Below are 57671 nucleotides of genomic sequence, written 5' to 3' on the forward strand. Positions count from 1 at the left end.
AGCAAGCCTCGCATTAGGCGAGGCTTTCGACTGCGGTATGGTCAGGCTACTATTTAATAGGCAGGTAAACCTCAGTCAAGAGATCACATTCATCTACTTCGTGCACAAAGTTTAGGTAGCAGAAGAATACAGGAAACTCTCGAAGCTCCTCACCACTTGTTGTTAGCCATTGTTGGTAGAGTTGATATATAGTATCTCCAATCGTATCGTGGCTTCCTTTATGCAACGCCATTGCGCAACGTCCTGCTGGAATAACCCCAGCTTTTACCGAAAATGGGTTCTCTGGAACTTCTCCACTATGACTGCCGCAGATATCAAATCGAAACTCCTCTTCTGGAGTCTGGTTTGGGTCTCCATAGGGAATACCGAAGGTTTTACTAGTTTTTATTGGTGAGAGACCAGTCGATTTTCTCCATTCAATAAACTTAGCTGCCGTTTCAAAAACCCTTTGCGGGTTTCCTCGGTGCTCAATAAAAGCAATAGGTTGTTCGGAAAAATCTACAATATTCACATCCACAACGTATTCTCCTGAGGTAGGTGGATTAAATTCATATTTTGAGTGCCATTGTTGCCACTCTGGTTGGCTTCTGAATTGAGATGGCGTTTGGCCAAACGTGCGCGAAAAGGCACGGCTGAAAGCTTCGGAGCTTTCAAATTGTGCTTCAAAAGCGATATCTGTGACTGTTATGTTCTTTTCAAACGCTAAACGAAATGACGCTCGTTTTAGTCTTGCGAAAAGTACATATTGTGTGGCACTAATCCCCATAAATGCAGAAAACACTCGCTGAAAGTGATATTTAGAACAAACAGCAATCTGGCTCAATTGATCCAAACTCAACTCGTGGTCAAGGTGGGTATCTATGTACTTACAGACAGTTCTGATTTGTTGCTCTCTGCGCAGTTTGGCACTTGTCATTGGCTAGCTATTCTCTATCAAGAAGGTGTGAACATAGTATGGCTATGCTAAACGTTTTACATGACTAAAGTTGCTCACTTTCCACCATTAAAATGAGCAATTGATGGAATGAAACTGAAAGAGTGCTTGAGGCCTTGAGTTAATGATTAATATAAGTAAGCACGATCTGTTTCTTCGGCTCTACATGCTTCTTTCCAAAGATGAGCTTGGTCGTCGTTCGGCTAACAAGGTTCTGCCCCATTATGAGTTAGTGTTGTTTCAATTCACCTTATCTACAGGCACAACTTGACCAAGTTTTTCTCATGTATAACTATGTAATCAATTGAGTATTTAGGCTTAAGTTAGCTACTAAAAGATTGGTGTATTTAGTCAAACTAGCGAGGGAATAGTGAGCGATTCTATAACCATAAAAGGGGTTACTAGCTATCACCCTACCACACCACAAATTATCGATATATCAAAGCAGAATACGTTGATTTTTGGCTTAAATGGAGCAGGCAAGTCCACAGTTTCTAATTTCTTGTATGATAGAGAAAAATTCGATGGTTGCAGCCTTAATGTTGAAGGGAGTTTTACCCCTATCGTGTACAACCAAGCCTTTGTAGAGCAACACTTTGTAAAAAGCTCAATGCAGGAAGGTGTATTCACATTGAGCAAAGACAATGCAGATCTTGAAGCAAGAATTGCTGAAAAGTCAAAATTGAGGGAAAAGCTTTTAGAATTATACAACGGGATCAAAGCAAAGATATCAGAAGCCGAAACAGCTCAAGGAAAGGCGACGGATTCTGCTATCGAAGAAGTATTCAAACAAAAACATATCATTGAGAAAACATCTCTTGCGCCGTTTCTTGAAGGGTTTAAAAGACCTAAAAGTAATTTCTACAAACAAGTAAAGTCACAAAAAGGGCTATCCCAAGACTCTATTGAAAGCCTTCAAGCTGAGTATGATTCCCTAACTCAATCTGATAAAGCACTACCGACATTAATTGAGCTACCTTCCCCACCAAGCCTAAGCATTGAAGAAACAACAATCCTTTCTGAACCAATTGTAGGTTCATCAAGTAGTCAGCTCACAGAGTTTATCACTGAACTCAACAACCAAAATTGGGTTAAGAATGGTAAAGATATCTACTTAGCAGAAGAGCAAACAAAATGCCCTTTTTGTCAGAAAGATACGATAGATGATACCTTTCGCTCTGAGCTTGCTGCATTATTTGATAAAACATATGACTCCAACGTGCAAAAAGTAGAAGCTTTATCGAAGTCTTACGGCTATGCGGTCACTAACTATATAACATCCATCCAAGATGCGTTTATCAATTGTTCGTTATATGACCCAAACTTACATAAGGTTGACCCAGTTATTGCTCTTCTAGAGCGTGTCTATCAAGACAACCTAGACCTGATTAAATCCAAGATAGAAAAACCAAGCTTATCTATTGAAATCATTGATTATCAGGAGAAATCAGCCCCTTTAATGAGTATCTCTGAAGAGATCAATGCAGCCGTTAAAGTGATAATAACAAAGGCAAGAAAATTCAAGGAAAGCAAAAAAGACATCCAAGACAGGATGTGGGATTCAGTTAGATATCATACTGAGTCTATTTTTTCATTGGAAAAGCGTTTGATAGATGAAAAAAATAGTGACATCAAACAACTAAATGCAGACTTGAAAAGGGTGAAACAGGTTGGTCAAAAAGTTGCTAGCAGAATCAGTTACCTTCGATCAAAAACGTCAAATATTGACGATACCATTGAAAGAATTAATATAAATTTGAAGAGTCTAGGTCTAACGAGCTTTGAAATTGTTTCATCAACTGACCCAGAGCAACAAAATTACTTTGTACTTAGCCGAGGGGAAAAGACCAATGAAGGAAAAGAAGTGTTTAAGTCCCTCAGTGAAGGAGAAAAGACACTGATAACCTTCTTGTACTTTATCGAGAAATGCAACGGCAGTATGAGTAAGGATTCAGACATCGCTGATAAAGAAAAACTGATCGTTATTGATGATCCGATTTCTAGTCTCTCTCAAAACTATATCTATGACATAGCCTCTCTGACCCACACCAAAATCATTAAAGGCAATAAGTTCAGAAAGGGCAATGATAGGTTCAATGATAAATACTCCCTATATCGCTTAATTAAAAAGCAATACACCAATGTACAACCAATGAATAAAGGTGAGCTAAAAAATGATTATCAGTCTTTATGGCAAATAATCAAAGATGTCATTGAGGGCAGTGCCAATCCTGTCGTTTTACCCAATGTCATGCGAAACATAATTGAGTATTATTTCGGTTTTGTGCATAAGAGAGACAAGCTATCTGACATCCTAAATGAATTAGCAGAAAAAGAGCCAGAGCAAGGACACAAAGCTTTTTATCGCTACATTAATAGGAGTTCACACTCTGATCCAACGAACATTGGTTTGATGGTCGAAGTTGAACCTCAAGCGTACTTGGAAAGATTCAAGTCTATATTTATAGAGAGTCAAGACGAGGAACATTACCACTGTATGATGGAGTCATAGTGGTTACCACTGAGGTATTCAATCAACTTATCGTCTTGGCAGCGATCGGCGGTGTTTACACACTACCTCAAGCTTGCCTAGACGAAATCGAGTGTACTGACGTACATCAACAATTTTCTGTCTCATCGGCAAAATCTCCACTGAGTGCCTGTGCTTGCCACAGGCAGCCTCATCACACAATGTAATAAGCTACTTCGGTTCAGTAGGCTGGAGAATTACCAAAGTGGTAGCGAAACAAGTTTAATATGCTTCGATTTTTGTGTAAATCGCTTACGTGGCCTGAGTGAGACCGATTTTAGTTACTCTCACAAATCTGAGTTATTTAGGATAGGGAGCAGGACAAACGCACTTCTGGCCAAAAGTAATTTAATGAGTAGAAATTGGTACGATCTAGTTAAAGTATGGTTTTAGAAAAGCTGACGTTAGCTAATTGTGCCTTAGTCGGCATAACGATTCATCTTTGACAAACTTGGTACCAAATAAGGGTAGGTAGCTGCTTGGTGTATTACTACACTCCTTTAGCCCAGCATTTTCCAAGCGGTTTTGATAGATTGATGGAGTAATAAAAACTAAGATTATTGAAAGGGCAAATGCAACTACCATTGTGTAATTAAGAATGTGACCGTGCGTATCTTCAAACCGTTTTTCATAGTAAATATAATATACAGCCGTAATGGTAAATCCGAGCATAACAATACCAAATGGTATGAGGCTAAAATCAAAACGAGAATATACCGCTACATTTCCAATTTCTTGAGCGAAATTAGCTATTTTGCTTAAACCTAAATAAAAGCAGGCGGAAGTTAACCCTGCGCCAATAAGGGTCGCTGGAAAAAACTTAGATACTCTTTTAATTTTTTTTATCAGATGGGAAATACTCATAGTACTCTCGGGGTTAATTCATTTAACGATTTTTTGATGAATCGTTTTACTTCGCTCTCTACCACTTCTTTGCCTGTTTCTAAAACGCCTTCCAGCAACATTTCAGCTAGATCGAGAACGCTATCATAAGCATCTTCTTTTAGTTGCTCTGCTTTTTCAACCGCTTCCTGCTGTGCTTTCTCCAATAGTTCAATGACCTTAGGCGTTATACCATAATGCTCATCCAGTTCGTTTAGTACAATAGATGTGACCAAACCGGCAGCAACAACTATGGCAAGGTTAACCGCCACAAAAGATACAAAGGCTAGTGAGGCAGCACCTAACGCAGCGGAAACCGCAGAAGAGATGCCGATTTTTACAATATCTGTGGCTAATGAGCCTATTAAATCGGTTAAAAAGATTTCGTCATTTAACGCGTAATCTAAGATCCGAAATCCAGCAGCAACAAATATAGTTATAACGGTTCCTGATTTGATTGAATTAGCTAATCCATATTTACCTATCCCTAGTTGAACCACTTTAGGGTTGTCAAGCCTGTACGTTGTGCCTGTTAATATCCTTCTCAAGCCAGAATAGCCACTCAATTTAATCATTTCGGTGCCAGTTTGGTTGTAGTAAGTTGACATCTTCATACCAAAAGTAGCTTTTAATCCGAGTTTGGTCGCTTTAATGCCATGGACATTAAATTGGGCGATGACCATTGAAGTAGTGACGATATCTTTACCGTTTACACCATAGTTGATCATGATTTGTGCGCCTGTGGAGGTTGTCATTGATTTCCAAGTCGCTTGAGTATCTTTCCATCCCCAGCTCTGTAGCACTCTAAATGCTTCTTCGAGAGTTAGAAACATCACATGTTCTTGATTCTCTTGTAGGTTATTACGCAAACTCTCATCAGGTAATTGCTTTGTGTTTATGTACTGACCTGAAGTAAAGTCATATGGTGGCCAATACATATTTTCAGGACCAATATTCGCAGTTCTGGCCGGTGTAATCGTGCTTTGTCTTTTTAATGGAGAAAGGAAACCTTTACCAACGCCGGGGGAAATTCTATTAGTCTTAACTTCATTTTGATAGGCAATAGAAGTCTTAGGGAAAAAGGTTTCGGCTTCAGCTTCGGAGTTGCTTGATGGATTTTGTTTCTGCTCGTTTTCATAAGCTATCGAGCCTTTAGGGAATATGCTTTCTGGGTTACTCATTGTTATTGCTCAGAAAAGAATCTCAGGATTTCACCTATGCTAACTTTTATAAAAGATAAAAAATGTCTAAATTGACATGCACTTTTACTAAAACTAAGTATTTGTGATAAATATCTCATATGAATGATTGAGAGTGTCATTTAGTCGGTAAAGGGTTCGCAAAATGTAGCGTAGGTGGTGAGCAACATTCATATGGGTTGGATTGTAACTTGGTAGCGTATCCAGTACATATTGATTGGAGGCACAAGGAACCTTAGAAGAAAAATGCCTAACAAGCGTTTAAGGTTTCAAGATATTAATTTAATCTATATTGAGCGCGTTAGATTTTAAACTCTAAGGTGTTTCTGTCCAATAAAGAGCTAACAGCTTCGTTTCCATGACCGTATTAATAGAACAGTTACTTTCAGTCAGCCAAATTGAACGCCAGATTTGAATACATCATGCGAATTAGAACGCTGTTCAGCTACCAAAATTCTCATGCTGCTTAATATGCTCAATGAACATAGGAATCTTATTGGCTACGTGTTTTCTTGATGCGTAAAAGGCATAAAGAACCAAGTCATCGGGTTGGTACTCCATTTCTATGATCTTTAAAGCACCGGAATTGATTTCAGCTTGGCACGTTTCAATTGGCAGTATCGCAAGCCCTAACCCAGATATCGCGCCCGTTTTCGCCAGATGACCACTGTTGACCTTAAACGAAGATCGTACTTTCTGAGTACTAAGTTCGCCGCTATCTTTTTTGAAAACCCACGGAGTTCCGTTTATTGCAGTCAGACTGCTGATGCATGGAATGTGTTGTAAATCAGTCGTCTGAAAAGGTGTCGGGTACCGCTCTAGCAGTTTAGGAGAACCGACAACAACACTCGGCCAGCGCTTAATCTCTCTCGCAACCAGATTTGAATCTTCAAGACGTCCGCGATGGAATTTCAAGATAATATCAAACCCATCGAACAAATCTTCTTTCGGGCTGATGCTCGTATCACAACACAATGAGATGGATGGGTATAGCTCGCAAAAGCTGACCACTGCATTCGCTAATGGCGGTGAGTCTGGCATCAATACCCTAAGCTGCCCAACAGCTTCTTGAGAGTGGCGAGTGACCTCTTCAAGTGCATCGTTCAATTTGCTCATTAACGGCTGTGTCAGCAAATATAGGTGCTCTCCCGCGTTTGTCGGAGCTATTTTTCGAGTCGTCCTATCAAATAGTCGTGTATCAAGTCGCTCTTCGAGCATACTGATGTGGCGACTGACGTTGGAAGTTGGCAACTGGAGAAACTCGGATGCACGTTTAAAACTCATGTTTTCAAATACAGAGTGAAAACTTGTCAGCCATTGCTGTTCAATTTTCTCAAGCACGATTGATTATCCCATTATATTGGATTTACTAACTCATTAATTACACTTTATTGCCTAATTTGGGTTTATACAATGCATGAACTGGATTAAACAACTAAAGGTGACTCATGAGTTGGCTTGAAAAGCTAATACATAAAAAGAATATTGTCCGTGCTGGAAAATCAGAAATACCGCAAGGCTTATGGAAAACATGCCCTCAGTGCAATCAAGTTCTTTACTACAAAACGCTGGAAATTCACTTGGACGTCTGCCCTCACTGTAACCACCACATGAGAATGAAAGCACGCTGCCGACTTGATAGCTTCTTAGATGCTGGGGAAAAGGTTGAAATTGCGAGTCATCATGAACCAAGAGATACGCTGGGCTTTAAAGATCAAAAACGGTACAAAGACCGTATTGCTTTGGCTCAAAAAGAGTCAAGCGAAAAAGATGCGTTAATTGCAATGAAAGGTGCGCTTATGGGCCTGCCCGTTGTAGCCTGCGCCTTTGAGTTTTCATTTATGGCCGGCTCGATGGGTTCCGTGGTGGGTGCGCGGTTTGTTCACGCTGTTAACACTGCGATAGAGAGCAACTGCGGTTTGGTGTGCTTTTCGGCTTGTGGCGGCGCTCGGATGCAAGAGTCCTTGATGGCGTTAATGCAAATGGCCAAAACCAGTGCAGCATTGAAACAACTCTCAAATGCTAAATTACCCTACATTTCAATACTCACTGACCAAACTTACGGTGGTGTCTCTGCAAGCTTAGCGATGCTTGGGGACATTAATATTGGCGAACCAAAGGCAAGAGTCGGCTTTGCTGGGCGTCGCGTAATCGAACAAACCGTACGTGAGACATTGCCCGAAGATTTCCAGCAAAGTGAGTTTCTATTGGATCATGGGGCAATCGATATGATTATCGATAGACGTGATATGAGAAAACGAGTAGCAAGACTACTGTCTATGCTGACAAACACACCGCTTACTATGGATGAATAACGGCCACTCAACTGGAAAGCGGTTTCATCGCAAGACAAGTTCTGAATGCGCTTTCCTTCACTAACGGGTTAAGCGTGGCAATAATCCAATTAAATCAAGCACAAAACCTTTACCATTGAGCCACAAAAGGTATATACATAATCTTTAGATCATCAAAATGTTGAATACTTCATGACGCTCCGAGAAACTCTTCAAATCCGTAATGTCCGCAGCTTCTTAATCTTTCGGAGCAGTTACTTTGCGCGTTTTTACTACCCTGTATTCACCCTACTCTATCTCGATTATGGCTTAACCCTGTCTCAGTTCGCGATGCTTAACGTCGTTTGGGCGGCGACCATTGTTCTTGCAGAAGTCCCATCTGGCGCTTTTGCTGATACCTTGGGGCGTAAAAAGCTGGTGGTGTTATCTTCGGTGGTCATGTTTATAGAGATCGCCATGATCGCTTTCGTGCCGACGGGTAACCCTACTATTGTTTTCTTTGTCTTTTTGATTAACCGAGTGTTGAGTGGCTTGGCGATGGCATTAGCGAGTGGCGCCGACGAGGCTTTGGCTTACGACACACTCAAAGAACAAGGGAAAGAAGACGTCTGGCCGCAAGTACTGCAGATCCAACTGCGTATTTCCTCTAGCGTGGGGATCTTGGTCACCCTAATTGGCGCAGCCATGTATGACGTGAACTTTATGGCGTCGGTGTTTAACCTCCTTGGCCTCGACGCTCCAGAAAAGACGCAAGACATCATGCGTATTCCTGTCTACGCCACTTTATTTGTTGCGCTTATCGCTTTTTATGCCGCAATCAATATGGAAGAAGACAACAGTGCATTGCCTGTGCACGACAGCAAATTTGCCACCACAATCGCCAGCCTCAAATTAACACTGAATACGGGTAAGTGGGTGCTTTCGACCCCTTACGTGTTATTCATATTGCTCTACTACAGCTTGTTCGAGCATACATCGCGGATGTTCTTAACGATGAACAGCCAATACTATCGCGCAATAGATATTCCGATTATCTATTTCGGCTTCATCGGTGCGGGGATAAGCGTCTTGCAAATCCTATTGGCTGGGCAGAGTCGTAAACTAGCGGAACGTATCGCCCCCAAAAGGTTTATTGCGATCATGGGGTTAGCAAGCATGGCGACGTACTATTGGATCAGCCAAGGGTGGTCAATCTATGGGGTAATCCCTGCCCTGTTACTCATCTTTATCATCATGACGATGAACATCTTCATTAGTTATCACCTCAATAAAAAGACTGAGTCTCACAACAGAGCAACGGTGTTGAGTTTCAAAGGTTTAATGTTCAACTTAGGATACGGCTCAATCGGTATTCTATACGCCTACTACTATAAGCTGGTGTCTCAGAATTATACTGAGCAGGAGATAGAACAGCACATCGACTTCATCGCCTCACTCTCTTCATTTTTCTATTACTTTACGTTTCTGTTCATCACAATCAGCGCTTTTTTCTATATCAAACATAGGAAGAAGGCGATTTTCTGAAGAGGAATGTAATGAGCAGCCTCGGTTTAAAGCTTCAATATGCTCAAGTAGATGACCTTCTAGGCCATCGTGTAGCACTTAGTTCTGCTTGCCTACGTTTCTTTTCGTCGGCTTTGATATTGGGCTGACATCAATGAATTATTACAACGACAAGAAATTCATATTAAACATTATTCATATGTGATTCATATCCTATCCTTTTGAATTATTTACTTTAAAGTTGGCTCACCTTTATCAACTTGCTCAATCTGGTTAATGAAACGGACACTACTTTGGGTCGTGCTGCATGGCTTTGCCATGCTGTGTGTTCTGATGAATCTTTTAACAGGCTTTCGCATTGCAACAGTAAGCCATCCGCAATGGCTTTTCTTCTCGGTGTGGCTTCCTCAAGGGCAATTGCATTCCATCCACATCTATTCAGGTATTGCGTTAAGTGCTTTGGCGCTCTCATATTGTATTTATCGTTGGAGGCTCAAGCCGAGTGTTAAATCGAGCCAGCGTCGAGGTATCAACGCATTTAATCAACGCTTCGTTAAAGTCAGCTACCTCCTCTTCCCTGCATTAATCTTGACAGGGTGGCTGCTGCTTGGCGGTTACGCAGGTGAAGCAAGCAAGCTTCACTTTTATCTTGCACACGGGGCACTACTTTACGTATTTCTGCACGCTGGCGGTTACTTTCTCCAATATGGTGTGGCGGCATTTCTCACTATCTTTTCAACTCGAATAACCAAGCATGAAATACTGCAAATATTAGCAGTATTAACGCTTACCCTTCTCCCTTGGGCGGGCATCTTTCTGACCTCCTCTTCAGTACTGACGGCCACAACCCTACCTTCAGAGCAAGTTATCAACATTGATGGCATTGCCGAAGAGCCCATTTGGCAAAATACACCGTCGACCTACGTAGAAACCTATGGTGGAGAAGGGTTTGAAAATGGGCATACTCGCATCAGCATTAAAGCGCTCCACAACCAGCAGGATATTTTCTTCCACATCACTTGGGATGATCCAACCGAAAGTCTGGATCACCTCCCTCTGGTTAAAACAGACAAAGGTTGGCAAGTCGAAGAAAACGGCTTTTATCACTTCGACGAAAAGCAATTCTATGAAGACAAACTTGCAATCATGATCTCCAATACATGCAACCTAGGCGCCGATGGAACCGCTCACCTTGGGCCTAAGCCACTAGAAGGAAAACCTGCCAATTGGCACGGCAAAGGTTATCACTATTCGCCAGATAACAGCCTTCGTGATCTATGGCATTGGAAGGCTGTACGAACCAATGGCATGTATCAGGCGGATGACAATTCGTTCACTACTCCTCAGCAAGTTGACCCAGCTAAGAGGCGCTATACCGCTGGCTATATGACTGACGGCAAAGAATCTGGGGCTTACGTAATGAATTGGCAGTGGTATTCACCTAATGGCGTCATCCCGAAACGACTGCCTAATACAGACCTAACCGGCTCTTTTTCGTCTATCAACCAATCTACGAATCACGCTCCTTACCTGAGCTGGCACGACACTAAGGTTTACTCACATAACATTGACCAGTCTCCCCTCAAGACGATCCTTCCTTCGGTATTACATAACTCCAATCAGTTTGAAGGTGACCGAGGTGATGTCCGTGCATTTGGGCAGTGGAACAACGGAGCATGGTCACTCGAAATCGCTCGAAAATTAGATACAGGATCAGCTCAGGACATTGCAATACGTGATGGTGTATGCCTTTGGGTTGCCGCTTTTGACCATTCCCAAATAGCACACACGCGACATGCTCAAGGCATACGTTTAGCACTTGAGGCAACACAATGATCAAACGACTGTCGATACTCGCCACTTTGATTGCAAGCTTAGTAGTCATCGCTTACTTCAACCCTATTGAGCAAGAAGAACCACAACCATCACGATGGCAAAAGATAACTATGGGAGGTCAACCCATCGATATCTGGAGTGGGCCTTGGAGCTGCGTGTTGGATAAGAAAACGGGATTACTCTGGGAAGTAAAAACAGACTCTGAAAACATCCATGATTCGTATTGGTCGTACTCATGGTTTGATGGCACGCGAGGTGTCCCAGATCGCGGCGATTGTTTCTTTGACGATGGTCGCTGCGACAGTTTCGACCATGTCACTCGAACCAACGCCGAATCCTTGTGTGGCCGCAGTGATTGGCGAGTCCCCACAACGGACGAGCTCTCCACACTGATTAACCTCTCGGTTCCAAATGGGCAGGCCAAAATCAGTGGCGGATTTTTTCCTAGGGTGCGCAAAGGTGATTACTGGACAGCAGACCATTCGATTCCTTTAAGCGGCTTTTACTCTCGATTGGGCGAAGGGGCAAACGCCGTTGACTTTCGTGATGGCCAAGTGAAAACCCTTCCCTATCGAAATGCCGCCTTTTTAATCTTGGTCACTCAAGCTCGGTAGTCGAATTTTCATGGTCAGTTTAGACCGACTCTAACCCATAAACTATGGACTTTATTATGATTCGAAGGATTGCAACACTGTCACTTTTAGCCGTAGCCGGGCTCACCGGCCTGAATGCGGGAGCCGCGACACAATATCATCGAGTAGTCTGGGACGGTGACCCTGCGCGAGAAGCGGTCATTGGATTCTCGCCTAACGGCGAGAGTGAACAACCCTATGTGCAATATGGAACGTCAACCGATGAAGCCACATGGCTAACCAAACAACCTAGCTACGATCATGTATTTGCTGGCGACTTACTCAGCTATTTTGTCCGATTGGATAACCTGACGCCGGATTCCCCCATTTACTATCGTGTCTGTGACCAACAAGGTTGTGGTGAGCGCTTTTGGTTCCGTACCGCTCCTGTAGACAATAGTGAGTTTGTCATGATCGCTGGGGGCGATACTCGCACAGGGTGGACCAACCGAAGAATGGGGAATCAACTAGTCGCGAAGGTTCGCCCTTTGTTCATTCTTCACGGTGGCGATTACACCAGCCAAAACAGCGCGTCGCAAATGGCTCAGTACTTAGAAGATTGGGCATTGACCTTTTCCAGTGACCAGATAGATGGCAAAGCGTACAAACGTACCTACCCATTCATTCCAACCCACGGCAACCACGAAGATTACGATTACTCAACGCTGTGTAAAGTGTTTGGAGTCGATGCTGACGGTAATGGCGAGTGTAATCCTTTTGATACCTACAACGTTGTTAACATTTCGCCATTACTTCGCGTCTACACGCTGAACAGCCAATTTCGCAAAAGTGGCTGGTCAAGCTATGCATCCCAAATGAACGAATGGCTAGAACAAGATTTGGCCACTCATGGCGAAGAGAACATCTGGCGCGTGGCACAATACCACAGACCAATGTTTCCTCACGTTTCATCCAAGTCTGATAGCCCAGATTTGTTTAGCTGGTGGGCAGAGTTGTTTTACCAGCACAGTATGAATCTCGTTGTCGAATCAGATAGTCACTTAACCAAAGCGACCCGAGAACTAAAACCAGACGGTAACAACTTTGTTAGTTCGCCAACCGGAGGAACAGTGTACATCGGTGAAGGCAGTTGGGGGGCAGCAGCCCGCTCTGCTAATGACCCTAAAAGCTGGACGCTAGATGCAGCAAGTATTCAGCAAGTAAAAGTCATTCAAGTGTTGAAAGACTCCATGACCGTCCGAACTGCGCAGTTTGATGCTTCAGCTTCAACGCTGACAAGAGAGGAGAGAGAAGCGGATAGCCTCCGTTTACCCGAGAACGTGAATTGGTGGTCACTCAACGAAGTCGGAGAAACGATGGAATTAGTTCAATCCGCGGATCGTCTCTCGATACTTAAAAATCAAGATCCTGATACATCTCCTTCGTTCATTCGCTTATCCGCCACACAAGATGTTTTTGTCGCACAATCACAGCCAGACACTAACTTTGATGGACATGAAGATAGCTTGCTCGCCGATGCATCTGATTCTACCTACGGCCGAACTATGAGCCTAATGGCCTTTGACGTTTCATCCATTCCAACTTGTGTCGATATAGCCGGTGTTAAGCTTGAATTGCAAGTCACCAACAAATCTTATGGAGAGTATGGCGTTCATGTCGCTGCAGAGGAGTGGAAAGACTCATCGGCGACCTGGAATTCAGTGGATGGTGAACAAATCGCCGGAAGAACACTGACCCAATTCATACCATCATCAACGGGAACGGTCGATGTTGATCTAACCGACAGCCACCTACTCGACTTATGGGAGCATGATGGCAATTTTGGCCTAGTCATCGCGTCAGCCGGTACGACAGATGGCCTTGACTTTGATTCAAGCGAAACAGGTACACCACCAGCACTAGTCGTGAGCTACAACGAACGCAAAGACTGTGAGACACCTGTTAACTCATTATCGTTACCAACCAGCGACGATACCTTTATCGCCTCCAGCAAAGCTTCTGAAAACTTCAACAATCATGCAGACGGCTTACTTGCTGACTTGCTTGATACCAAATATGGAAAAACCAATGCGCTGATGAAGTTTGATGTCTCTGCATTACCTGAAGGCGTTGAATTCGATTCAGTGATATTGGCATTACACGTGACCAATGCTTCGACTGGCAATTTTGAATTGTATCGCGTCAATCAAAATTGGAATGAGCAGACGGCGACCTGGCAATCGATTTACGATAATGGCGGTTCTGGCGACTACCTAACCACCTTCTCACCAAAAGAGACTGGTGTTTACCGTATCGATTTGACCAACTCGGACTTACTTAAATCTTGGCTTAACGGAGAAAACACTGGGCTTATCATTGTACCCAAGAGCCTCAATGGTCTTGATATCAGCTCCCGCGAACTGGGAATGGGCCCCGTGTTAACAGTCACTTATCATTAGCGACTACGAATAGCTCGGCTTCAATCTGGGCGAAAGTTTCAACGCCCAGATTGAACGCTTTCACAGTTATTGTACGCTGACGTCTTTCTCACGAATTTGCTGGCTGTTGATATGCGCTGCCGCTTTTCTAGCAGCCGATTCTATATGCGTAAGATCAGCTTCCGTTTGAATAGAGAGATATTGGTGGCCTCTGAAATCTAAATCAAAATACCGAGCGGTCATCACAAATGGTTCAATAAAACACGATGGACACGTAGATTGATAGCCCGTAGAAATGACCGACATGCCTTTTCCTGCCCATCGCCGACCTAAAAGCTTGTCGTTCTCCGTCAAGTCCGACAACCTGTCAAAAAACACTTTCATCTGAGCTGACATCGAATACCAGTACACAGGGGACGCCCAAACTATATGGTCTGCATCCACCAATGTACGCATCAACTCAAGAAAATCATCGGATTCGTTCTGATGTTTGTAGTCGTAATATGTGATGTCATAATCTGACAAGTCAAACACGCGCCCCCCGGAAACCGCAGCAACAGCTTCAGCGAATTGATGTGTATTGCCATCTGCCTTTGACGAGCCAAGTACAATCGCGATTCGCATATCTCGATCTAATTTTACATGCTCTAAATTGCCCATTACGCCTCCCAAACCTGACGCTGCAATACAACGCGGTAACCATCGATGTCTTCAAAAGTACATCCAACGTTTTCCCAATAAGGATTGAATGAGGTCACTTTCTGAAAACCCGCACCGAGCATATTCTGACAGCAACGCTTCCAATCACTTTCGTCGGGTACGTAAAACACCAGCAAATTATCCTGACTTGGTGCAGGCCCTACATGGCTGCCGTAGTGGTGTGTAAATTCTAAATGATAGGGATGAGCTGGATGACCGATGATGGTTCCACTAAAGCCTTCATGGTCGGTAAAGCTGCTCAGCAATTCAAAGCCTAAGCCGTTAATATACATATTGGTGAGAGTATCTAGATCGTTCGTTGGTCGAGCGACACGCAATGTTGAGTTCCTTGGGATCATAGTTGCTCCTTATCAAAATCCTGTGCTCAGCGATGGCCCATCTCTGGGCCTCCTTGAAACTAAGAAAACGCAGGATAAAACCTCAACCTAACTTGAGATCAAGAACCAATTTCTTAGATGCACCTTGTTTACGAAAGAGTCCAAATTGCTCACTCGGCCTCTAAAGACTCTGTGTCACTTTTCCATTCCCTGCAATCCCGAAATGCACTATGCTAAGGCCGCCCATAACAATGGGTACTTAATAACATATATTTATTCTCAGGGCGGGGCGAAATTCCCCACCGGCGGTATATCTTTAACAAGATGAGCCCGCGAGCGCTCGATTCGTCGAGGTCAGCAGATCTGGTGAGATGCCAGAGCCGACGGTTATAGTCCGGATGAGAGAGAATTGATGCACACCAGATGTTTCATTGCGAAACGCTGGTGCATTTTGCGTTGTCTTCTATCCCATATTGCCCTGATTCTGGTAAACAATAAGGAAACACCATGAATCAGACATCTTTACTTGCCGAATTTGGCACTCCTATCGACCGCGTCAACGCGGCTCTTGATGCTCTAAAGCGCGGACAAGGCGTTTTATTACTTGATGATGAAAACAGAGAAAATGAAGGTGACTTAATTTACTCTGCTGAACATCTCACACCCCAGCAAATGGCACTAATGATTCGAGAATGCAGCGGGATTGTCTGCCTGTGCTTAACGGATGACAAAGCCACTCAACTCGATTTACCGCCTATGGTTAGCCGTAACGACAGTGCGAATCAGACGGCATTCACAGTTTCAATTGAAGCCAAAAAAGGCGTTACCACCGGCGTCTCAGCCGATGACCGCGTCACCACTATCCAGACCGCTATTGCGCCAGATGCAAAGCCGCAGAATTTGGCGCGCCCTGGGCATGTATTTCCCTTACGTGCACGCTCTGGTGGCGTTCTAAGTCGCCGCGGCCACAGAAGGAACGGTCGACTTAATGACTCTAGCGGGCTTAGCTCCTTCTGGCGTTCTATGTGAAGTAACAAACCCTGATGGCACCATGGCTCGCGCTCCACAGATTGTTGAGTTCGCACGAGAGCATGAGATGCCGGTATTAACGATCGAAGACATCGTCGCCTATCGACTACAAAACACCAGCGCTTTAGCCAGCTGATCGTAAGGAGTAACGCCTATGTTTACAGGAATTGTCTCCTCCATCGCGACGATCCAACGGATTGACGATCGCGGAGGAATTCGAACCTTTGAGCTTGAGTTTGTCGATGACTTTTGTAAGGACTTAACCATCGGAGCAAGTGTAGCCGTTGACGGTGTCTGCTTAACGGTCACAGACCAAATCAGTGACACCCGAGCGTCTTTTGATGTTGTCCTACCGAGCATTCAGATCACGACTCTTGGTCGCGAGCAGGTCGGCTCACTCGTCAATGTGGAACGGGCTGCCAAAGACGGCGCCGAGATTGGTGGTCATCCTTTGTCCGGGCATATCGATGCGCAAGCTCCGGTTGTCTTAATCGAAGCAATAGACAGCAATTATCGTCTGCGTTTTGGGCTCCCTGAAAGCTTGAGCTCTTATGTGTTTGCAAAAGGATACATCGCCATCAATGGTGCCAGCTTGACCGTTTCCGCTGTTGATCATCAAGCTCAGTGGTTTGAAGTCTGGCTTATTCCCGAGACCCGACGACAGACAACGTTGGGTGCCAAGTTGGTTGGCGACCGAGTTAACATTGAAATTGACCGTGGGACTCAAGTGGTTGTCGATACCATCAAAGCATCTGTCGCTGAGACCTTGGGGCCTTTACTGCCCCAATTTGAGCAGTTTCTCGCTGCACAAGGCAGTAGTCTCAATGCTCTGACTCATACAACAGCACATCCTCTGCAACGCTCTTAAGCTTTGTGCCGCGCCATCGCTTAGCAACGGCGCGGTATTATTACTGGTTTATCAACAGTCCTGCCCTGCTCTTTTAAGTTACACACTCACATCCACCTCACTCTCTAGCAGTAGATCAGAACCGGCAAGAAAAGGCGCAACATTGGAGGTTAGAGACAATCTATTTAGACAAAGGTGAAGTCTAGAAATTAAACACTATGATACAGATCACTTATGAATATTGAGCTTTCTATAATAATTAACTTTCGATATTAATCTAAATTCATATAACACCAAGGAGGGATTCAAATGAAAAGGGGAATCCTAGTCGCCGCTTGCCTTGCCAGCCTAAGCGCGTGCAGCAGCTCAAACCAACTGACCGTTTTTGACGGACTAACCTACACCGCCAAAAACGAAGGAGGGATTAACGACCCGATACGTTTCTATCCTCTGCAAACCACTCAAATAAGCCTCGATGGCCAGCTCACTTATCAGATTGGAGATTTATGCTATTCAGACAGAAATCGTTCACCAATGACTTCGAACTGTTTTAACCACTCATCGAGGAACAACCCTGTTAACGCAACCGTTATCAAGCATGAATATAAATCGGATAGAAAAGGGCCAATCGCAATTTCAGCTCTTTCCTTTAACCTAAATCAAGCCCTTACAGACGCTACTTTTAATTTGGCTACCTGTAACGAAAAAGAGTGCCAAAATGCGCTCACTTCGAGTAGTAAGAGTATAAATAAAGCCGCCAATACTCTTCAGGCAGAATTGAATAGAACAAACGTAAGGGTCTACAACTGGAGTGATACTATCAAGCATTCCGCCGACAGCGGTTCGGAAAGCCTAAAAGCCTCAGGAGAATCCGCCACTCAGGGGATCACTATCGTTAATGGTTACAGCATCAACGAACTCAAGATCTCATGTATCAACAGCAAAGCGATTACTGCAAGCAAATCGGATCATTTGAAAGTCGTCACTAAAACAATTGCCGCTGATTCTATTTCTTTCATCAACACCCAATCAAAAATATCAGAACTTGCCGCGACGTTGGATGCCAAAGAAATTGCGCAAGATTTAAAAGGGTTTTCGAAAGAGTTGCTCGCTTTAGAACTTTCATTAAAGTCCGCCAGTACAATTTCTAGCATGGGAATGCTACATAAAACAGGTACTGTCGTAGGTCCAGCAAACAACTCCAAAGCTTCGACTTACCTTGCAGTGCTAACCGATCTGGAAGATTTAAGGGAACATTTTCCAGAGTGCGAATAATGATACCAGTGATCTGTCAGTTCTAAATTGACAGATCACTCCCCAATCGATGACATGTAAGCCTCATAATCTTGACCATGAGTAAGATAAATTTGTTTTAGTTCACCAGACTGGATAAGTTGTGGCATATGGGTATCAAACATCTCAATGAGTGTGTTTGATGACTCAGTGTTAGAAAATACGACGTAAAGTTTCTCCCCTTTCTTGGCAACTTCAGTAACAAACGCGTCAGTCGCTAACAATTCTGAACTAGCCATGCTTGATGGATAATCTATTAGAGCGCTCACTCTGCCCTTTTTTAGAAGTTTCATCCCTTGCTCGGCGCTGTCTACCTCTACCAATTCAAGCGGAATATCTTTAAGGAAGCCCTTCTCAAAACCGTAACCCCGAACCCAAGCGACTTTCTTATTTACCAATGATGAAAGCTGCTGCTCTTCCCAATCAAGCGAGCCTCGAGCAAACACAACAATTACATCTTCTTCCACACTAAGGTGCCATTGTGGATATAGAAACGCATCCGCGTTTGGATAAAAGTAATCGCCCAAATAAGCGCTGGCTTCCTGTTTTCGGACAAGATGCTTGGCTCGTTTCCATGGCAATACTTCTAGGGTAAGGGGAACATTCAAAGGTTGGAAAACGGCTTTAACAATCTCCCAGTAAAGGCCTGTGCCGTCGCTATTGGTGTATCCTAGCCATTCCTGACTAACTATTTTAATTCGTTTACTATCACTGGCGTAGGAAACTGAAGTAACCATCAGTAGTACCACACTAACAAGCCAAGGCTTCAACCTCATTCGCAGACCTTACCTTTATCAATCCTTCTAAATAGAGTCTAGTCCAGCATATATAACAGAGGCTTGCGAATTTGGCTCACTCGCGTGCAGCAAGGCCTTTGCTGAATGCCTCTAATAAAAAGTCGATAAAGACCTTTTTACGCTTCGGCATGAGTTGCCTATCTGCGTAGACCAAACTCACAAGCACTTCTGGCATTTGATACTCAGGAAGCAGTTGAATAAGTCGCCCGCTGGCAAAGTGCTCCCGGCAAATGAATTCAGGTAATACTGCGATGCCAAGCCCGTCCAGACAGGCTTTCAGACAGGCGGTAATGGTGTTGACTCGTAATCGGTGTGGCAGGTCAATTTGCAATGAGTCTCCGTCTTCCGGAATCAGATGCCACTTAGGCAACCTCACCGCGCGGTTAAATACCTCAACCATTTGATGCGGTGGAATTAAGTCACGATGAGACTCAATTCCTCCATACTCCTCAAGATATTCTGGGCTGGCAACCAATACACGCTGTGATTTTGTCAGTGGACGAGAAACCAAAGCAGAGTCTTCTAATTCACCAATTTGCGCGTACAAATCAATGCCTTCAGCGATGATGTCCACTTCTCGATTCGACAGTTCGAGGTTAATGGTGACACTGGGGTATTCTTTGAGAAAAGCGTTGATGTATGAGCCCATGATTTGATGACCCAGCTCAACCGGTAACACCACATTTAATGGTCCGCGAATCAAATCCTGATTGGCAGACACTTCGAGCTCAGCCTGATTCATAATCTCCAGCATTTGCAGGCTGGATTGATAAAACCGCTCACCTTCCGGTGTTAACACTAAACTTCTCGTTGAACGCGTGATCAAGCGCACACCTAGATGCTTTTCCAGCTCAACTAACTTTCGGCTCACAGTTGACTTGGTCATATTCAGTGCATCCGCTGCATGAGTAAAACTCCCACAATCAACAACTTGTGCGAAAACAGCAATCGCATTCAAATCCATCTCATCACCTCACACCTTCATTAGTTAAATTTTTGCAACAGTGTTTCTCTTTTTTCCTATCTTATCAATCAATTCAAATCATTTACAATTTGTAACATCCAGCGAAGACGAAAACTGAATACGAGAAAAATAATGACGAATACACATACCGAGACTAAGCCAGCAAAATCCAGAAAAGCCCCTCTTATAGCGACAGCCATTATGCTGTCACTAGGATTACTGGGCGGTGGGTACTGGTTTGGATACGGTCAGTACTTCGAATCCACCGACAACGCCTACCTTCAGGGAGAGATCACCACGATTAGCCCTAAAGTGGCTGGCTACATTGAACACTCTTTTGTCAATGACAACCAAAAAGTCAAAAAAGGCGATCTGTTAGTCCAAATTGACGACCGCGACTACCGCACTGCTCTCGAACAAGCGAAAGCACACCTCACCGTCACACAGTCCAGTGTAGAGAATTTAAAAGCACAGCAAACCTTGCAACAAAGCCAAATCCATCAAGCAGAAAGCCGCGTCGATTCAGCAAAAGCGGAATATGATCGCGCTATTCAGCAAGTACAACGTTCACGCAGCCTTCTTAAACGCAACTACGCTTCGCAAGATGAAGTCGACAACATGCTGGCTCAACAAAAAGTCACTCAGGCCGAGCTGGATGAAGCGAAAGCGAGTCTAGTTGCTGCTCACGATCAACTCGCGGTCATCGATAGCGACATTAAACAAGCTCAAGCCTCCATTGTTGAGTCTCAAACAGCCGTCGAGCAAGCCCAGCTCAACCTCGACTACACCAAAATCTATGCGCCGGTAGATGGTATCGTGGGCAAGCGCAGTGTGCGTGAAGGTCTGTTGGTTCAAGCTGGTACACCATTAATGAGCTTGGTGCCGACGAGTGACGTCTGGATAGAAGCTAACTTCAAAGAGACTCAGTTGAGCGGCATTCATCAGGGACAAAAAGTTGAGATCGAGCTGGATGCCTTTCCAGGCCAACCATTAGAAGGCATCGTAGACAGCTTTTCACCTGCCACTGGCGCTAAATTTGCGCTACTGCCTCCAGAGAACGCGACAGGTAACTTCACCAAGATTGTTCAGCGCGTACCAGTTAAAATCACCATCCCCGACCAACAAGCATTGAAAGGCCGATTACTACCGGGGTTATCAGTTGTGGCAACCATTGATACCAGAGGTTAATCCATGTCGGAAGCAACCTTAAACTCACCTGCCCTTCAAGAGAATGAAGTGTCAACACGCCATTGGATCGCTTTATTTGGTGGCTTGATTGGCGCCTTCATGGCCATTCTCGATATTCAGATCACCAACTCGTCGCTGAAAGACATACAAGGTGCGTTGTCTGCGACTCTGGATGAGAGCTCATGGATTTCGACATCCTATTTAGTCGCTGAGATGATTGCTATTCCACTCAGTGGTTGGTTGTCTAGAGCGCTGGGCAAGCGTCGTTACCTGACTTGGACAACAGCAATCTTCACACTGTCATCACTGCTTTGTTCCTTCTCATGGAACATGACCTCGATGATCGTCTTCCGCGCGATGCAAGGGTTTAGTGGCGGTGCATTAATTCCTCTCGCCTTCTCTCTGGTTATTCAGCTACTGCCGATTAACAAACGAGCCGTTGGTATGGCGTTGTTCGGTGTTACCGCTACGTTTGCTCCGTCCATTGGTCCAACGTTTGGTGGCTGGCTGACAGAAAATCTTTCCTGGCATTACATCTTTTATATCAACATTCCACCAGCACTTCTGGTGATTACAATGATTCGCTATGGTTTGGATGACGAGAAGCTAAATCTAAATACCCTCAAAAAAGCCGATTGGTTCGGCATTGCGACTATGGCGTTAGGTTTGGGCTGCCTCGAAGTAGTATTGGAAGAAGGAAACCGTGAAGAGTGGTTCAGTTCCAGTTTTATCATCACGCTAAGCATTATCTCCGCCGTGAGTTTAGTGTACTTCGTTATCAATGAGTTGCAGCATAAGAAACCGTTAGTGAACTTAAGATTGCTGCGTGACGGGCAGTTTGCCATGTCGTGTATTGCTTATCTGATTTTGGGCATGGCCTTGCTAGGTTCAATCTATGTGCTGCCTCTGTACCTAACTCAGATCCAGCAATACAACGCGATGGAGATTGGTGAAGTCCTGATGTGGATGGGCTTTCCTCAGCTCCTGATCTTTCCACTGGTTCCGAAGCTGACTCAAATCATCAAGCCTAAGTACTTAGTCACCTTTGGCTTCGCGATGTTTGGTTTGAGTTGCTATGTTAATACTCACATGACGATAGATTTTGGTGGTCACCAGTTGATTCTGTCGATGATTCTACGTGCTATTGGCAGCCCGTTCATTATGGTGCCGTTATCTCTGGTCGCGATGAAAAACATCAGCAAGCTAGACACTCCAGATGCCTCAACACTGACCAATGTTATGCGTAACCTTGGCGGTGCTTTTAGTATTGCTATCATTGCGACCTTGCTCGACAACAAGACCCGTGAACACCTCGCACATATTAAAGAATCTCTGCCGTCGGTGAGTACATTAGGTTGGGACACGCTGCACCAGCAGCAAGCCTTCTTTATGCAATCTGGAAGTGACGCCGCAACAGCCATGATGCAAGCTGAAGCCAGTTTACTCAGTACCATGCAACGCGACGCCGCGATCATGGCCTACAACGATGTCTTCTTGATGATGACAGCTTTTCTAGCGTTAGCAGCGGTACTCATTCTTAATATGAAGAACTAAATTCATAGCGAAGGTACAAATCTGGGCGCGACGTTACCAAGTCACTTCACGCCCATTTTCCACCACGAAGCCTGAACTTAGAATCGTTGTCATAACCAATACGTTTTTGGGCTCGACAGAAAAACTCTCTGATAAGGCTTTTGCCAACCCCAACTGCAGCGCGCTCACTGACTTTTCTGACCAGACTGATGGTAAGAAAAGGTTGGCAATGATTTGGTACGGCCTCCCCTCTTGTTGCTCCACCAGAACAAAATTAATGGTCATATCTGTAGTAGGCTGCTCAGACAAACTGCCCCAGCGCTCAATAACTTCAACGGTCTCTGCTTTGGAAATCAAATCCGGCGAGATTGTACAATGTGCTATTGGCATATCAGCCCCCTGTTTTTCCCGATTTAAACAGATATAGGGCAAGCAGCGACACTCCAACCTCTAACATGAGATAGAAATGCATTGTACTGTTTGTTTCACCATCGCTTACCAAGCCGATGATTCTCCCTGTCGCCATACTCCCATTGACAAAAATCACGGCCAGCAAGCCTGTACTATGTGTTGACGTTTTTTGTGAAAGTAGGAATAGGACAAGTGCGACACCAACAGACATGCCCCCATAGGTTGCCCGCATATCAACCAGCATGGATGCAGAAGTCGCATATCCACCAGTCGCATGGCTAAGCATACTGTTCGGGGCAATAGCGAACGCCAGACCATAGAAAAAGAATACGGCAGAAGTCAGTAGAATGAGGCCTTTTGACATAGGGAAGATTCCTCTACCTCTAAAACACTAGTTTGGCTTAACCTGAGCGAGCTTGAGATATGAGTGTAGCTCACCGTTTTTGTATTCGATGGCGGAATGGATATTGATGGCTTGGCAGCCTACCACAGCAAATGTGTAGCAGTTATCCGCTTTATAAATTTCCACATGCAAAGTACCGTCGTGCAGTTGCCAATGACCTTGAGTCGGAAATCGGTCAAACAAACGGTACTCTTCTAATGTTCCATCAGCGTGAAAGACAACTTCCGTTATGTAGCCACCTGTGCAGGACTTAATCCAATGCGTCTCTTGAATATCACAAAGAGTGAGCTGCCGTTTTTTATCTAGCCACGCTTCATAGCGGTCACAAGCCTGCACCGTTTCGTCTATATTTTTAAGCTCACGCAGCTCTTCATGGGATTCGCGCCAGAAGAGAGGTAACAATGCCTCAGCTTGGCTCATAGTCCCCCCCTCCTAACTAACAAAGATGATGATTCACTCGTTTGAATTCTTCTATCGCTCGTTTATCTGCCTCAATCGAAACTGAATCTGATTCAAGCTTTTCCCAACTTACGCTCTCTGCTTCCAATGCTTTAATCTCACCTTGCCACTCAGTCACCACGTAATAATGCAGAAGCTGTAACTCAAAGGTGGGATGGTAAAGAGAACACAAGTAATGATACTTATTGGCGGTAAGATCCAATTCTTCTTTTAGCTCACGGCACAGGGCTTGTGGCTGAGTTTCGCCATCTTCTATATGTCCACCGGGAATACAGGTTAAGCCAGGGTCACTCGCTTTATGTATCGATCTCTTTTCCAGAAGTATCTGGTTGTTATCGACTAAAAGAAATGACACACATTCAAAAGGCTGCATTAATTACACTCCCTGTATTTATCATTTTGTGACGTTTAGCTTGCCATTGTTTTGATGTGTTTTTTCACTTTTTTCAATGCCATACGCTGCTTTAATGGAGAAAGATAGTCGATAAACAGATTACCTGCCAAGTGATCGATTTCATGCTGCATGACAATCGCAAGAAAATCATCACTTTCAATCCTCACAGGTTCGCCGTGTCTATCTAGAGCTTCAACGACAACGGATGTGTAACGCTCAACATCAGCATAATAATCCGGGACGGATAAACACCCTTCTTGTCCCATCGCTCGATTCTTACCCTCTACTACTTCTGGATTCACTAATATCAGTGGCTGATCTCGGCTCTCCGACAGGTCAATAATCACGATAGCCTCACGGTGGCCAACTTGAGTTGCCGCCAAACCAATTCCATTACTTGTCGCGTAGAGTGTTTCCAGCATGTCATCGATTAGGGTCTGAACGGATTGAATGTCCGATACTTTTTCAGCTTTTATCTTTAGCTTTGGGTCTGGTGCGGTAAGAATCTTTAAGACAGCCATTAGGTTCCTTATATGAAAATTAAATTGCGTAAATAACCTATCACTTAGGTTATATAAGTCACTGTAAATAATGAATATATACGGAAACGCTCAAAGTTATTAGCTTTGAGCGCTTCTTCTAACAGATTGAGTGACGACAAACCGAGACTTAGAGCGTCATATGCAAAATTGGAAATGGTTTTCCCATATCATCAACAGGCGAGCGCGACTCAACATGGAACCCCATGTGTTTATAAAAGTCGACCGCCATTGGGTTTTGCTCATTCACATCTACTTTGTTTACACCGAGATGTTCAATGGCATATTGCAATAATGCTTTCCCTATTCCCTTGGCTCTCGCGGCGTCTAACACAAATAGCATTTCTACTTTTGCTTCATGAACACCCACAAAGCCGAGAATGTTGCCGGTTTCGTTTTTTATACACTTCAGTGTGACGGCCGGAAAAGCTTGTTCAATGATAATAGGTTTAAAAAACTCAATATCTTCTTCTGTTATGAAGTCATGAGTCGCTCGGACTGAGTTTTCCCAAACATCCAGCATCTCTGCGAAATTTTCAGGAAGCACATTTTCTACATTCATAATGAGTCACTTGATTCGTAAGTTGTATCCATGTGCAGCCGCGAATGCGGATCCTAGCAACCGAAAGGAACAATGTATAGATTGAAGAAAAGAAATGACAGGATGCTAACGATTCGCTTCCAAGTTCAACCCAAGTTCACTTTGCTTACGTTTACTCAAACCTGACGCCACCAATCGATAAGACTCGCGCAAGTAGTACTCTAGTTCTTCATCGAGTTCACCTGACGTTTCTACTTGCTGAATCCATTTCATTCCTCGGTTCGCAAAGTAAGGCGCAGGAATATACCCGCCATGCTCGCTGAGAAAATCAAAATTTAGCGGGGAGGTTTTAAACGTAAAGGCGGGTTTGTCCGATTTGCCCCAACCGCCGACGGCAAATACCTTTCCTCCCACCTTCCAAACATGAGAATCCCCCCATTGCACGATATGGGTAGTCGCGGGAAGCTCAGAACAAAACTGATTAAACTGCTCGTAAGTCATACTTATCTCTTCAGTCACTTATAGATTGAGGTTAACGAGAGCTTAGCGCATCAAGAACAAATCGTGATCGTTGCTCAATGCTACCTTTCGGTACTTCCGTTAAGGTGTAGCCAAACAATTGATACGCTTCGCGCATTTTTTCATAAGTGGCCACGGCTTCAGCAAAGTCTTGCTTCCTTTCCGCATCGTTGGCAAATATCTCTTTCCAAGGAGGGAAAACAAACACCTGTAGGTGATGCCTGAGTTGATTGCAGTGCTGTGTGAGATACTCAGTCAGAGACAAGTCTTCTAATAAGCTGTAACCGTAACTATCAACGATGCTTCGATCGAAAAATACGAACTCTTCCCCAACACCAATTCGACGATACTTGTCTATTTCTGCCGAAACCATGGCGTCACGAAAAGCGGTTTTATCCAACCATGGAAGGGCATTACCACCGCTCTCAACCTGAAGTTGAATCACTCGTCGACCAACTTCATCAGCGGTCTTGTACCCCAGATTTTGCAGATGTTCAATTACCGATGTTTTCCCTGAGCCGGGCCCACCTGTAAATACAATAAAACGTTCCATTGAATTCCTATTAGCTGAAAGGATAAATCTTATTTTATTACGACTTAGCGAAAAACTAATGGTATAGCAATGATGTGATATCAAGAAAGAAATGAAATCTGAGAAGAGCTACCTTGAAGAGTTTAGGCGGGATAATTCTATCCCGCCCAGCAAGAAAAGTTAGTGGACTACGAAGCGCTTACCACCAAGCTTCTACCTGCATACCAACACTGATTTCTGTGTCTTTACCAGTGCCAAAAGCATTATCATTTTCGGCATCATTCAGGTACGTAGCGAATACTCGAATCTCAGGTCGAGACCAAAAACCCGCTTTAGGTACCCAAGCCTGTGCAACAGTAAACTTGCTACCTGCACTGTCTACGTTATTGATCTTTTCTGAGAAACCACCAATTTCCAGGATAGTACGCATTCTATCTGTCCATTTGTATAGCGGACGAATTACCACGCTGAGTGTGGAATCATCCGTTGCAGTACCATCAACATCTGTGGCTGCGGCATAACGGATAGAGTGACCAAATTCAATTTTGTCTCCAACAGAAACAACACCCCAGTTGATCAGGCGGTAACCTTTCGCATCATTGTTTGCAGCATCACGCACCAGACCATTACCATGACCAAATGTCGTCATTTGCTCCGCGTAACCAGAGTTCGCTAACTGAAGGATTGTTTTATTAAAGCCATTATCTAATGATTGTTGAAGGCTTGCCGTAAACATCAGGCTGTTGTCGGCATCCAGTGATTGACCACTACGTTCGTTACCTGCGTGATAATCCAAGCCGACTTCCAGATCTGCATTTTCCCACATTGGGATACCAGCGTATCGAACATCGGCAATAACAGCCGTCGTTTCCTGACCATCATCTAAGTCACCAGCCACAGTATCTTGTAGAAGCGCAACGGACAGCTTACCCGGCCCCATGTTAATGTGTTCAACACCACCACCGATACCGCTGACATCCCAGTAGTAGTTATCTACGATATGAACATCGTGACGCTGGTAGTAACGTTCACCCGCCCAGATAGTGATGTCTTTATCTTCAAATAAACCTGTTGCCTGAACGTTCAGCTGTGCTAACTCAACACTGCGATCTTTGGAATTTTGATCTTGCCCTTCCCAGTATTTAAGCATCGAGTCAACAACAAATGACACATCGTCTTCTGCATACACTTCTTTTTTCAGGCCAAATTCACCATACAGATCATCTTCGTTTCCAAGACGACCGACTTTGTTTACTTCCCACTTGCTGTTAGAACCGCCCTCATTACTCAGCCCGACACCACCACGCATGTAGCCATAAAATTCGACGGGAGAAGTGGCGGCTAATGTACTGGTTGACAGGATGGCAACGGAAAGTGCGCTGGCAATAGGTAATAGTTTCATAATCCTTTCCTTGTAGCGTTAAAGCTCAATTGATTCACTCAAGTTTGTATATTTTATGATTTATGGGAACAATCCCATGGGATCGATCCCATCCTGAAGTGATAATTTAATCAAGGAAAGTAATCAGCACGATTATTGTGATCGGCATAACTATTAGGCTTATTAATAAGTGAGCTAGTTATCGGTTTGACAACCAAGCAAAGCGCTCATAATTTCTTCAAGGAGGCATCAGGAAGATGGAGGAATTTGGAGTGCTAGGCCATTTAAGGCCTTGAATAAGTATACAAAATTAAAATGAGGCGGCCACTTACTGTGACCACTTTTCTTTATGAATCAGCTGGTTGAGTTCTTCTCGCTGAGCCAGCCAAACTCTTCAAGCTCGGGCTTATCATTAAATTTCGACACGTAACCTAGACACAAATAGCCGATAATATCCTTGTCTTCAGGAATACCCAGCACGCTTCTAAGCACGTCATCATGAATAATGCTAACCCAGCCAAGACCGATGTTTTCCGCTCTGGCTGCCAGCCACATATTCTGAATGGCGCAAATCGTACTATAGAGGTCCATTTCAGGCTTAATTGTCCGCCCTATAACCACAGGGCCATTGCGTTCTCTGTCACATGTGACGCATATTCCAAGCGGTGCTTCCAAGATGCCTTCAAGTTTGAAGCTACGATATTGTTCACGTTTCTCTTCGGAGAATTGCTCGGCTGATTCGACCCTAGCCTTCTCATATCCCTGCTTGATCGCCTTCTTGATTTCCTCTTCGGTGACAAGAATGAAGTCCCAAGGCTGCATAAAACCAACACTAGGGGCATGATGCCCAGCGGTAAGAATTCTCAGCAACACATCTTCTGGAATTGCTTTAGAAATGAAATCGCGACGTACATCCCGACGGGAAAAAATCACTTTATAAAGTGCATCTCTTTCTTCTTCATTAATGAACATACGTGCTCTCCCTCAAAAAGTGAGAATTGTATTAGTAATGCTAGAGAACGCCAAGAGACGAGCGCGCTTAATCAGAATTAATTGGAAGGTTCAGGTTATTTCGTCGTCATATGGCAGATCTTCTGGATCTACACCGATGTAGTCAGGTTCAACGTATTCAGGAAGCTGAACCGCACGTATCGAGTTTTGCCCCATGAGTAGAGCCTTACATACTCGATGCATACCATCCATTATCCTTCCCTGATGACACAATATGATTGGATAGGATAAATCCACATAGTTAATTAAAGCAGCATGCTCCAGAACACTTCGGCAAGTCGGTTTCGCCCCACCGAGTTCATACCAAAACTCTTCATCCAGCTCACTGATATCAGAGATAGGCACGTCTATAATGGGAAGCTTTTTAGTAATTTCGATTAACCTAAGAACATCCCACGCCAATAAACCCTGCTCAGATTGGCGAAAATGATATTGTTGGCGCATAAAGATTCCTTATCTAAGCCATTAAATAGAAAAAGAGCAGAACACTCACTGTTCCAAATACAATCCACGAAAGGTGCCTGCCCTTCGAGCCCCAAAAAGCCACAGCACAGTGGATAGCAAATGTGATCGCGATTATTTTTACGACTGTCGATTGACTAAACCCAGGTAGAGTGAGGCTGAAAACAATGGCAGCAAACCCTATCCAAGCGACAGAGGTTAGGTGCCAAGCGAAACGTAAAGTGCGTTTGGTAAAGTCATCGCTCCCAAAAAGCTTAGGCAAATTGTCTCGTTTGAATAGCCGCATCAGGATATAGCGTTCACCAAGGTAGGAATGAATGAACGAAATGGCAATCAGAAGTAAAGCAGACACGTATAAGGTAAGTTCCATTTCTTAACCCTTAACCAAAAAATAGTTTCTGACACAACGACTCATTATTCTGCCAAATCAACTTGCACGATGGAGAAGCTATTCTTGTTGCAGTCTACGATATGAGTCATCAATCCGCCCCAGAGCTGTTTTTCAGGCGGCCCCGTAAATTCAACGTCTCTTGCTGTTAAGGTCTCGTAGAAGCAATGGATGTTTTTGACTTCCAGGCTAAAACCTAAAAATCGCCCCGCTTCAAACTCACCGCTTTCTTCTTCCTCCAGCAACACCTGAACGTTCTCCAACTGGTAACCGATGAACCCTTCTTCTGGTGAACCGAACTCCTTGTTAAGTCCAAGCTTTTCCGTGTAGAACTTTTCTGACTCAATTAAACAACGACATGGGATTCTCATTGTGTTGATTTTCACTTTTCACGTACCTTGTGCTGGCTTGTCACCAATAAGCTAAACCATTTCCCTTCAAACGCCAAACAACTAACGCTATAGAATATAACGCTTTGTGTTGATTAATGGTTTGCGCACTTGTTCCTTCGCTTCTTTGCCAGAAAACCTCTTCTAGTGTGATGCCGATCCAGTTTGAAAATTAGATTGGATCGACAATCTGCGATATGTTTTGCAATGTTATAACATAACCATTATATTACTTGGCGTTCATCAGGTCGCCAAAGAAGAACTAATCTAAGGAAGACTTTCCATATGATGCTAAAAAAAGTAGCAGCACTTTGTGCGCTTTCATTTGCAAGCAGTGCAATGGCAGACGTAGTCGTGAAGGAAACAACCAAGTTTCAGGATGTGGCTGCGAAAGTAAATCAGTTAACGAAACAAGGTGAGAAACCGCTGATTGTTATTGATATTGATAACACTCTTCTGACCTCTACTTCTGATATCGGTGGCGACATTTGGTACCAATGGCAACGAGGTAAGCTGGATGTAAAACCTGCGGAAGGCGATAAAGTTGACTGTCTTTTCCAAGATTCTATTGGCCTACTCTACGAATTGGTACCAATGAAAATCATTGAAGACGACGTGCCAGCAACGGTAGGCGGTTGGCAGGACAAAGGGCTAACCGTCATGGCTCTGACATCCCGTTCACCAAACTATCGCTATGCAACTGAGCGTGAAATGATTCGCAACCAGTACGACATGACACGTACCGCACTCAAAGAGAAGGGTTCTGATCAGCTTCCTGTTTACATTGATAACCCTAAACGTCCTCTGAGCTACATCAACGGCATCATGATGACGACAGGTATGAACAAGGGCACCATGCTGGATTATATTCTGGATAAGACAGGCCAGAACTTCAGCAGCGTCGTATTTATTGATGACAGTAAGAAAAACATCGTGAACATGGAAGAAGCATATAAAGATGACGCTTCTGTCGACATGACGATTTTCCACTACACCAAAGTTGAAGAAGATCGTATCGCTGCAAATGGTGCCGTTCTAACGAAAGAGCAAGCCAACAAGATGGCCAGTGACTGGAAAGAGCTCAACCAAGTGCTGGATAAGATCGCACCTGCCCGTATTGGTGACACTTGCCTCGGCCAGTAATGACTTGTGGGTGAAAACTGAATTTAAAGATTGTTGCGTGTGTCTGTACTCTTAAAAGTTAGCTCAAGGGCAAATTGGGGGCCCCACTGCGGACTTGATAGATAACGGACTCATGCAACGCCCTCTTAGAGCGATACCAAGGTTGGTATCGCTTTTTTCGTCAAGCTAAGGCCAGTTTAGCTTGACGGAAAAATGGCTATAATTGTGTTTTCACATAGATTAAGGTGTTATCCAAATCGCTACTAGGCAGTCGTCTGCCATTGACCAAGCAAGCTTCAAAGTGATAACCGCACCGCGTTGCCACGGCCTGACTTTTAATATTTGACTCAGCCATTTTTATTTCCAGTCTCCTCGCACAACGAACCTGAAATGCGTATCGCTCAACCAGACTAACAGCTTCTGTAACGTACCCTTTTCCTGTCTCTGAGGTGCGTAGCCAATATCCGATCTCGAAATAAGGGACACTTTTATCTCTAACAATAAAGCCTATTGCACCGATAAAATGCCCATTTGCTTTTTCGATGATGTTGAACCAAAACTCATCGACAAACTGCTCAAAGTTCACTAACGCAGTTTTGGTGTTTTCTTCGATATCGGTCAATGTTAGTGAATCCGTGACCCAAGGGAGAAAAGGAGCAAACTCCTCTTTGCTATCTTCAATAACAGTAAACATGGATTCTGAATATTCTAAAGAAGGCGGGGTTAATTTAATCCTTTGTGTTTCCATAAAAGTCACCATTAAACATGTAGATAATAATTGGTTAACTTATTGAGTGGAGTTTTTGCCACTCTGAACGCAATACTCCGTATTTAACTGAGTCATAATACTCGCCATTGAAGTATCTTACTTTTCGCAGTCGAGCTTCTTGCTGAAAACCAAGCTTGAGTGCAAGTGACATCATGCGAGGGTTTCCGGACCACGTTGTCATCCCAACTCGCTCTATTTGCTTGTTTTTAAACAAATAAGTAACCCAAAGAGGAATTGCAGTCGCTGCTATTCCTTTTCCCCAAAAAGCAGAGTCGTAAACGACAATTCCAGCTTCGAGCCAGCGTGTTTCTTCACATTCCCAATAACAACTCACAGTGCCAACAGGGGCATCATTTACCGTCACTAATTGAAGATCTTCACCTTTTATCATTCGTTGAAAAGACCCCCTTTCAAACTGTTCAAGTGAAGGATGCGAATATGGGAAATAGGGTCCATTGAACTTTGTCCATTCATCGTTGGATACCACAAGAGCATGAATGGTTTCCAGCTCATCCGGCTTAGCGGGCCTAATATTGATCACGGCATCTGACACAAAATTTCCTTCTTAATTTTACGGGTCCACCTTCATGGCAGAGAGTTTGGTGGCTATATAGGCAGCACTTTATCGTTGTTTCTAATTCAGAGCAAAAGATTGCAGCTCAGTTTTATCGATGTTTCATCACCCGACATTAACAATGCTAAAAATCTCGTACTCCGAAAAGTCAGTGCAGGGCTAACAATCAAAAAGAGCGCCCATTGGCGCTCTCTCGAGAAGTTCAAAGCTTACTCTGTAAACGTGGCATTCAGTTTCACTTTATAGTGAGCATAAATGTTTGATGAGTAGTGCCTTGCAACCAGTTTTATCTTCAGCTTTTCTACATCAACCGGTTGTTCCAAAGCAACAGATTGTCGGCCTGGGAATTTCAGATAGCTTGGGTAAACGCGGTTACCATTTTCATCATGAACGAATGCAACAACAGATTGATTTCGAGCGTTGTCATTTGTTTCAACGACCAACTCTAAAGACTTCACTTTCTTATTATAAGTTGGGGTAATTTCAATCCAATCCGTCACTGCCTGACCAAAACGGACATACATTGATGTTCCTGCCGAGTGTGTTTCGTCAAAATCAATCACAGGGTCATGGTCAGGAAAGCTGTTTACGTCGTTCGGTTTGCTGTTACCAAAATACTCTTGAATTAAGCTAAAGTTGTCTCCGTCATAATCTGTATTAGCATCGAGTCCAACTGAGTTATAAGTTTTCTTCCACCATGTCGGTAGATGATCGTTGTCTATACGCGAGCTTTCGCCAAAGTTAAAACGAAAATTCCCTTCAAATCGCTGACTCGATTGAGAAAAATCTGCATTATACAAAGAGATAACAGCTCGATAATTATCCTGCCAGTAAGCGATAGGCGTAGCAAATGTGTGCTCACCAATACCGGCACGACAGTCTAGATAATGCAGTAACGTACTCGCACTATCGTAAATACTAATCTTACAATCCATTGAAGACGGCTGGTTGTTGTCATAGCCTAATGTTGCCAAGTGGCGTCTGTCTGCAGGTAGTGAAAGGTTAACAGGAATATTCAAGCGCTGACCTTTATATAGCGTCTGACTTACTTGAGTATTGAACGTTTCCAAGTGAGGATTAGTATTCGCAACAGCGACGAATGAGAAAAAGGGAAGAGCCAACAGAAGTTTTGTTTTCATTACATCAACCTATAGCCATTTGTTATTAATAATCCAAAATCAATTAACTAATGCTATTAATCACAAGTAAGGTATGTAAATACTCAATTGAAGAAACCAATTGATTTACAAATAGCTATAGGTTGTTACATCGTAAAATGTGACAGGTTTAATCTATAACGCGCTCTCCATTTGAATGAAAAGCTCTTAGGCAACTTCTGTCTCTTCTTGGCTCTGCTCATCTAATGGCTCAATCTCAGCATCTCTTAGCTTTTGAATGAGAACAGGCAGATCATTACGATAAAAACTTGCATTGTAGCCTTGAGCAGCAGATGGTAGAGACTGAACAAACTGACACAATGGCTCGCAAGGCGCAGTGACGTCATCACTATTATTAGGGACAAGCAACACCTTTTCATTAACCGTCAATAACACGCTTTCTAATGACTGTTCGTAATGTTCTACATTTTCAGGCGTTATCGGCTGAAAAACAAAAAAATAGTTCGGCAATCGAATCATCGTACTCTCATCCTGCTTCGATAAGGCACCAGAAAACACCCATTGCTGAGCTTCTGATTTGAATCGCTTTTTCATTTTTTCGACACGCACGGTCAGTGTTTTTTTCGCGTCTTGGGCTTCCTTTTTCCGTTTAGCTTCAAAATAGAAGTACAAGGCAAAGAGGGTTAATAGAACAAAAAGGAGCGCGATAAGAATAAAGAAAGGCATGATAATTTGCTTAGAATTGGTGCTGAGTAGCTGAAAAATAAAAGGAATTATACAAAATGATTCCTTTCTTAACCAAAGGTAATTAGCAATTTAGTGAAATCAGAAACATTCCGTGCAGATTGAGCTTTATGTTAAGCATCAACTTCCCTTTCAAAAGTTACCCTAGATAACTCAACATAATTAATCCTAAAGTCATACTTTTGTTGTCGGGAAACACGCTATAAATGAACGCATCTACACAATGCCTAGAAAGATGATGAAGCGTTATGCCTGAGAAAAGTCCTTTTCTTAGAGAAGTATGTGAGCACATGAGACTAAGTGGTTACAGTATTCGAACGGAAAAATCGTACCTGTACTGGATTCGGTCTTATATTTTCTATCACGGAAAACGCCACCCTATGCAAATGGGATCAGAGGAAGTCATTCAATTTCTGTCCTATTTAGCCAACTCTCGCAATGTGGCAATCAATACACAAAAAGTAGCGCTAAATGCTCTGGTTTACCTTTATCAAGCCTTCCTCAAAATTGAACTGGGAGAATTGGGCTTTCGCCACGCAACCAAGCAAAGGCAGTTACCCGTTGTAATAACACCAAATGAAGTCAAGCAGGTTCTTTCTCATCTAAACGGAAAGGAAAAGCTTATCGTCGAGCTGCTTTATGGAAGTGGATTACGAATTTCAGAATGTTTAAGGCTGAGAGTTCAAGATATCGATTTGAGTAATCTATCCATTACAGTTAGAGATGGAAAAGGAAAAAAGGACAGGCAGACATTACTTAGTAAACAGTGTGTCGATGTCCTGAAACTGTTGATTGAACAGGCCGAGCAAGTTCAAATTGCCGACAACAAACACGGGATCGGCCCCTCACTCCCCTACGCAATCCATAAAAAATATCCGAACGCATTTCGTAAACTCGCTTGGGTGTTTATTTTCCCCTCTCCTTCTATTTCGCATAGTCAATACAATAGTGATCATCCTTCTCGTCATCACCTTCATAGCAGTGTGATTAGAAAAGCGTTGAGTCGTGCCGTCGCAAAAACGACCATCAATAAAAAGGTAACTTGCCACACGTTTCGTCATAGCTTTGCAACACACCTATTGCAGGCAGGAAGAGACATTCGCAGTGTTCAAGAACTGCTGGGTCACAATGACGTAAAGACGACACAGATCTACACCCATGTTATCGGTCAACACTATGCAGGAACCACCAGCCCTCTAGATAACCTGAACTAAGTTATAAGATTTCAGACTCAAATCTAGCGGTACGAGCTTCTGAGAGTGAACAACCAGTGCGTTCCATCAACTCGGTGAGCGTGATTGTCGGGTCGGCAAGCAGTATGCGCTTAAGGCGCTCTTCAGTGGATTCACGTGGTTTAACACTTTGACTGATTTGTACATTCAACTTGCTTAACACAAAGTCGAATTCTGTAGATTGCTCAGATAGGTTATTAAACAGGTCGAGTAGCGCCTCGGGTTGACCAATCAGTTGCCAGTTTCTCGAACGGCGAACACGCTTGAGCTCACAATCGTGCTGTTTAGCGACAACACGCAGCTGCTTGTTCGCGTCACTACCAATTCTGTGAATAAGCGAAGGGAGAGATATAACAAGGTTTTCTGACGGCATTGCAGGGCTCAGTTAACGAATAACCGAGATACTCTACCTGACAATCCACTTCATGCCGAGGCTTTACTGGAGTCAGAGCTGACATTAAATAGCGAAAAGAACTCTTTACCTGAAAGAGGTTGGGAGAAAAGGTAGCCCTGATACTCATCGCAGTTTTCCTGACGCAGTACCTCTAGCTGCTGTTCGTCTTCAACGCCTTCAGCAATAACCTTAATATTCAGACTGTGACCCATCTGGACGATTGTTCTGAGTAACATACGATCCGCTTCATGAATCGCGCATTCATCGACAAAGCACTTATCAATTTTAAGTACATCAACGGGGAGCTGTTTCAAGTAACGCAAACAGGAATACTCCACCCCAAAATCATCAATCGCCACAGAGATCCCCAGTGCTCTCAACTGCCCACATATATCGGTCACTGCATCTGGGTCACTCATCAAAGCAGATTCGGTAATTTCGATCTGAAGTAGATGTGAAGGTAAACGAACTTCACGCAAAATTTCGCAAATCACTTTAAACAGGTCGGTGTGATCAAACTGCACGTTTGAGACATTGACGGACACGCACAAATCTACACCAGCATCATGCCACTCTTTGATCTGATTACACGCCTCTCGTAAAACCCAGTGCCCAAGGGGAACGATCTGAGCCGTTTTCTCAGCCACTGGAATAAATTCAGCAGGAGTGATTGAACCTAGCTGAGGATGTTTCCAACGGACCAGCGCCTCTGCCCCCACCACTTCTGAAGTCGTCGCCGACACTTTAGGTTGGTAATACAAGGAAAACTGGTTTTTAGCCAGCGCGTTTTTAATTTCAGTTTCAATTTGATGCTGCCTAATCGTTTCACCAAGCAACTCATCATCAAACCAACACACAGAACCAGCGCCTTCTGAGCGAGCTTTAAATAAAGCAAAATCGGCATTTTTAACCCACACATCGAGATTATCGACTGCGTCTCTGGCGAATGCTACACCGATACAAAACCCGAGCCTGTGGGAGGTACTGTTTACATTAAAAAGCGTCTTTTTGTGTCGAAGTAGGATTTCAATCGTCTCATCTAAAACTAACTCTACATCATGAGACTCAGCGATTAACACAAACTCATCGCCTCCTAGACGATAGAGTTTTCCATAACCTCCAATTAGCTCATTGATATGGTTGGCAAACGCCACAAGTAATATGTCACCATGACGATATCCCAAACGATCATTAACGTTTTTGAACCCATCCAGCCCTATGTGAAGTAAGCCAAAGTACTCAGCGTTGTCCTTGTTCACTTGTTTGATATCGCAATAGAAAGCATGGAGATTTGGCAATTTGGTCAGATAGTCCGTCACACTCTCTTGTTTATAAGCCATGGCCTGTTCACGCACTTTGACGTAAAAATACGCCATGATGGTCGCAAACACCGTGATGACGCTGACTTCTGTCGCCACCTTTATAAATACCTGTAAATCTGTCGCAGTCAGCTGGTAAAGATAACCATTAACTAAAGCTCCACCGACAGCAATTGGCCATAAGGTTCCTGGGAAAAGTACGATGTAGCACAGAGGGATGAGTATTAAGCTGTCTCTCACTGGGTCAATTTCAAATGGCTGAACCAACCCACCAATCATGAACATAGCCACAGCGGAGAATGCAAATAGATGGCGTAAAGTAAGGTCCTTGGCAATCAAAGCCAAGGTCATTAGTACGGGAAAAATGAAGAATATTCGAGACCAGATATGGTCCTGATTTACCAGTCCATAAGAAACAACCCCTACCGCGCAAAGAAAGGCAAGGTTCGCAATGATTTGTACCCACTCTGTACCATTGTTCTTCTGCACGCCGCTTCCTTAACTGCTTGACCACGTATATTGAGATTAGTCGTCTATTCATTAAAATTAGTAACAAATCCAATAATTGCCTACTTTTGGCATAAAAAAACCTCCCCGAAGGGAGGTTTCATATGAATCTAAATACAGCGTTACTGCAAACCTAATTCGTCTGTAAGTGCCTTCATTTGTTTGAGATCCATCTGATGCACTCTGATCATCTGATTGACCTGACTTAAGCGTGAATTCGCTTCATCTTGCTTATCACATGAGTCAGATTTTGCATCCCATGACGTACCTGATAGGTACAAATCACAATCTTTTTTCAGCTGTTTGACTTTAGGTTCGAGCTCTTCACGTTCTTTTTCTAATGCTTCCAGTTCTTGCTTAACTTTGAGCTCTTGTTGGAATAACTCTCGTGACCGCTCAAACATCGTTGCTTGCATATCAGCCTGTCGATTCAGTTGATTATTCTCTCGGTTCGCTTCAGCAATCTTCTGCTTCTGCTGATTCAGTTGTTCCTCAAGAGATAAATTGACTTTTTCCAGCTCAGAAACCTCTGAACGTAGGGCTGCCAATGCATCTTCGTGCTCTTGCTGCTGCTCCTCGATGGCTTGTTGCAACTTAGCTGCAATTTCATAATCCACTTTCGCCACTTTATCTTCGACTTCGACAACCAGCTGTTTTTTGTCTTCTACAAGTAACTGATATTTTTCTTCCAGCCCATTGTAGGCACTTTGCCATTTATCAGCCGTGACGACGGAACCAACTAACCCACCCAGCGCTAGTCCTAAGACACCAGCAATAATGATGTATAAATAGCTGCGTTTATCTCTTTCTTCGATAACCACCACATCATCATTGTTATCCATTTCAGACTCGTTGTTCACTTCTTTGCTCCTACAGATTTAGCGCATGAGTTCAGTCACCACCAACGTGGCGGTATAAAGGAAGAAGCCTGATAGTAGAGTAACGACGACGTATTTTTGCAGCTTTTCGTTGGTTCGATATCGGATCAGAACAAACGCTAATGCCACCAAAAAAACAATCGCAATCAATCTTGTCATACCATCTCCTTAGCCAGACTCTGCGCGAACCTCAATGATCTGTTAACTCGTTCATTTATACCATTTTTTAAGAGCATTGGGTCAGAGTTAGGTTTGTTTTATATTCATTTGATTTAATTATATACACTCCCAACTCTGCTTCCTCCACCTCCATGCCGAATAATCGTAACAAAACGCGACCTTTCCCAAACAACATTAAAATTTTGGGCCTATTACAGAATTATATTTGGGCTTGTACGGAATTTGGGGTATAAGGAGCTAACTCGAAAGTCTGAGGCAAAATAATGAAACCATATAAGTTAGAAAATAAGAAACGTCGTATCCAGAAGAAGCTATTTTTGGGTGAGTTCGCGATGCTTGGATTCGAAGTTAGCTGTGAAACAACGATCACTGACTTTGATAGCTACGACGCGTTTGTTGATGAGTTCATTGATTACATCGATGCGCTTGGCTTAAGCTTTGGTGGCGGCGGCCTAGAGTTGTTCGAAGGCTTTATTTGTCACTCAGAAAGATACCAAAGCGTAACAGAAGAGCAGCAAGCAAAAGTCGCAGAATGGTTGGATGCACGCGCTGATGTGAAATCAGTACAGGTGAGCGAACTGGTGGACGCGAACTACTTCTAAGCTTTGCAATAGCGCCCTACTCAGGGCGCTATTACTATGTCATATCTATTTCACTTCCAAACCTAGATTGTATTGCGCCAAGCATCGGGTGACATAACTCACTTTCAAAAATGCAGCTATCACAATGGTACTGATATGCGCGGCAATTTGAGCATTCAGGCTGAAGGCGCTAGCGTATGGATAGGAAATCAGCACGCTGACCACCAGTGCGAGAAAAGTGACGACCAGTCCAATATTTGAAACAGTCAAAAGTGTTTTGAATGTAGTGCGAGTTGGTTGAGCAAACATAGAGACCTCACTAGATTATTTTGTTTTTCTCTCTACATTGCATTCTTCTTGCCAACTTTAAAAACTTCATATAATCAATATAATAGAAATCAAACCAACAAAAACAGTGTCAATAAGACATCATAAAAATAAAGTCAAAAGGACACTATAGAGTTATTTAAACCGAACTCAACTTAACCCCCTCGACACACTCCACTCAACAGTTTTAAACCAGTTGAATTCCAATTATTTTAATGAGTTAAAATTACATATATATCATTTAGTATAATTACTCAAAACACTATTGATATGATGATTGTTTTATATGTAGTATGACTTCTTCAGAGCGACGAGATTCAACTTTTTCGCCTGCTCTGATGTTCATCGAGAACTTAAGTTAGCTCGTAGTCAACTTGTTGTAAGTCTCATTCCACCATGAATTACTACTTCATTAGTGAGGAGAGACCTCCATGCGATATTTAGCATTACTCGCTGCCCTACTTTCATTAGGTACAAATGCATCACCCAATTTTCCTGATTTATCCGATTATCAAAAAATCGATAAGGTATCAGGAACAACATCACTTTCGCGTAATGTCGGCGTCATCGAAAACCAAATTATTTTTAAAGATTTTGGCGTTTGGAAGTTTGGTCCAAAGCTTCCGGTTACCGGCAGTGGATATACCGATAAGTACGTCTACAACACAGACCGCTTTATCGCTATCGGTTCCAACTCTGAGCACAAAGTTTGGCTGTACGAGCGTGAGAGCGCATTCAAACCAAACTGGACGTTATCTAGCACAATCGAATTGCCGGACGACGTTGATCCGCAACTTTCTCAATTTGGTGAGTCTGTTTACCTTGATGACCAGCTACTCACAATTTCCGATCCCAAGCAAAGAAGCGTTTACGTATACCTCAGAAACTCTGGGGAATGGCAACTGGTCGATAAGCTAGACGTCAATAGCTTTCCCGACCCTACTTATCGGTCTTTAGGGTTTACTGTTCGCCGTTATGCCAACGAGTTGTACATCAGCGAATCTTCAGCAGAGCGTATCTTTATTTTCCGCAGTCGAGATCTTAATACTTGGCACTTAGGTGATGTCATTGAGTCGCCGGATAAGACCCCAACTCAATCCAGTCAGTTTGGTTTCGCCTTTGACGTGAATAAGCACTTTCTAGTCGTAAGTAGTTACACAACGTCGTACGTGCATGTCTTCATGAGACGTCATCCTTACGAACCTTGGAGCCTTCAGCAGACGATCAAGCAAGCGGATATCGACACCGAAACAGGGTATTTCGGTCATGACGTAGAACTAGATCGTACCACCTTCATGATTGGTGATGACGCACTAGGGAAAGTTTATCGTTTCGATATCCAAAAAGGTAAAGAGTTGTCCTGGCAGCTCGCTGAAATTTTTCAGACTGGAGACGGGAGCAGTAGGTATGGTTCCAGTTTTGGGTTTGAATCGGGCACTTTATTGATTGGCGATATTAGCAATTCACACCTATTTACGCGCCCGACTTCAAAAGTAAACATTGAAGGATACGTGTACTCTCAGGATGGTATCCCTGTACAAAACGCAGATGTAAGAGGCTACTTCTCCAGCGCTAAAACAGACGCAAATGGCGCATACAGCATACCTGTTCCAAGAGGTTGGAGTGGCAGCCTTTACGCGGAAAAATTTGCTGGGGCGATTTACACTAGTCAAACCATTGATCTCAATCGAACATATCGAGATGTCACTCTCGAAGACTTAACGATTTCAGAACCGATTATGTTTTCGACCACCATTACCATCTCAGGAAGCTGCCGCGATACTGAAATGTATATAGAGGAGATTCCTAGAGGAGATCAAGACAATGTCTTTAGTCGATTTATTCAATTTGATCTTCGCTATGGTACGAGCGGCACTTTAACGCCTATCTCTGAAATGTGTGACGTTACCCCTTCGCAAATTGAGTATGACTTCGTGGATGAAAATTCCATCTTTAGCATCCGCACTCAAAACAAAGAATAAGTTTTAACTAAGAGCCTTTGAAGCTTTCAAAGGCTCTAATTATCCTCATTTCCCCCCATTTTGTTATTCATGCAAAAACTGATTGAATTACACAAAAATAATGATAGAGTTCACACGTTGGTGGCAACCAGTGCTATCAACCAACTTTTGCTCACTTTGCGAGCAATCGTTCCAATGAAGACTGCAGGAGAGTGGTTATTTACCAAACTTTAACATTTGGGCAAAATAACCTACCGAAGAAGTAAATCTTTCAGGTGCTGTGAAAACGGCGAGGACTGTAGTTGGAGGAACCTCTGGAGAGAACCGTTAAATCGGTCGCCGAAGGAGCAAGCTTCATACTATCAATGTGTGTAGTGAAACTCTCAGGCAAAAGGACAGAGGAGTGAAAAGAACAACCTAGCTATGATCGCTTTTCTGCCTGTAGCGTTTGTTGAGACTTGCCGTCTCTACCCTTTCACTCTTCTCCTTAGTAATGCTTTATCAATTAAGGGGAAATCATGGATAACCTTCAATCTTTACTTAAAACTATCGACAGCTTTGTCTGGGGTCCACCACTGCTTATCCTATTAGTGGGAACCGGTGTCTACTTTACTTTTCGCTTAGGCTTACTTCAGTTTCGACACTTACCGACTGCACTGAAAATGGTTTTCAGCAAAGATGATTCTAAAAAACCAGGTGATGTTTCAAGCTTCGCCGCTCTTTGTACCGCACTTTCTGCCACCATTGGTACAGGTAACATTGTTGGTGTCGCAACCGCAATAAAACTTGGTGGTCCGGGTGCACTATTCTGGATGTGGCTTGCTGCTCTGTTCGGAATGGCGACTAAATACGCGGAATGCTTATTAGCTGTTAAATACCGCAAGGTAGATGACAAAGGCCAGATGGTTGGTGGACCAATGTACTACCTCCAATATGGGGTGGGTTCTCGTACGCTCGCTTCGCTATTCGCCTTCTTCGCTTTGGGTGTTGCCTGCTTCGGTATTGGTACTTTCCCTCAGGTAAACGCGATTCTAGACGCCAGCCAGATCTCTTTTGGCGTGCCGCGCGAAGCATCCGCAGTTGTACTGACGCTACTAGTCGCGTTTGTCACGCTGGGTGGTATTCAGTCAATTGCTAAAGTTGCTGGCAAAGTCGTTCCAACGATGGCGCTGTTCTACGTATTGGCTTGTTTGAGCGTGATTGTCATCAATAGCGATCAACTGTTCAATGCTATCGAGCTGGTTCTGGTGTCTGCTTTCACACAAACAGCGGCAACAGGTGGCTTCCTTGGTGCGAGCATCATGCTAGCCATCCAGTCGGGTATTGCTCGTGGTGTTTTCTCTAACGAATCTGGTCTTGGTAGTGCTCCCATGGCAGCAGCGGCTGCGAAAACCGATTCGTGTGTGAGACAAGGTCTGATTTCGATGACAGGTACCTTTTTCGATACCATCATCATTTGTACGATGACAGGCCTTGCACTGATCCTGACTGGTGCGTGGCAAAGTGACTTTGCCGGTGCAGCGATGACGACTCACGCTTTTGCTGTTGGCCTGAATGCTGAAACGCTTGGCCCTATTCTGGTCTCTGTTGGTTTGATCTTCTTCGCCTTCACAACCATTCTGGGTTGGAACTACTATGGTGAGCGCTGTGTCGTATTTTTGTTCGGCACCAAAGCCGTTCTGCCATACAAGGTTATCTTCCTTGCTTTGGTGGCATCAGGCGCTTTCCTACACCTCGATATGATTTGGATTATCGCTGATATCGTTAACGGCTTGATGGCGGTGCCTAACCTGATCGGTTTGATCTTGCTCCGCCATGTCGTGATTGAGGAAACGAAAGCGTATTTCTCAGCCGCTGTCGATAACTTAAAGCAGCCTCAGATGCAGAGCTAACCAATAAAAAAAACAGCGGCTTAAAAGCCGCTGTTTTTTATTCTTCCACCATAAGTTTCACACCCAAGCCAACAAGAACCACTCCCGTTGTTGCTTCCATCCGGCGCATAAACTTAGGGCTTTTCAGCAAGTTCTTCGCTGAGTTCAAAGTACCTGCTAAGCCACACTGCCAAATCATGGCAATCACAAAGTGGATAGCCGCCATCAAACTGGATTGCAAAAATGCCGAACCCTCGGGATTGATAAACTGCGGCAAGAACGCGAGATAGAAAACTGCTGTTTTCGGGTTGAGAATATTTGACAGAAAGCCTTCTCGAAGAGAGCGTTTCATATCCAGATTATGCGTATGAGACTCCATATTCGACAGAGCCACATCTCCTTTCCAGACCTCTCTTAAAGTTGTCGCCCCCAGCCATATAAGATAAGCGGCACCAACCATCTTTACTGCATTAAACAGTTCTGCCGACTGAGCCAAAATAGCGGATATACCAATTGCAGAAAACGTCGCGTGGACAAACAGACCTAAACAAATACCTAGACTGGTGGCAACGCCATCTTTCACTCCACCTCGGGAAGAATTGCGTAGCACCAGCGCAGTGTCCAGACCCGGTGTTAGCGTTAAAATGGTAATGGCGATCAGAAACGCTTCCATATTGTTAATCACATCTACTCCTTTCTATGCCTCTTCTCGAATTCATCGAGGCCATTTGATAATCCTCTTCTATCATCAAAACGTCTGTGAATAAACAACGAAACGGAATTCTTTTCCGACACGCCAATAACATTTAAATCACTAAATACTCGAAATAGTGTGATTTAACAGGGACTCAATCCAATGGATGTAACCGGATAGTACTTGGTCTGACTACGCGAGGTTGATACACTTTCCTTCCCCTAAATAGTCACGGAAGGCGACCCATGAGCGCATTCGAAAAACTCAAAGCACATTCTAAAAAAATCTCTCATTTCAGCCACCTTGCTTCTATTTGTGGTTGGGACCAAGCAGCGGTTATGCCTAGCGGCGGTAACCAAGCTCGCTCTGAAGCCATGGCGGAACTCTCGGTTCATATTCACGGCCTTCATACTCAACCTCAACTGGCAGACTGGTTTGCAGAAGCCGAAGGTGAATCGCTCAATACAGATGACAAGGCGACACTTCGCGAGTTGAAACGCCAGTGGCAGCAAGCCAATCTTCTCCCAGAAGAATTGGTGCAAGCTAAATCCCTTGCAGGTTCTAAGTGTGAACATGCATGGCGTACACAACGTGGTGACAATGACTGGGTTGGGTTCGAGAAGAACTGGGCTGAGGTAGTGAAACTTTCTCAGGAAGAAGCACAAATCCGAGCAGACGCAAACGGACTCACTCCATACGATGCTATGTTGGATATTTACGAGCCCGGTACCAGCTCTGCTTCTCTAGACACCTTATTTAGCAATGTGAAAAGTTGGTTGCCAGAACTTATCGATGAAGTGATTGAAAAACAATCTTCTGAGCAGTTTATTCAACCTGAAGGTAAATTCGCAACAGACAAGCAGAAAGCACTTGGTCTCGAAGTGATGAAGCTACTGCAGTTCGACTTTGAACATGGCCGTCTGGATGAGAGTGTGCACCCATTCTGTGGCGGTGTACCATCGGATGTGCGTATTACGACTCGCTACGACGAAAACGAGTTCGTTCAATCGCTGATGGGCATTGTACACGAAACGGGTCATGCTCGTTATGAACAAGGACTACCAAAATCTCTAGCTGGATTACCTTCTGGTGAAGCTCGCTCTATGGGTATTCACGAGTCTCAATCGCTATTTTTTGAAATGCAGGTCGGGCGCAGCGACGCCTTTATCGCTCATTTGGCAGGTTTTGCGGCCAAGCATTTCGATGGCCATAACCCAGCTCTATTCTCGCAGGAAAACTTCCACAAACTATACACCCGCGTGAAAAAAGACTTCATTCGTGTTGATGCCGACGAGCTTACCTACCCTGCTCACGTTATTTTACGCTACGAGATTGAGCGCGACCTGATCAACGGTAAGATCAAACACACTGACGTCCCTGAATTGTGGAATGAAAAAATGCAGGCTTACCTTGGATTGTCGACCAAAGACAACTTCAAGAACGGTTGTATGCAAGACATCCACTGGACCGACGGTGCATTCGGCTACTTCCCATCTTACACATTAGGTGCCATGTATGCCGCGCAGTTTATGGCAGCGATGAAGCAAACTGTCGATGTTGATGCAGCCATTCAAGCTGGCGATTTAACGCCAATCTTTAGCTGGCTATCGGACAATATCTGGAGCAAAGGAAGCTTACTCACAACAGATGAGTTGGTGAAGCAAGCAACAGGTGACACACTCAACGCGCAATTCTTTAAAGATCATCTAAAGAATCGTTACTTAGGCTAAACTCGAAGGCTGGTGAATTCACCAGCCTTTTTTACTTCTCAACCTGCCAAAAGTCTGAAATCCCGGAAACACCGTGCGCACCGTAGCTTTGTGCATGTTCTACCTTATGGATACTTTGCCCACCGAGGGCAAAGGTTGGCATGTAGGCCAATTTGGATAGCTCCGCAAAGCGCTGCCAACCAATCGGTGTGGCATCAGGATGAGAGTTCGTCGCTTCCACTGGCGAAATAGTAATGAAGTCACACCCCGCTTGATTCGCCAGCTCAATCTCCCGCTCATTGTGGCACGATGCCGCCAGATACTGCGCGCCGCTGTGACGAATCGACTGAATCAAAGCCAAATCTGAGAGGTCTTTCGACGTAAGGTGCACGCCATAAAAAGGAGCTACATCCGAGCCGTCATAGGAAGCAGAATTGACCAAAACAATCCCTTTCACATAGGGGCCAATTACTTGCTTTAGAGATGATAAACTGTGCGACTTCGCTCTGAGCTGACATAAACCGCCAGCGCTTTGCAAAGCAAGTAATTGCGCCAACTCATCTAGGCTCGTCTCATTACGGGTAATGGCGTACTTTGCAGGTAACAACATTGGCGTCTCTTTTCTCTCATCAAATTTTGCGAAACAGCCGAAATGTTACTACTTGTTCGTTTTGGTTTCACTATCATCTGAGTCAGCCACATAAACCTACTCGCAAGCTCAGACAATATCTCAATCAGCTATGTTATTCTCAAAGTCGTTTTTGGTTAGAGTTTGGAGTACTTTATTTATGTCCATCAAAGCGTTGAAAACCTTACGGGCGATTATTGCCCACGGCAGTTTTTCTGCAGCAGGTGACAAAATAGGTTTAACGCAGGCGGCGGTCAGTACCCAAATGAAACAACTTGAAACGGAACTTGATACCAAGCTGTTTGAGAAGATCGGTCGCAACTTGGTTCTAACTCGTGATGGCGAAAAAGTCATGCAACGAGCGGAGCAAATTTTATCAATGTATGATTCTCTCGGCGACGGTTTAGGTCAAAACGGCCTCTACAGCGGCGAGCTACTGTTAGGGGCAGTATTTAGCGTTCAGGTTGGCGCTCTTGGCCCTGCCCTAGCTTCAATTCGTCGGCAATATCCCAAGCTCTCGATTAAAGTATCTCGAGGTATGTCAGTCGATTTGGCTGAGCGGGTTGAGACCGGAGAATTGGACGCGGTTTTAATTACTGAACCACAACGGAAGATACCGACTGGTTTTAGCTGGACGACAATAGAGCAAGAACCTTTTTACGTTGTCGCTCATAAGGATACAGCCGAAACTTCCGATAGCGATTTACTCAAAAACCACCCATTTATAAAGCTGGACGCGCGAGCTTGGGCTGGCACTATGATTGATAACGAATTCAAACGTAGGAATTTGATCACAGATACTGTGATGGAACTGGATTCCCTCCAAGCGTCGTTGATCATGGTGCAGGAAAAACTGGGAGTTACCGTTATGGCTTTAGGAGAAGCCAGAGCGAACAAGCTAAGAGAAGAATACAAACTCGTTCCCTTTGGTGTACCAAGGCTGCACCGCAATATGGGGTTGTACCAGAGAGAACATCACAGCAGAAAAGAGCTAGTTCAAGTCTTGCTCGATGAGTTGTTACCCATAAATTAATTTTACGTTTTTGTTAAAAATCCATAATTATTTTCTCACCTTCTTTCTTTGTACTCTTGAATGAAGAAAGGAGAAAAATATGTCAGTTGCTATCTCGGCCTTACTGCAGGTCATGTTCATCATATTATTAGGTTATTTGATTCGTCGCTTAATGCGTTTTAACGATTCATTCTGGGACGAATTGGCCAAGTTGACCTATTTTCTCCTCACTCCTGCTTTATTAATCTACTCGCTTGGCAACAAGCCATTGGATGATCTGCCATGGTTCAGCATTGCCAGCGTCTTGGTTGTCGTCCTTCTTACCTGCAGTGTTTTACTCATCGTCTGGCAACGCTATGTGCGCTCTGTTGACTCAGCGTCTTTTACGTCAATATTTCAAGGAGGCGTGCGCTTTAATAGTTTTGTGGCGTTGGCCATCGTCTACAACTTGTTTGGGGAGTCTGGCATCGTTGCCGCCGCTATATCGATGTCAGTAATCATCATCACCGTAAACGTGCTGTGTCTTTTGGTGTTTTCTTTTTATGGTCAGGAAGTGAAAAGCTGGAAATCGATATTTATCAGCCTATCGCGCAATCCCCTTATTCTTGGTTGCGTGATTGGATTAACGATTAATCTAAGCCCGCTGTCTCTACCCGATGAAATCAATGTAACCCTTGGTTTGTTAGGCAAATGTGCACTACCGTTAGCACTGCTTGCCATTGGCGCTGCCCTGAAAACAGACCGCAATGAATCATTCAAAGAAATGGTCGTCGTTGCTTCTGTGATGCAGCTGCTTATTAAACCAGCAATGACTTTTGTGTTCGCGCTTTCGCTTGGGCTTGAAGGCATGATACTCGCGATTGTTACCATCATGATGGCAGTTCCCACCGCCCCTTCCGCTTACATTCTTGCAAAACAGCTCGGCGGTAACAGCCACGCTATGGCATCTATCATTGCTCACCAGACTTTTCTCGCCATCTTTACACTGCCTGTAACGTTTTATATTCTAAGCACTTATGGATAAAGAATTGTTATCCCTTAAAGCCAAGTGGTCGTACCTCTAATTATAAAATTTCAATCAAAAGCCGAAGATCACCGAGTTCATTTTCGTTAATGTAGTTAATACATCCCCAAGCCTCGGCTATGTCTGTTCAAAGATGACCCGGTGCGTTCAACATCGTTAAGTGGAGGTTTCTATGCAAGTCAAACTACTTAAACGTCTCATCAAAGACAAAATCTTTGGTAATACTTCTAATACTGCGCGCGGTGTTCAGGTTGCACAAATGGCGGATGCTCGCATGGGCGCCATGTACATGTTAGCGAGTACAGAAATTACTAAAGTTGCCAAAATTTCGAATGCACACTTTTTTAGTGCATTTGTTGTAGGCACCGAACCCTTCACAGACTTCAAAGATGCTGCCATGGGCCTACTCAACAACACTGAGACCATGACTAAGCTCAAAAATAGCAAAGCAGCGAAAAAGATTTCGAAAGCCGCTTCAAAAGTCGCGGAAGTCACTACTTCAATGAAGAATGGTATCAAAGACCTTTTGTCTGATTTTTTCCGCACCTTGCTCAACAAAGTCAGCCATGTTTATGGTGATTTACTGCATGGTCTGGAGTGGCTAGCCGAGGTTGGGAGCTGGCTGATCAGTAAATTTGCCGGTAATTTCGCGGATCTGATTCCTGGTTGGGGGCATGTAAGAAGTGCTTCTTCTCTTTATTCAGCAGTCAAAAAGTCAGTTCTGAAATCAAAAGACCTCATTACTCAAATCTATAAAGGTCGTGGTGTCGAGCTACTGGGCGGCCACCCTAGCATTATATCCAAAGCGTTGGCTCGCCACTCTGCAACTGGCGCTCTAGGTGGCATCAAAAGTGTTGCGCTTAGCGTCGCTGGGATCGCGGGAGCCACTGCCGCCGGCATTGGTTCTATCATCAGCCTTATCGTGGCTGTTTTAGAACGTATTATCAAATTGGTCGACTTTTTTGTTCAGCGCGCCCTTCTCGACAAAGTCCTCAAACGTGCGAAAAAAGAGTGGCACAATCGCACCGCCAATGGCAGCTTGGTCAGTGATCACAAGATGTTTTCTGAGTGGTTTCAGAGTGCGGTGGTGACTACTCCAATTGTTGCCGCACTCGTTATGGGCAGTGGTTTTGTCGGCCACCCAATGAAGTTTGCACAATTGCTTACGCCTAAGTTAGATGCTGTTTCTCAGGGCGAGTATGATAAAGCCGTAGTTTACATTGATAAGCTTAAATCACTCTCCACCAAATACGTTCAGGAGTACGTCGGCAGTTACAAAATTGATTTCTCCAGCACCGATGGCGTGGTTAACGCTCGACTGAATGAACTCAAGGAGGGTAAAGGCATACTGGATGGACACGAATTCGCAGTGAAACCCGCCGCGGTAAAACCAGCAGTCGCCTCCCGCAGTTCATTGGCGAAAAGCAATCTCTCACTCTCACAACTTGCGTCTTTACATGGCATGCCACCATTGGATGTGTGATTGAATGAAAAAGCCAAGGTTTTAACCTTGGCTTTTTCAGTATTAGACCAGCTCTCCGGCACCCTGCCTTGAACGTTCGCTATTCTCGACCAGAAACACAGTCGCGGTCTGCTTTAGTAATTCCCATTCTTCGTCTTCAACGAAAATACCCTCTCGCCATGAGGACTGCTGTGCATCGACGAGCTCCTTAGCATCAACATACACGTTGTAGCCTTGCGAACTAGCACTGACATCAAAATCACTTACCGCTAATTCAATCGTCATCGAGTGATAACTTTCTAACGAACCACGGCTCTCCTCTGAGAAATACAGTTCCGGTGCAATTTGGCCTCGATTTAACACGTACAATACATTTTTAGGGCTGGTTCCATTGGTCCAGCGGGCACGACACGCGATACCTTTAGCTGCCAGCTTCACTAACTCGCTATACGCCAGCCAACGGTTATGGCACTGCTTAAGCTCAATAGTAATGGTTTTAGACTGGGCCATTTTCTCCAGCGCAAAGTCCAACACGGCAGGTAAGTGACAAGCCACACTGCTATTGTGCAAATCCACCTCTAGGCTCTCATCAGAACGTTGTGAAATCGACACCGCGCAGTCAGAGTCTAAACCGAGAAAACGGCTGGCATTATTAAATTGACGAACACCATGCAGCCCTGCCATTTGTAAATCGGCCACCATATTGGCAATAACGTCCGCTTCACCACACAAACGACGTGCGCCTAAGAACGCTTTATTGACTGCTGCAACCAGCTCATTGTGTGACACGATCATAATGCGTTTCCCCCTTGGACCTTGTTCGACTGACGACTCTGGATCTCACTTTCGCTTGGCATCAAAGGGAAAATCCAATTATCGTTGTGCTGTTCTGAGCCGATTTCGTCCAGCAAAGGTGCACCTTGAAAGAAGGTCACCCGTACCCAGCGATCTGAGCGGGGATCAAATTTCGTCGCACCAAAGAAAGACAGCTTACAGCGCAGCAAGTGCATAGGCAGTGCATCTTGGCGTAACACATTCATCTGAATATCGCCCATCTGGCGATGCCCCAAGGTCCAGACTCGACGCGCCACAGAGCGATATTGAGGATGTTGTAATAGAAACTGAGCCAGTGACATCTCACACGGCTGTTGAGAGACTGCGTTAAACAGGCGGTTGACCTGACGACCGATATCAAGCGGCAGCTCTCGGTCTTCACCGGATTCCTCTCCGCGAACCCCAAGTCTCGGTTCTTCTTTATCCTGAGAGCGATACCAGAACCAATAGTTGTTTTCTGCCAGCGAGTAATCGGCGTCAATCGCCCAGCGATACTTATCGTTTAACACACTAAGCAAATCACCAACACTTTTGCCGGTAGCAACAAACAACGTTTCGTCGGTGTTCATCTGCTCTTCAAAACCGTTAACTAGTTCTGGGTAAAGCTCAATCAAACAAGAAGTGACAATCTCTTGAGTTTCCAAACTGTAGGTCGTCAAACCCTCCATAACACTCTGCCAGTTGGGCTGCTGTGAGGTGATGTTCGCCAGATCTTTATGAATAATAGTAAGCTCAGCAATCGCCTGTTGATTCAACGTATCCTGATGCGGATTGATGGTCACTACCTGCTCTAAATGTTTGATGGCTTTATTCAATAGCTGACTCAAAGGTTCAAGCATCTCCGAATCGCATGGGCTTGCTAGAACCTGCGCTAAAGCACTTTCACGGGCCGTCATCCATTGATCAACGATACATGGGTGATTAATCAAATAAGGCGCCATGCCCAACCCAGTGGCATTGCCGACGCCAAGATAGCGTTGTAGCCCTCGGTCTAGCTCGACTGCATTTTCACCACCTTGCTGACGTGCAAGGTAATGCACCCAATCGAGACTGAACTCACGTAGCAGGTACACAGCACACATCTGCGCACTGAAGGACAGACTGAAGTCCGGATTGTTCTCCAGTAGCTTGAAGTCCGCAATCCCAAACTTACCGTTGCCATACACGGCTGTTGTTCTAAGGATATAACCCACCTGTGCCAGCTCTTCGCCTTGTGGTTGAAGGCCTTTAGCCAGCGCCGAGACAATATGTTCGAACACTCGTACACTTTTATTTGCTCTTGCCAACACCAGCACATTGTTTGGATTGCGCCCTGCTTCCTGAAGCGGAACATTGGCACGCAACTGTTCAAGCAAACTCACATCAACATCACCGTAAACCAAGGCAAATGTGACATCCCACCTTTCCGCGATGACTCTGTCATTGCGCTCTTCGTCTGCAATCTGATCACAAAACACCACGAGATGATAAACATGGTGCGGGGTGTTAAGTCGGTAAATGACATGGCCAAACCCTTGCGGGCAAAGTTGCCAATCATGACGGCTCACCTGCCATTGTTGTCTAGCCATTTTACGAATCAGACTGCGTACAAAACTGATTCGATTTTGGTGCATAGCTCCTAGCCTTTCTGGCTCCATGACCACCTCTGCATTACGCAGCGATGTTTCAGTGTAAGTAGAACGATGTGCATCCATTTTGCTCACCACCTGTTGTTATTGTAAGAATGGTTGGAGTGTGCGGACAATTTCCGCACACTGTTCACGTTATTAGTTGTTAATAAGTAGTCACTAGTACCCTTGTGCCTTCGCCATCTTGATTGCGATTTGTGGCGCATTCCAAAGTGATGGCAGCAGTATCAATGACACCGGAACCGCAGTGATCACGATAAAAGACTGCAATGCGGAGATTCCGCCTGAACCCAGTGAAATCAGAATCAGCGCTGTCACACCCATGGCGACACCCCAGAATGTGCGAACGATGGCATTAGGCTCGGTTTCTCCACTGATCACCACGCTGATGGTGTACGTCATAGAGTCACCGGTTGTAACGATGAAGATCGTCGTCAGGATAAGGAACAGCACCGACACCACCATAGGTAACGGTAGTTGTTGAGTAACCGCCAATAGCGCACCTGGCAGGTTGAAACCTTCGAAAGCTTTACTGACACTGCCCGGCTCGGCAATTTCAAATGCCAGACCAGAACCACCAACAATAGTGAACCAAAAGCAAGTCGCCAGTGGTGCCACAATGCTAATAGTCGAGATTAACTGGCGGATACTGCGACCGCGGGAAATGCGCGCAATAAAGATTGCCATCATAGGTCCATAGCCAAGGAACCATCCCCAGAAAAAGACCGTCCACCAGCTAAGCCAGCCTTCATCCCCACGATAAGTCGCCATTGGGATGAAGTTATCGAGCATGCTGCCCACACCCTGAATGTAGCCGTTGAAGATAAAGTTCGTTGGGCCAAATAGAAGAATGTAGATCATCAGGGCGATAGCCAAAATTACGTTGTAACGGCTAAGCATCTGCATCCCACGATTCAAACCACTCAGAGCGGACAAAGTATAAAGTGCGATGGCAAACAGAATAATGATCAGCTGAGTGGTAAAGCCATCGGGAATATCAAACAATGCGTTTAACGCGTAGCTAACCTGTAGACCTAGAAAGCCGATTGGACCTATCGTCCCTGCAGCAACCGCGATGATGCAGCACGCATCAATGATCGCACCCGTATGACCTTTTAATGAACGTTCACCAAGAACCGGATAGAGAAGAATACGAGGTTTCAGCGGCAGACCTTTATCGTAATGAAGATGCATCACTACAATGGCGGTAAGGCTGCCAACAATGGCCCATGCAAGGAATCCCCAGTGCATAAAGGATTGCGACAGTGAGTTAACGGCTAACTGTTGAGGGTTATCTTGTGGGCCGTAGAGTGGTGGTGGGCTAACGTAATGGGCAATTGGCTCTGCCGCAGCCCAGAACACACCACCACCAGCGAGTAAGGTACAGAAAATGATCGCAGTCCAGCGGAAAGTATCCATTTCGGGTTTGGTTGTGCCACCGAGTATCACCTTACCTGTTCGCCCTGCAGCGAGCCCAAGGCCAATAAGAAAGGTGAGAAGCAGTAGCAACTGCCAATAGGGACCAAACACTTTCACTGACCAGCCAAATCCTGCATTGACCAGATTAGACAGCAGTTCGCCATCATAGAGCGCTAAAGCAACAAACAGAGCGATGAACCCACCGCTATACCAGAAAGCGGGATTGCTCAGCCCAAGCTTGTCAGGCGAATTTTCATTGGCAGAGGTATTGTGCTTAGCCTGTGATTTGTCAGATGCCATGTTCATTGCGGCAGCTTTCATGCTATTGGTTAAATCAGACATATGCTGACTCCAGAAGTTTTTCGGTAGTGGCCATCAGGCCAGCTACACGAGTGTATTCAACGACCCACCTTGTTTTAGTTGTAGTGGTGGGCTGCTCCATGTTTGGGTTAAGGTTTATGAAATAGGCTCAAGTCCTTCTTTCAAGAAGTTAAACCAGTTATCACCCAGTATTTGTCCCGCCTCGGACTCACTGAATCCATGGCGAATTAATCCGTTGTAGATGTTCTCCATCCCTTTGCTTCCGCTAAACCACGGCAGCGCATCCGGCCAGCCCGAATTGCTTGCAGAGCCTTCGCCATAATCCATCGCCTTAGACCAGCGCCCATTGCGCATCCACTCCAACACTTGTTGTGGTTGGTTGAGGCATAGATCGCTGCCAATACCAAGGTGTTCAACACCGAATAGCTCGGCCGTTTTCGCCACCATCTGGCAGAAGTCTTCTAGTGAACATTGGCTGCCGTTTGGCAAGTGAAATGGGTAGAGGCTGAAGCCAATCAAGCCACCACGCTCGGTCAGCGCTTTAATCACTGTGTTGGATTTGTTACGAAGCGCATCGTGAGCAAAGCTCGGGTTCGCATGGCTAATGCAAATCGGGCGGGAAGAAAGGTCAATCGCTTCCAGCGTCGAACGTTCCGCGCTGTGGGACATATCAATGATCATCCCCACTAGGTTCATTTCCGCGATGGCTTGCTTACCAAAGCGAGTAATGCCCGTATCGTTCGCCTCGTAGCATCCGGTCGCAAGCAAACTTTGGTTGTTATAGGTCAGCTGCATAATCAGCAAACCTTGGCGGCGCATCACCTCAATAAGGCCAATTTCATCGTCAATTGGCGAGCAGTTTTGCGCACCAAAGAAGATACCGACCTTGCCTTGTCGCTTAGCGGTTTCCACATCGGCCATTGAGTAGATGGGCATGATGAGATCGGAGTTTTGTTCAAAACGTAAATTCCACTCAGCAAATCGGCTCAGGGTTTCACGTGCATTTTCGTGATAAACAATGGTCGCATGTACTGCGGTGATTCCACTGGCCTTGAGAGTTTGGAAATACTCTCTGTCCCAGTTGCAGTACTGAAGTCCATCAATGATGATTCGTTGTTGGTACATAACCATTCCTCAATAATTCTTAGAACCGCTCTATGTCGGGCAGCGCAGCGGCTGCCCAATGCAGACTTAGTACGGACGTTGATAGGCCGTTTTCACTACGGTGTAGAACTCTTTGGCATACTGACCCTGCTCGCGAGGACCAAAGCTAGACTCTTTACGGCCACCAAATGGAACGTGGTAGTCTGTCCCTGCGGTTGGTAGGTTGACCATCACACAGCCGGTTTGCGCTTGTTGTTTGAAGATGGCACTCGTGCGCAGGCTTTGCGTCACAATCCCGCCAGTCAGACCAAAGCGAGTATCGTTGGTGACGGCAATCGCTTCATCCAAGTCAGCAACTCGAATCACGCTCGCCATTGGCGCAAACACTTCTTCCTGATTCACTTCCCAGCTGTTTTGCGTGTTGAGGAATAACGTTGGCGACATGTAGTAGCCATCGTGTTTGAGGTTCAAACGCTCGCCACCAAACGCTAGTTCAGCACCACTTTGACGCGCTTTTTCAATCCACTCGAAGTTTGCCTCTAGCTGATTGCCATCGACGACAGGGCCCATAAAGATGCCTTCTTCCAACGCATGGCCTACCTTAAGTTCGCTCATGCGTTTGATCAGCGCTTCTACGTAAGCGTCATGGATCCCGTCCATCACCACTAAACGTGAAGAGGCTGTACACTTCTGACCCGCGCCGGAGAATGAACCCGCGATGGTTGCTTCAACTGCAATTTGAATGTCTGCATCATCGGCAACAACTAGGGCGTTTTTGCTGCCCATTTCAAGCTGGCAGCGAACAAAGTTTGGTGCTGTTGCCGCCGCCACTTTGCGCCCTGTATCGACGGAGCCAGTAAAGCTCACACCATTCACGTCTGTTGAATTAATCAGTGTGTTACCAACTTGAGAACCGCTACCCAATACCAAGTTAAATGTGCCTGCTGGCAACCCTTGGCGATGAATAATTTCAGTCAGTGCAACGGCACTGGCTGGCGTCAAGTTGGCAGGTTTCCAAACAACGCTGTTACCAAATGCCAGCGCTGGCGCTATCTTCCAAGCAGCGGTTGCAGTCGGGAAGTTCCAAGGAGAAATAATGGCGATAACGCCTACGGCTTCGCGAGTCACTTCAACAGAAACCCCTGGACGGACGGAGGCAGCGTTATCGCCAATCTGACGCAACACTTCAGCAGCGAAATATTGGAAGAACTGGCCTGCACGGTAGATTTCACCGCGACCTTCAGCAAACGGCTTACCTTCTTCACTCGATAGTAACTTTCCTAGCTCATCGCAACGGGCAATCAGTTCATCACCAATCGCTTGCAGTACTGCCTGCTTGCGCTCGATGGGTGTTTTTTCCCACTCAGGTTGAGCCTGCTTAGCCGCCTGAATAGCTTGTTGAACCTGAGCTTCACTCGCCTGAGCAAAATCACCCAGATTCTCGCTGATGTCGGATGGGTTAATGTTGGCAACGGTATTGATGCCTGACTGCCATTCGCCGCCAATATAAAGCGATTTTTCGGCTTGAACGTTGTTTAATGATGTCATGATTGCTTCCTTTGTTCTTGCTGACGGCTTTACTCGCCATCAGGCTGTTATTCGTAATAAGGGGTTACTGGTCTTGGCTCGCTGAAGCGTAAACGACAAACTCCACCAACATCTCTTCTCTTGCCAGGCCAGCAACGACCATGGCAGCGCGATTTGGGTACGGCGCGTTGAAGTACTCGGCGTAAACTTGATTAACCGTTTTGAGATATTCGCGGTCAGTCACGTAAATCAGCACTTGTAGAACAGAGTCCAGTGACTCGCCTGCGCATTCTAGGGTGTGCACCAAGTTGTTAAATGTCTGACGGGTTTGCGCTTCGATACCCCCTTCCACGACAGTACCAGTGGCATCAATCGGGATTTGCGCGGTATAGAGAGTGCCATTATTAACAATCGCCCATTCCAGAGG

The 57671-nt window shown here is 44.7% G+C and carries 57 protein-coding genes, 2 pseudogenes and 2 riboswitches (1 of these 61 running past the window's edge); of the genes and pseudogenes, 21 read left to right on the forward strand and 38 right to left on the reverse strand.

All coding sequences use genetic code 11. The features are described 5' to 3' along the window. Positions 1-49: 49 nt before the first annotated feature. Positions 50-916, reverse strand: a complete 867-nt coding sequence (locus IX95_RS18300) for an AraC family transcriptional regulator (protein ID WP_038162817.1) — start codon at positions 914-916, stop codon at positions 50-52. A 388-nt stretch (positions 917-1304) separates the two neighbouring features. On the opposite strand from IX95_RS18300, the gene IX95_RS18305 reads away from it, so the two are divergent. Together IX95_RS18305 and IX95_RS26560 are read left to right on the forward strand one after the other, a co-directional pair. After that, entirely contained in the window at positions 1305-3446 is a 2142-nt protein-coding gene (locus IX95_RS18305) for an AAA family ATPase (protein ID WP_038162819.1), read from the forward strand. Beyond that, positions 3446-3631 (forward strand): hypothetical protein, encoded by a 186-nt coding sequence (locus IX95_RS26560; protein WP_038162822.1) that lies wholly within the window; start codon positions 3446-3448, stop codon positions 3629-3631. The genes IX95_RS18305 and IX95_RS26560 overlap by 1 nt, the downstream gene beginning before the upstream one ends. Positions 3632-3872: 241 nt before the next feature. Here the strand turns inward: IX95_RS26560 and IX95_RS18315 are convergent, their stop codons facing one another. The 3 genes from IX95_RS18315 to IX95_RS18325 form a co-directional block, all read right to left on the reverse strand. Continuing rightward, positions 3873-4328: a hypothetical protein gene (locus IX95_RS18315; RefSeq protein ID WP_038162826.1), complete on the reverse strand. Its 456-nt coding sequence runs from the start codon at positions 4326-4328 to the stop codon at positions 3873-3875. After that, on the reverse strand, positions 4325-5527 hold the full coding sequence (locus tag IX95_RS18320) for a hypothetical protein (protein WP_216617298.1): 1203 nt from the start codon (positions 5525-5527) through the stop codon (positions 4325-4327). The genes IX95_RS18315 and IX95_RS18320 overlap by 4 nt, the downstream gene beginning before the upstream one ends. A 459-nt stretch (positions 5528-5986) precedes the next feature. Continuing rightward, positions 5987-6886, reverse strand: a complete 900-nt coding sequence (locus tag IX95_RS18325; RefSeq protein ID WP_038162829.1) for a LysR family transcriptional regulator — start codon at positions 6884-6886, stop codon at positions 5987-5989. A gap of 107 nt (positions 6887-6993) precedes the next feature. On the opposite strand from IX95_RS18325, the gene accD reads away from it, so the two are divergent. The 5 genes from accD to IX95_RS18350 all read left to right on the forward strand — a co-directional run bounded on the left by accD (position 6994) and on the right by IX95_RS18350 (position 14209). Further along, positions 6994-7860: an acetyl-CoA carboxylase, carboxyltransferase subunit beta gene (gene accD / locus IX95_RS18330; RefSeq protein WP_038162830.1), complete on the forward strand. Its 867-nt coding sequence runs from the start codon at positions 6994-6996 to the stop codon at positions 7858-7860. A 171-nt stretch (positions 7861-8031) separates the two neighbouring features. After that, complete coding sequence (locus IX95_RS18335; RefSeq protein WP_038162832.1) at positions 8032-9363, forward strand: MFS transporter; 1332 nt, start codon at positions 8032-8034, stop codon at positions 9361-9363. A 255-nt stretch (positions 9364-9618) separates the two neighbouring features. Beyond that, on the forward strand, positions 9619-11178 hold the full coding sequence (locus tag IX95_RS18340) for an ethylbenzene dehydrogenase-related protein (RefSeq protein ID WP_038162834.1): 1560 nt from the start codon (positions 9619-9621) through the stop codon (positions 11176-11178). Then, on the forward strand, positions 11175-11792 hold the full coding sequence (locus tag IX95_RS18345) for an Lcl C-terminal domain-containing protein (protein ID WP_038162836.1): 618 nt from the start codon (positions 11175-11177) through the stop codon (positions 11790-11792). The genes IX95_RS18340 and IX95_RS18345 overlap by 4 nt, the downstream gene beginning before the upstream one ends. 56 nt (positions 11793-11848) lie before the next feature. Then, entirely contained in the window at positions 11849-14209 is a 2361-nt protein-coding gene (locus IX95_RS18350) for a DNRLRE domain-containing protein (RefSeq protein ID WP_038162838.1), read from the forward strand. A 66-nt stretch (positions 14210-14275) separates the two neighbouring features. Here the strand turns inward: IX95_RS18350 and IX95_RS18355 are convergent, their stop codons facing one another. After that, positions 14276-14848: a flavodoxin family protein gene (locus IX95_RS18355; protein WP_081885461.1), complete on the reverse strand. Its 573-nt coding sequence runs from the start codon at positions 14846-14848 to the stop codon at positions 14276-14278. Further along, entirely contained in the window at positions 14848-15246 is a 399-nt protein-coding gene (locus IX95_RS18360; protein ID WP_006962554.1) for a VOC family protein, read from the reverse strand. The genes IX95_RS18355 and IX95_RS18360 overlap by 1 nt, the downstream gene beginning before the upstream one ends. 250 nt (positions 15247-15496) lie before the next feature. After that, positions 15497-15639: riboswitch (FMN riboswitch) on the forward strand. A gap of 93 nt (positions 15640-15732) precedes the next feature. Between IX95_RS18360 and ribB the strand changes: the two are divergent. From ribB to IX95_RS18375, 3 genes and pseudogenes are all read left to right on the forward strand, one after another. Continuing rightward, positions 15733-16390 (forward strand): annotated as a pseudogene (ribB, locus tag IX95_RS18365) (3,4-dihydroxy-2-butanone-4-phosphate synthase). Between the two features lie 18 nt (positions 16391-16408). After that, the gene (locus tag IX95_RS18370) at positions 16409-17122 is read left to right on the forward strand and encodes a riboflavin synthase (protein ID WP_038162839.1); all 714 of its coding nucleotides are present in this window, start codon (positions 16409-16411) and stop codon (positions 17120-17122) included. Positions 17123-17410: 288 nt separating this feature from the next. Further along, positions 17411-18376 (forward strand): hypothetical protein, encoded by a 966-nt coding sequence (locus IX95_RS18375; RefSeq protein ID WP_038162842.1) that lies wholly within the window; start codon positions 17411-17413, stop codon positions 18374-18376. 35 nt (positions 18377-18411) lie between these two features. Here the strand turns inward: IX95_RS18375 and IX95_RS18380 are convergent, their stop codons facing one another. Together IX95_RS18380 and IX95_RS18385 are read right to left on the reverse strand one after the other, a co-directional pair. Next, positions 18412-19170 carry a substrate-binding periplasmic protein gene (locus IX95_RS18380; RefSeq protein ID WP_038162845.1) on the reverse strand — a complete coding sequence of 253 codons (759 nt, stop codon included), beginning with the start codon at positions 19168-19170 and terminating at the stop codon, positions 18412-18414. Positions 19171-19246: 76 nt separating this feature from the next. Beyond that, the gene (locus IX95_RS18385) at positions 19247-20155 is read right to left on the reverse strand and encodes a LysR family transcriptional regulator (protein WP_038162848.1); all 909 of its coding nucleotides are present in this window, start codon (positions 20153-20155) and stop codon (positions 19247-19249) included. Positions 20156-20287: 132 nt separating this feature from the next. Here IX95_RS18385 and IX95_RS18390 point away from each other — a divergent pair, with 132 nt between their 5' ends. Beyond that, entirely contained in the window at positions 20288-21343 is a 1056-nt protein-coding gene (locus IX95_RS18390) for an HlyD family secretion protein (protein ID WP_038162851.1), read from the forward strand. A gap of 3 nt (positions 21344-21346) precedes the next feature. Further along, a complete protein-coding gene (locus IX95_RS18395) occupies positions 21347-22897 on the forward strand; it encodes a DHA2 family efflux MFS transporter permease subunit (RefSeq protein ID WP_038162854.1) in 1551 nt (516 codons plus the stop codon). Positions 22898-22930: 33 nt separating this feature from the next. Here the strand turns inward: IX95_RS18395 and IX95_RS18400 are convergent, their stop codons facing one another. The 13 genes and pseudogenes from IX95_RS18400 to IX95_RS18460 all read right to left on the reverse strand — a co-directional run bounded on the left by IX95_RS18400 (position 22931) and on the right by IX95_RS18460 (position 30302). Continuing rightward, on the reverse strand, positions 22931-23266 hold the full coding sequence (locus IX95_RS18400; protein WP_038162857.1) for a hypothetical protein: 336 nt from the start codon (positions 23264-23266) through the stop codon (positions 22931-22933). A gap of 1 nt (position 23267) precedes the next feature. Continuing rightward, positions 23268-23651, reverse strand: coding sequence for a DUF4345 domain-containing protein (locus IX95_RS18405; RefSeq protein ID WP_038162860.1), 384 nt, complete (start codon positions 23649-23651; stop codon positions 23268-23270). Between the two features lie 27 nt (positions 23652-23678). Next, complete coding sequence (locus IX95_RS18410; protein WP_038162863.1) at positions 23679-24110, reverse strand: hypothetical protein; 432 nt, start codon at positions 24108-24110, stop codon at positions 23679-23681. 16 nt (positions 24111-24126) lie between these two features. After that, positions 24127-24522, reverse strand: coding sequence for an NUDIX domain-containing protein (locus IX95_RS18415; protein ID WP_038162866.1), 396 nt, complete (start codon positions 24520-24522; stop codon positions 24127-24129). A 35-nt stretch (positions 24523-24557) separates the two neighbouring features. Beyond that, positions 24558-25064, reverse strand: a complete 507-nt coding sequence (def, locus tag IX95_RS18420; protein ID WP_006962566.1) for a peptide deformylase — start codon at positions 25062-25064, stop codon at positions 24558-24560. 148 nt (positions 25065-25212) lie between these two features. Continuing rightward, positions 25213-25644, reverse strand: coding sequence for a GNAT family N-acetyltransferase (locus IX95_RS18425; RefSeq protein ID WP_038162869.1), 432 nt, complete (start codon positions 25642-25644; stop codon positions 25213-25215). Positions 25645-25749: 105 nt separating this feature from the next. Then, the gene (locus tag IX95_RS18430) at positions 25750-26124 is read right to left on the reverse strand and encodes an MmcQ/YjbR family DNA-binding protein (protein WP_038162874.1); all 375 of its coding nucleotides are present in this window, start codon (positions 26122-26124) and stop codon (positions 25750-25752) included. Positions 26125-26155: 31 nt separating this feature from the next. Then, entirely contained in the window at positions 26156-26695 is a 540-nt protein-coding gene (locus tag IX95_RS18435; protein WP_038162878.1) for an AAA family ATPase, read from the reverse strand. Between the two features lie 178 nt (positions 26696-26873). Then, the gene (gene lamB, locus IX95_RS18440; protein ID WP_038162880.1) at positions 26874-28076 is read right to left on the reverse strand and encodes a maltoporin LamB; all 1203 of its coding nucleotides are present in this window, start codon (positions 28074-28076) and stop codon (positions 26874-26876) included. Positions 28077-28383: 307 nt separating this feature from the next. Further along, positions 28384-29027: pseudogene (gene bluB, locus IX95_RS18445) on the reverse strand (5,6-dimethylbenzimidazole synthase). Between the two features lie 90 nt (positions 29028-29117). Next, positions 29118-29510, reverse strand: a complete 393-nt coding sequence (locus tag IX95_RS18450) for a hypothetical protein (RefSeq protein ID WP_038162883.1) — start codon at positions 29508-29510, stop codon at positions 29118-29120. Positions 29511-29523: 13 nt separating this feature from the next. Continuing rightward, positions 29524-29898, reverse strand: a complete 375-nt coding sequence (locus IX95_RS18455; protein ID WP_038162886.1) for a hypothetical protein — start codon at positions 29896-29898, stop codon at positions 29524-29526. 44 nt (positions 29899-29942) lie between these two features. Further along, positions 29943-30302, reverse strand: coding sequence for a VOC family protein (locus IX95_RS18460; RefSeq protein WP_038162888.1), 360 nt, complete (start codon positions 30300-30302; stop codon positions 29943-29945). A 288-nt stretch (positions 30303-30590) separates the two neighbouring features. Between IX95_RS18460 and IX95_RS18465 the strand changes: the two genes are divergently transcribed. Further along, the gene (locus tag IX95_RS18465; protein WP_038162891.1) at positions 30591-31448 is read left to right on the forward strand and encodes a DUF2608 domain-containing protein; all 858 of its coding nucleotides are present in this window, start codon (positions 30591-30593) and stop codon (positions 31446-31448) included. A gap of 196 nt (positions 31449-31644) precedes the next feature. Here IX95_RS18465 and IX95_RS18470 read toward each other — a convergent pair whose 3' ends face one another. From IX95_RS18470 to IX95_RS18485, 4 genes are all read right to left on the reverse strand, one after another. Further along, the gene (locus IX95_RS18470) at positions 31645-32175 is read right to left on the reverse strand and encodes a GNAT family N-acetyltransferase (protein ID WP_038162894.1); all 531 of its coding nucleotides are present in this window, start codon (positions 32173-32175) and stop codon (positions 31645-31647) included. Between the two features lie 34 nt (positions 32176-32209). After that, complete coding sequence (locus IX95_RS18475; RefSeq protein WP_019274908.1) at positions 32210-32749, reverse strand: GNAT family N-acetyltransferase; 540 nt, start codon at positions 32747-32749, stop codon at positions 32210-32212. A gap of 230 nt (positions 32750-32979) precedes the next feature. Further along, positions 32980-33909, reverse strand: a complete 930-nt coding sequence (locus IX95_RS18480; RefSeq protein ID WP_038162897.1) for a hypothetical protein — start codon at positions 33907-33909, stop codon at positions 32980-32982. Between the two features lie 186 nt (positions 33910-34095). Continuing rightward, positions 34096-34614, reverse strand: a complete 519-nt coding sequence (locus IX95_RS18485) for a hypothetical protein (RefSeq protein ID WP_038162900.1) — start codon at positions 34612-34614, stop codon at positions 34096-34098. Between the two features lie 266 nt (positions 34615-34880). Between IX95_RS18485 and IX95_RS18490 the strand changes: the two genes are divergently transcribed. Then, positions 34881-35846, forward strand: coding sequence for an integron integrase (locus IX95_RS18490; protein ID WP_038162906.1), 966 nt, complete (start codon positions 34881-34883; stop codon positions 35844-35846). A 1-nt stretch (position 35847) separates the two neighbouring features. Here IX95_RS18490 and IX95_RS18495 read toward each other — a convergent pair whose 3' ends face one another. The 4 genes from IX95_RS18495 to IX95_RS26695 all read right to left on the reverse strand — a co-directional run bounded on the left by IX95_RS18495 (position 35848) and on the right by IX95_RS26695 (position 39121). Continuing rightward, positions 35848-36237 carry a ribosome recycling factor family protein gene (locus IX95_RS18495; protein ID WP_038162908.1) on the reverse strand — a complete coding sequence of 130 codons (390 nt, stop codon included), beginning with the start codon at positions 36235-36237 and terminating at the stop codon, positions 35848-35850. 50 nt (positions 36238-36287) lie between these two features. Beyond that, positions 36288-38066: a putative bifunctional diguanylate cyclase/phosphodiesterase gene (locus IX95_RS18500; RefSeq protein WP_019274575.1), complete on the reverse strand. Its 1779-nt coding sequence runs from the start codon at positions 38064-38066 to the stop codon at positions 36288-36290. A gap of 140 nt (positions 38067-38206) precedes the next feature. After that, positions 38207-38926: a chromosome partitioning protein ParA gene (locus IX95_RS18505; protein ID WP_216617305.1), complete on the reverse strand. Its 720-nt coding sequence runs from the start codon at positions 38924-38926 to the stop codon at positions 38207-38209. A gap of 36 nt (positions 38927-38962) precedes the next feature. Further along, entirely contained in the window at positions 38963-39121 is a 159-nt protein-coding gene (locus IX95_RS26695; RefSeq protein WP_019274576.1) for a hypothetical protein, read from the reverse strand. A 284-nt stretch (positions 39122-39405) separates the two neighbouring features. Between IX95_RS26695 and IX95_RS18515 the strand changes: the two genes are divergently transcribed. Further along, positions 39406-39744 (forward strand): YggL family protein, encoded by a 339-nt coding sequence (locus IX95_RS18515; RefSeq protein WP_019274577.1) that lies wholly within the window; start codon positions 39406-39408, stop codon positions 39742-39744. A gap of 45 nt (positions 39745-39789) precedes the next feature. Here IX95_RS18515 and IX95_RS18520 read toward each other — a convergent pair whose 3' ends face one another. Continuing rightward, positions 39790-40032, reverse strand: coding sequence for a hypothetical protein (locus IX95_RS18520; RefSeq protein WP_021458463.1), 243 nt, complete (start codon positions 40030-40032; stop codon positions 39790-39792). 449 nt (positions 40033-40481) lie between these two features. Between IX95_RS18520 and IX95_RS18525 the strand changes: the two genes are divergently transcribed. Both IX95_RS18525 and IX95_RS18530 read left to right on the forward strand, forming a co-directional pair. After that, positions 40482-42032 carry a carboxypeptidase-like regulatory domain-containing protein gene (locus tag IX95_RS18525; RefSeq protein ID WP_038162915.1) on the forward strand — a complete coding sequence of 517 codons (1551 nt, stop codon included), beginning with the start codon at positions 40482-40484 and terminating at the stop codon, positions 42030-42032. A gap of 283 nt (positions 42033-42315) precedes the next feature. Beyond that, a riboswitch (glycine riboswitch) is annotated at positions 42316-42420 on the forward strand. Positions 42421-42529: 109 nt separating this feature from the next. Next, positions 42530-43903: an alanine/glycine:cation symporter family protein gene (locus IX95_RS18530; protein ID WP_038162919.1), complete on the forward strand. Its 1374-nt coding sequence runs from the start codon at positions 42530-42532 to the stop codon at positions 43901-43903. A 37-nt stretch (positions 43904-43940) separates the two neighbouring features. Here IX95_RS18530 and IX95_RS18535 read toward each other — a convergent pair whose 3' ends face one another. Then, complete coding sequence (locus tag IX95_RS18535; protein ID WP_171354491.1) at positions 43941-44555, reverse strand: LysE family translocator; 615 nt, start codon at positions 44553-44555, stop codon at positions 43941-43943. 266 nt (positions 44556-44821) lie between these two features. Between IX95_RS18535 and IX95_RS18540 the strand changes: the two genes are divergently transcribed. Then, positions 44822-46306, forward strand: coding sequence for a carboxypeptidase M32 (locus IX95_RS18540; RefSeq protein ID WP_038162925.1), 1485 nt, complete (start codon positions 44822-44824; stop codon positions 46304-46306). 31 nt (positions 46307-46337) lie between these two features. On the opposite strand, the gene IX95_RS18545 is transcribed toward IX95_RS18540, so the two are convergent. Beyond that, on the reverse strand, positions 46338-46895 hold the full coding sequence (locus tag IX95_RS18545; RefSeq protein ID WP_081885462.1) for a thiamine phosphate synthase: 558 nt from the start codon (positions 46893-46895) through the stop codon (positions 46338-46340). Positions 46896-47073: 178 nt separating this feature from the next. Here IX95_RS18545 and IX95_RS18550 point away from each other — a divergent pair, with 178 nt between their 5' ends. From IX95_RS18550 to IX95_RS18560, 3 genes are all read left to right on the forward strand, one after another. Further along, positions 47074-47946 (forward strand): LysR family transcriptional regulator, encoded by an 873-nt coding sequence (locus IX95_RS18550; RefSeq protein WP_038162928.1) that lies wholly within the window; start codon positions 47074-47076, stop codon positions 47944-47946. Positions 47947-48025: 79 nt separating this feature from the next. After that, the gene (locus IX95_RS18555) at positions 48026-48949 is read left to right on the forward strand and encodes an AEC family transporter (RefSeq protein ID WP_038162930.1); all 924 of its coding nucleotides are present in this window, start codon (positions 48026-48028) and stop codon (positions 48947-48949) included. 172 nt (positions 48950-49121) lie between these two features. Next, positions 49122-50432 (forward strand): hypothetical protein, encoded by a 1311-nt coding sequence (locus tag IX95_RS18560; protein ID WP_038162932.1) that lies wholly within the window; start codon positions 49122-49124, stop codon positions 50430-50432. 42 nt (positions 50433-50474) lie between these two features. Here the strand turns inward: IX95_RS18560 and IX95_RS18565 are convergent, their stop codons facing one another. The 6 genes from IX95_RS18565 to IX95_RS18590 all read right to left on the reverse strand — a co-directional run. Next, positions 50475-51206, reverse strand: a complete 732-nt coding sequence (locus tag IX95_RS18565) for a DUF3726 domain-containing protein (RefSeq protein ID WP_038162935.1) — start codon at positions 51204-51206, stop codon at positions 50475-50477. Then, on the reverse strand, positions 51203-52939 hold the full coding sequence (locus tag IX95_RS18570) for a hypothetical protein (protein WP_038162937.1): 1737 nt from the start codon (positions 52937-52939) through the stop codon (positions 51203-51205). Before IX95_RS18570 ends, IX95_RS18565 begins: the two co-directional genes overlap by 4 nt. A gap of 93 nt (positions 52940-53032) precedes the next feature. Then, on the reverse strand, positions 53033-54634 hold the full coding sequence (locus IX95_RS18575) for a BCCT family transporter (RefSeq protein ID WP_038162941.1): 1602 nt from the start codon (positions 54632-54634) through the stop codon (positions 53033-53035). 114 nt (positions 54635-54748) lie between these two features. Further along, the gene (locus tag IX95_RS18580; RefSeq protein ID WP_038162944.1) at positions 54749-55738 is read right to left on the reverse strand and encodes a membrane dipeptidase; all 990 of its coding nucleotides are present in this window, start codon (positions 55736-55738) and stop codon (positions 54749-54751) included. A 66-nt stretch (positions 55739-55804) separates the two neighbouring features. Continuing rightward, positions 55805-57265: an aldehyde dehydrogenase family protein gene (locus IX95_RS18585; protein WP_038162947.1), complete on the reverse strand. Its 1461-nt coding sequence runs from the start codon at positions 57263-57265 to the stop codon at positions 55805-55807. Positions 57266-57329: 64 nt separating this feature from the next. Beyond that, a protein-coding gene (locus IX95_RS18590) for a RidA family protein (RefSeq protein WP_006962603.1) crosses the window boundary here: on the reverse strand, positions 57330-57671 show its 3' portion. Its footprint extends 57 nt past the window's final position; only the last 342 of its 399 coding nucleotides appear in the window; its start codon lies beyond the right edge, outside the window; its stop codon occupies positions 57330-57332.

It is taken from the genome of Vibrio sp. B183 (genome assembly GCF_000740665.1).
Taxonomy (GTDB): Bacteria; Pseudomonadota; Gammaproteobacteria; order Enterobacterales; family Vibrionaceae; genus Vibrio; species Vibrio coralliilyticus.

Bases quoted from the DNA above. Each gene is read 5' to 3' on its own strand.
- IX95_RS18425 (WP_038162869.1), bottom strand. From the start codon at position 25,644: ATGAATGTAGAAAATGTGCTTCCTGAAAATTTCGCAGAGATGCTGGAT.
- IX95_RS18435 (WP_038162878.1), bottom strand. From the start codon at position 26,695: ATGGAACGTTTTATTGTATTTACAGGTGGGCCCGGCTCAGGGAAAACA.
- IX95_RS18520 (WP_021458463.1), bottom strand. From the start codon at position 40,032: ATGTTTGCTCAACCAACTCGCACTACATTCAAAACACTTTTGACTGTT.
- IX95_RS18565 (WP_038162935.1), bottom strand. From the start codon at position 51,206: ATGATCGTGTCACACAATGAGCTGGTTGCAGCAGTCAATAAAGCGTTC.
- IX95_RS18495 (WP_038162908.1), bottom strand. From the start codon at position 36,237: ATGCCGTCAGAAAACCTTGTTATATCTCTCCCTTCGCTTATTCACAGA.
- IX95_RS18555 (WP_038162930.1), top strand. From the start codon at position 48,026: ATGTCAGTTGCTATCTCGGCCTTACTGCAGGTCATGTTCATCATATTA.
- IX95_RS18395 (WP_038162854.1), top strand. From the start codon at position 21,347: ATGTCGGAAGCAACCTTAAACTCACCTGCCCTTCAAGAGAATGAAGTG.
- IX95_RS18340 (WP_038162834.1), top strand. From the start codon at position 9,619: ATGAAACGGACACTACTTTGGGTCGTGCTGCATGGCTTTGCCATGCTG.
- IX95_RS18540 (WP_038162925.1), top strand. From the start codon at position 44,822: ATGAGCGCATTCGAAAAACTCAAAGCACATTCTAAAAAAATCTCTCAT.
- IX95_RS18570 (WP_038162937.1), bottom strand. From the start codon at position 52,939: ATGGATGCACATCGTTCTACTTACACTGAAACATCGCTGCGTAATGCA.
- IX95_RS26695 (WP_019274576.1), bottom strand. From the start codon at position 39,121: ATGACAAGATTGATTGCGATTGTTTTTTTGGTGGCATTAGCGTTTGTT.
- def (WP_006962566.1), bottom strand. From the start codon at position 25,064: ATGGCTGTCTTAAAGATTCTTACCGCACCAGACCCAAAGCTAAAGATA.
- IX95_RS18545 (WP_081885462.1), bottom strand. From the start codon at position 46,895: ATGTTGTTACCTGCAAAGTACGCCATTACCCGTAATGAGACGAGCCTA.
- IX95_RS18300 (WP_038162817.1), bottom strand. From the start codon at position 916: ATGACAAGTGCCAAACTGCGCAGAGAGCAACAAATCAGAACTGTCTGT.
- IX95_RS18355 (WP_081885461.1), bottom strand. From the start codon at position 14,848: ATGGGCAATTTAGAGCATGTAAAATTAGATCGAGATATGCGAATCGCG.
- IX95_RS18315 (WP_038162826.1), bottom strand. From the start codon at position 4,328: ATGAGTATTTCCCATCTGATAAAAAAAATTAAAAGAGTATCTAAGTTT.
- IX95_RS18320 (WP_216617298.1), bottom strand. From the start codon at position 5,527: ATGAGTAACCCAGAAAGCATATTCCCTAAAGGCTCGATAGCTTATGAA.
- IX95_RS18400 (WP_038162857.1), bottom strand. From the start codon at position 23,266: ATGCCAATAGCACATTGTACAATCTCGCCGGATTTGATTTCCAAAGCA.
- IX95_RS18360 (WP_006962554.1), bottom strand. From the start codon at position 15,246: ATGATCCCAAGGAACTCAACATTGCGTGTCGCTCGACCAACGAACGAT.
- IX95_RS18580 (WP_038162944.1), bottom strand. From the start codon at position 55,738: ATGTACCAACAACGAATCATCATTGATGGACTTCAGTACTGCAACTGG.
- IX95_RS18505 (WP_216617305.1), bottom strand. From the start codon at position 38,926: ATGGATAACAATGATGATGTGGTGGTTATCGAAGAAAGAGATAAACGC.
- IX95_RS18385 (WP_038162848.1), bottom strand. From the start codon at position 20,155: ATGGATTTGAATGCGATTGCTGTTTTCGCACAAGTTGTTGATTGTGGG.
- IX95_RS18410 (WP_038162863.1), bottom strand. From the start codon at position 24,110: ATGAGCCAAGCTGAGGCATTGTTACCTCTCTTCTGGCGCGAATCCCAT.
- IX95_RS18560 (WP_038162932.1), top strand. From the start codon at position 49,122: ATGCAAGTCAAACTACTTAAACGTCTCATCAAAGACAAAATCTTTGGT.
- IX95_RS18345 (WP_038162836.1), top strand. From the start codon at position 11,175: ATGATCAAACGACTGTCGATACTCGCCACTTTGATTGCAAGCTTAGTA.
- IX95_RS18350 (WP_038162838.1), top strand. From the start codon at position 11,849: ATGATTCGAAGGATTGCAACACTGTCACTTTTAGCCGTAGCCGGGCTC.
- IX95_RS18465 (WP_038162891.1), top strand. From the start codon at position 30,591: ATGATGCTAAAAAAAGTAGCAGCACTTTGTGCGCTTTCATTTGCAAGC.
- IX95_RS18550 (WP_038162928.1), top strand. From the start codon at position 47,074: ATGTCCATCAAAGCGTTGAAAACCTTACGGGCGATTATTGCCCACGGC.
- IX95_RS18375 (WP_038162842.1), top strand. From the start codon at position 17,411: ATGAAAAGGGGAATCCTAGTCGCCGCTTGCCTTGCCAGCCTAAGCGCG.
- IX95_RS18450 (WP_038162883.1), bottom strand. From the start codon at position 29,510: ATGCGCCAACAATATCATTTTCGCCAATCTGAGCAGGGTTTATTGGCG.
- IX95_RS18405 (WP_038162860.1), bottom strand. From the start codon at position 23,651: ATGTCAAAAGGCCTCATTCTACTGACTTCTGCCGTATTCTTTTTCTAT.
- lamB (WP_038162880.1), bottom strand. From the start codon at position 28,076: ATGAAACTATTACCTATTGCCAGCGCACTTTCCGTTGCCATCCTGTCA.
- IX95_RS18415 (WP_038162866.1), bottom strand. From the start codon at position 24,522: ATGCAGCCTTTTGAATGTGTGTCATTTCTTTTAGTCGATAACAACCAG.
- IX95_RS18470 (WP_038162894.1), bottom strand. From the start codon at position 32,175: ATGGAAACACAAAGGATTAAATTAACCCCGCCTTCTTTAGAATATTCA.
- IX95_RS18455 (WP_038162886.1), bottom strand. From the start codon at position 29,898: ATGGAACTTACCTTATACGTGTCTGCTTTACTTCTGATTGCCATTTCG.
- accD (WP_038162830.1), top strand. From the start codon at position 6,994: ATGAGTTGGCTTGAAAAGCTAATACATAAAAAGAATATTGTCCGTGCT.
- IX95_RS18530 (WP_038162919.1), top strand. From the start codon at position 42,530: ATGGATAACCTTCAATCTTTACTTAAAACTATCGACAGCTTTGTCTGG.
- IX95_RS18575 (WP_038162941.1), bottom strand. From the start codon at position 54,634: ATGTCTGATTTAACCAATAGCATGAAAGCTGCCGCAATGAACATGGCA.
- IX95_RS18515 (WP_019274577.1), top strand. From the start codon at position 39,406: ATGAAACCATATAAGTTAGAAAATAAGAAACGTCGTATCCAGAAGAAG.
- IX95_RS18535 (WP_171354491.1), bottom strand. From the start codon at position 44,555: ATGGAAGCGTTTCTGATCGCCATTACCATTTTAACGCTAACACCGGGT.
- IX95_RS18335 (WP_038162832.1), top strand. From the start codon at position 8,032: ATGACGCTCCGAGAAACTCTTCAAATCCGTAATGTCCGCAGCTTCTTA.
- IX95_RS18485 (WP_038162900.1), bottom strand. From the start codon at position 34,614: ATGCCTTTCTTTATTCTTATCGCGCTCCTTTTTGTTCTATTAACCCTC.
- IX95_RS18490 (WP_038162906.1), top strand. From the start codon at position 34,881: ATGCCTGAGAAAAGTCCTTTTCTTAGAGAAGTATGTGAGCACATGAGA.
- IX95_RS18430 (WP_038162874.1), bottom strand. From the start codon at position 26,124: ATGACTTACGAGCAGTTTAATCAGTTTTGTTCTGAGCTTCCCGCGACT.
- IX95_RS18525 (WP_038162915.1), top strand. From the start codon at position 40,482: ATGCGATATTTAGCATTACTCGCTGCCCTACTTTCATTAGGTACAAAT.
- IX95_RS18380 (WP_038162845.1), bottom strand. From the start codon at position 19,170: ATGAGGTTGAAGCCTTGGCTTGTTAGTGTGGTACTACTGATGGTTACT.
- IX95_RS18390 (WP_038162851.1), top strand. From the start codon at position 20,288: ATGACGAATACACATACCGAGACTAAGCCAGCAAAATCCAGAAAAGCC.
- IX95_RS18585 (WP_038162947.1), bottom strand. From the start codon at position 57,265: ATGACATCATTAAACAACGTTCAAGCCGAAAAATCGCTTTATATTGGC.
- IX95_RS18480 (WP_038162897.1), bottom strand. From the start codon at position 33,909: ATGAAAACAAAACTTCTGTTGGCTCTTCCCTTTTTCTCATTCGTCGCT.
- IX95_RS18370 (WP_038162839.1), top strand. From the start codon at position 16,409: ATGTTTACAGGAATTGTCTCCTCCATCGCGACGATCCAACGGATTGAC.